The sequence below is a fragment of the Streptomyces sp. NPDC111507 genome (genome assembly GCF_055638955.1).
In genome coordinates this window covers 207,985-264,461 of sequence record NZ_JBVKBU010000001.1, presented here as the reverse complement: position 1 = coordinate 264,461, position 56,477 = coordinate 207,985, and the positions used below count along the sequence as shown (strand labels likewise).

52 protein-coding genes (1 of these 52 running past the window's edge) are annotated in these 56,477 nt (G+C 70.1%); 30 read left to right on the top strand and 22 right to left on the bottom strand.

The genetic code is table 11. The features are described 5' to 3' along the window. The 3 genes from ACZ7M2_RS01215 to ACZ7M2_RS01205 form a co-directional block, all read left to right on the top strand. On the top strand, positions 1-424 hold the 3' portion of the coding sequence (locus ACZ7M2_RS01215) for a cytochrome P450 family protein (protein ID WP_471593656.1). The gene continues 749 nt to the left of window position 1, outside the view; the window shows 424 of its 1,173 coding nt (coding positions 750-1,173); its start codon lies off the left edge, out of view; the stop codon is at positions 422-424. An 84-nt stretch (positions 425-508) separates the two neighbouring features. Next, positions 509-1,198 (top strand): DUF899 domain-containing protein, encoded by a 690-nt coding sequence (locus ACZ7M2_RS01210; protein ID WP_352046482.1) that lies wholly within the window; start codon positions 509-511, stop codon positions 1,196-1,198. A gap of 187 nt (positions 1,199-1,385) precedes the next feature. Continuing rightward, positions 1,386-1,559, top strand: coding sequence for a hypothetical protein (locus ACZ7M2_RS01205; RefSeq protein ID WP_095855250.1), 174 nt, complete (start codon positions 1,386-1,388; stop codon positions 1,557-1,559). 12 nt (positions 1,560-1,571) lie between these two features. Here the strand turns inward: ACZ7M2_RS01205 and ACZ7M2_RS01200 are convergent, their stop codons facing one another. The 3 genes from ACZ7M2_RS01200 to ACZ7M2_RS01190 form a co-directional block, all read right to left on the bottom strand. Next, positions 1,572-3,593 carry an ABC transporter ATP-binding protein gene (locus ACZ7M2_RS01200; RefSeq protein WP_471593655.1) on the bottom strand — a complete coding sequence of 674 codons (2,022 nt, stop codon included), beginning with the start codon at positions 3,591-3,593 and terminating at the stop codon, positions 1,572-1,574. A 176-nt stretch (positions 3,594-3,769) separates the two neighbouring features. After that, positions 3,770-4,216, bottom strand: a complete 447-nt coding sequence (locus tag ACZ7M2_RS01195; protein WP_352046481.1) for a hypothetical protein — start codon at positions 4,214-4,216, stop codon at positions 3,770-3,772. Further along, positions 4,213-4,902: an ATP-binding protein gene (locus tag ACZ7M2_RS01190; RefSeq protein ID WP_471593654.1), complete on the bottom strand. Its 690-nt coding sequence runs from the start codon at positions 4,900-4,902 to the stop codon at positions 4,213-4,215. Before ACZ7M2_RS01190 ends, ACZ7M2_RS01195 begins: the two co-directional genes overlap by 4 nt. A gap of 289 nt (positions 4,903-5,191) precedes the next feature. On the opposite strand from ACZ7M2_RS01190, the gene ACZ7M2_RS01185 reads away from it, so the two are divergent. Further along, positions 5,192-6,052 carry a helix-turn-helix domain-containing protein gene (locus ACZ7M2_RS01185; RefSeq protein ID WP_471593653.1) on the top strand — a complete coding sequence of 287 codons (861 nt, stop codon included), beginning with the start codon at positions 5,192-5,194 and terminating at the stop codon, positions 6,050-6,052. Continuing rightward, the gene (locus ACZ7M2_RS01180; RefSeq protein WP_190170257.1) at positions 6,053-6,331 is read left to right on the top strand and encodes a DUF397 domain-containing protein; all 279 of its coding nucleotides are present in this window, start codon (positions 6,053-6,055) and stop codon (positions 6,329-6,331) included. Between the two features lie 162 nt (positions 6,332-6,493). On the opposite strand, the gene pdxR is transcribed toward ACZ7M2_RS01180, so the two are convergent. Further along, positions 6,494-7,933 (bottom strand): MocR-like pyridoxine biosynthesis transcription factor PdxR, encoded by a 1,440-nt coding sequence (gene pdxR, locus ACZ7M2_RS01175; RefSeq protein ID WP_471593652.1) that lies wholly within the window; start codon positions 7,931-7,933, stop codon positions 6,494-6,496. A 47-nt stretch (positions 7,934-7,980) separates the two neighbouring features. On the opposite strand from pdxR, the gene ACZ7M2_RS01170 reads away from it, so the two are divergent. Continuing rightward, positions 7,981-8,508, top strand: coding sequence for a carboxymuconolactone decarboxylase family protein (locus ACZ7M2_RS01170; RefSeq protein WP_471593651.1), 528 nt, complete (start codon positions 7,981-7,983; stop codon positions 8,506-8,508). Positions 8,509-8,557: 49 nt separating this feature from the next. Here the strand turns inward: ACZ7M2_RS01170 and ACZ7M2_RS01165 are convergent, their stop codons facing one another. The 3 genes from ACZ7M2_RS01165 to ACZ7M2_RS01155 all read right to left on the bottom strand — a co-directional run bounded on the left by ACZ7M2_RS01165 (position 8,558) and on the right by ACZ7M2_RS01155 (position 11,609). Continuing rightward, positions 8,558-10,045, bottom strand: coding sequence for a glutamate synthase subunit beta (locus tag ACZ7M2_RS01165; protein ID WP_471593650.1), 1,488 nt, complete (start codon positions 10,043-10,045; stop codon positions 8,558-8,560). Positions 10,046-10,202: 157 nt separating this feature from the next. After that, positions 10,203-10,682, bottom strand: coding sequence for an anthrone oxygenase family protein (locus tag ACZ7M2_RS01160; RefSeq protein ID WP_352046476.1), 480 nt, complete (start codon positions 10,680-10,682; stop codon positions 10,203-10,205). Positions 10,683-10,913: 231 nt separating this feature from the next. Beyond that, complete coding sequence (locus tag ACZ7M2_RS01155; protein WP_471593649.1) at positions 10,914-11,609, bottom strand: DUF2293 domain-containing protein; 696 nt, start codon at positions 11,607-11,609, stop codon at positions 10,914-10,916. 398 nt (positions 11,610-12,007) lie between these two features. On the opposite strand from ACZ7M2_RS01155, the gene ACZ7M2_RS01150 reads away from it, so the two are divergent. Beyond that, positions 12,008-12,640: a nucleoside/nucleotide kinase family protein gene (locus tag ACZ7M2_RS01150; RefSeq protein ID WP_471593648.1), complete on the top strand. Its 633-nt coding sequence runs from the start codon at positions 12,008-12,010 to the stop codon at positions 12,638-12,640. 128 nt (positions 12,641-12,768) lie between these two features. After that, complete coding sequence (locus ACZ7M2_RS01145; protein ID WP_352046473.1) at positions 12,769-13,197, top strand: CBS domain-containing protein; 429 nt, start codon at positions 12,769-12,771, stop codon at positions 13,195-13,197. 85 nt (positions 13,198-13,282) lie between these two features. Here the strand turns inward: ACZ7M2_RS01145 and corA are convergent, their stop codons facing one another. Then, positions 13,283-14,410: a magnesium/cobalt transporter CorA gene (gene corA, locus ACZ7M2_RS01140; protein WP_352046472.1), complete on the bottom strand. Its 1,128-nt coding sequence runs from the start codon at positions 14,408-14,410 to the stop codon at positions 13,283-13,285. Between the two features lie 259 nt (positions 14,411-14,669). Between corA and ACZ7M2_RS01135 the strand changes: the two genes are divergently transcribed. Then, positions 14,670-15,461, top strand: coding sequence for a methyltransferase domain-containing protein (locus ACZ7M2_RS01135; RefSeq protein WP_471593647.1), 792 nt, complete (start codon positions 14,670-14,672; stop codon positions 15,459-15,461). 5 nt (positions 15,462-15,466) lie between these two features. Here ACZ7M2_RS01135 and ACZ7M2_RS01130 read toward each other — a convergent pair whose 3' ends face one another. Both ACZ7M2_RS01130 and ACZ7M2_RS01125 read right to left on the bottom strand, forming a co-directional pair. Beyond that, on the bottom strand, positions 15,467-16,384 hold the full coding sequence (locus ACZ7M2_RS01130) for a carbohydrate kinase family protein (RefSeq protein WP_471594494.1): 918 nt from the start codon (positions 16,382-16,384) through the stop codon (positions 15,467-15,469). A 71-nt stretch (positions 16,385-16,455) separates the two neighbouring features. Continuing rightward, positions 16,456-17,361: a pseudouridine-5'-phosphate glycosidase gene (locus ACZ7M2_RS01125; RefSeq protein WP_471593646.1), complete on the bottom strand. Its 906-nt coding sequence runs from the start codon at positions 17,359-17,361 to the stop codon at positions 16,456-16,458. 97 nt (positions 17,362-17,458) lie between these two features. Between ACZ7M2_RS01125 and ACZ7M2_RS01120 the strand changes: the two genes are divergently transcribed. Further along, on the top strand, positions 17,459-17,887 hold the full coding sequence (locus ACZ7M2_RS01120; protein ID WP_099923233.1) for a VOC family protein: 429 nt from the start codon (positions 17,459-17,461) through the stop codon (positions 17,885-17,887). Between the two features lie 63 nt (positions 17,888-17,950). After that, positions 17,951-18,313, top strand: a complete 363-nt coding sequence (locus ACZ7M2_RS01115) for a cupin domain-containing protein (RefSeq protein ID WP_471593645.1) — start codon at positions 17,951-17,953, stop codon at positions 18,311-18,313. A gap of 26 nt (positions 18,314-18,339) precedes the next feature. Here the strand turns inward: ACZ7M2_RS01115 and ACZ7M2_RS01110 are convergent, their stop codons facing one another. From ACZ7M2_RS01110 to ACZ7M2_RS01100, 3 genes are all read right to left on the bottom strand, one after another. After that, positions 18,340-19,614: an MFS transporter gene (locus ACZ7M2_RS01110; RefSeq protein WP_471593644.1), complete on the bottom strand. Its 1,275-nt coding sequence runs from the start codon at positions 19,612-19,614 to the stop codon at positions 18,340-18,342. Positions 19,615-19,824: 210 nt separating this feature from the next. After that, the gene (locus ACZ7M2_RS01105) at positions 19,825-20,379 is read right to left on the bottom strand and encodes a methylated-DNA--[protein]-cysteine S-methyltransferase (RefSeq protein ID WP_471593643.1); all 555 of its coding nucleotides are present in this window, start codon (positions 20,377-20,379) and stop codon (positions 19,825-19,827) included. A 93-nt stretch (positions 20,380-20,472) separates the two neighbouring features. After that, positions 20,473-21,348 carry a glycerophosphodiester phosphodiesterase gene (locus tag ACZ7M2_RS01100; protein ID WP_471593642.1) on the bottom strand — a complete coding sequence of 292 codons (876 nt, stop codon included), beginning with the start codon at positions 21,346-21,348 and terminating at the stop codon, positions 20,473-20,475. A gap of 279 nt (positions 21,349-21,627) precedes the next feature. Between ACZ7M2_RS01100 and ACZ7M2_RS01095 the strand changes: the two genes are divergently transcribed. From ACZ7M2_RS01095 to ACZ7M2_RS01070, 6 genes are all read left to right on the top strand, one after another. After that, positions 21,628-22,494, top strand: a complete 867-nt coding sequence (locus tag ACZ7M2_RS01095) for an MHYT domain-containing protein (RefSeq protein WP_471593641.1) — start codon at positions 21,628-21,630, stop codon at positions 22,492-22,494. Between the two features lie 40 nt (positions 22,495-22,534). Next, positions 22,535-24,664, top strand: coding sequence for an excinuclease ABC subunit UvrB (gene uvrB, locus ACZ7M2_RS01090; protein ID WP_352046464.1), 2,130 nt, complete (start codon positions 22,535-22,537; stop codon positions 24,662-24,664). A gap of 159 nt (positions 24,665-24,823) precedes the next feature. After that, positions 24,824-25,402, top strand: a complete 579-nt coding sequence (locus ACZ7M2_RS01085; RefSeq protein WP_067364093.1) for a TerD family protein — start codon at positions 24,824-24,826, stop codon at positions 25,400-25,402. 45 nt (positions 25,403-25,447) lie between these two features. Beyond that, positions 25,448-27,466 carry a TerD family protein gene (locus ACZ7M2_RS01080; protein ID WP_471593640.1) on the top strand — a complete coding sequence of 673 codons (2,019 nt, stop codon included), beginning with the start codon at positions 25,448-25,450 and terminating at the stop codon, positions 27,464-27,466. 284 nt (positions 27,467-27,750) lie between these two features. Continuing rightward, positions 27,751-28,767: a TerC family protein gene (locus ACZ7M2_RS01075; protein WP_471593639.1), complete on the top strand. Its 1,017-nt coding sequence runs from the start codon at positions 27,751-27,753 to the stop codon at positions 28,765-28,767. A gap of 126 nt (positions 28,768-28,893) precedes the next feature. Then, positions 28,894-29,994, top strand: coding sequence for a calcium:cation antiporter (locus tag ACZ7M2_RS01070; protein ID WP_471593638.1), 1,101 nt, complete (start codon positions 28,894-28,896; stop codon positions 29,992-29,994). 47 nt (positions 29,995-30,041) lie between these two features. On the opposite strand, the gene ACZ7M2_RS01065 is transcribed toward ACZ7M2_RS01070, so the two are convergent. Further along, positions 30,042-31,343 (bottom strand): MFS transporter, encoded by a 1,302-nt coding sequence (locus tag ACZ7M2_RS01065; protein ID WP_471593637.1) that lies wholly within the window; start codon positions 31,341-31,343, stop codon positions 30,042-30,044. A 263-nt stretch (positions 31,344-31,606) separates the two neighbouring features. Between ACZ7M2_RS01065 and aroQ the strand changes: the two genes are divergently transcribed. Continuing rightward, entirely contained in the window at positions 31,607-32,080 is a 474-nt protein-coding gene (gene aroQ / locus ACZ7M2_RS01060; RefSeq protein WP_471593636.1) for a type II 3-dehydroquinate dehydratase, read from the top strand. A gap of 1 nt (position 32,081) precedes the next feature. Here aroQ and ACZ7M2_RS01055 read toward each other — a convergent pair whose 3' ends face one another. From ACZ7M2_RS01055 to ACZ7M2_RS01035, 5 genes are all read right to left on the bottom strand, one after another. Beyond that, positions 32,082-32,834, bottom strand: coding sequence for an amino acid ABC transporter ATP-binding protein (locus ACZ7M2_RS01055; RefSeq protein WP_471593635.1), 753 nt, complete (start codon positions 32,832-32,834; stop codon positions 32,082-32,084). After that, positions 32,831-33,757, bottom strand: coding sequence for an amino acid ABC transporter permease (locus tag ACZ7M2_RS01050; RefSeq protein WP_471593634.1), 927 nt, complete (start codon positions 33,755-33,757; stop codon positions 32,831-32,833). Before ACZ7M2_RS01050 ends, ACZ7M2_RS01055 begins: the two co-directional genes overlap by 4 nt. Beyond that, a complete protein-coding gene (locus ACZ7M2_RS01045) occupies positions 33,754-34,638 on the bottom strand; it encodes an ABC transporter substrate-binding protein (RefSeq protein WP_471593633.1) in 885 nt (294 codons plus the stop codon). The genes ACZ7M2_RS01050 and ACZ7M2_RS01045 overlap by 4 nt, the downstream gene beginning before the upstream one ends. 372 nt (positions 34,639-35,010) lie before the next feature. Next, positions 35,011-35,667: an MBL fold metallo-hydrolase gene (locus tag ACZ7M2_RS01040; RefSeq protein ID WP_352048609.1), complete on the bottom strand. Its 657-nt coding sequence runs from the start codon at positions 35,665-35,667 to the stop codon at positions 35,011-35,013. A 9-nt stretch (positions 35,668-35,676) separates the two neighbouring features. Next, positions 35,677-36,366 (bottom strand): maleylpyruvate isomerase family mycothiol-dependent enzyme, encoded by a 690-nt coding sequence (locus tag ACZ7M2_RS01035; RefSeq protein ID WP_471593632.1) that lies wholly within the window; start codon positions 36,364-36,366, stop codon positions 35,677-35,679. Between the two features lie 223 nt (positions 36,367-36,589). Here ACZ7M2_RS01035 and uvrA point away from each other — a divergent pair, with 223 nt between their 5' ends. Then, positions 36,590-39,631, top strand: a complete 3,042-nt coding sequence (uvrA, locus tag ACZ7M2_RS01030) for an excinuclease ABC subunit UvrA (RefSeq protein ID WP_471593631.1) — start codon at positions 36,590-36,592, stop codon at positions 39,629-39,631. A 150-nt stretch (positions 39,632-39,781) separates the two neighbouring features. Here uvrA and ACZ7M2_RS01025 read toward each other — a convergent pair whose 3' ends face one another. Then, a complete protein-coding gene (locus tag ACZ7M2_RS01025) occupies positions 39,782-40,693 on the bottom strand; it encodes a carbohydrate kinase family protein (protein WP_471593630.1) in 912 nt (303 codons plus the stop codon). Beyond that, positions 40,690-41,775 (bottom strand): LacI family DNA-binding transcriptional regulator, encoded by a 1,086-nt coding sequence (locus ACZ7M2_RS01020; protein ID WP_471593629.1) that lies wholly within the window; start codon positions 41,773-41,775, stop codon positions 40,690-40,692. Before ACZ7M2_RS01020 ends, ACZ7M2_RS01025 begins: the two co-directional genes overlap by 4 nt. A gap of 212 nt (positions 41,776-41,987) precedes the next feature. Between ACZ7M2_RS01020 and ACZ7M2_RS01015 the strand changes: the two genes are divergently transcribed. After that, a complete protein-coding gene (locus tag ACZ7M2_RS01015) occupies positions 41,988-42,392 on the top strand; it encodes a Rieske (2Fe-2S) protein (protein WP_352048604.1) in 405 nt (134 codons plus the stop codon). 39 nt (positions 42,393-42,431) lie between these two features. Here the strand turns inward: ACZ7M2_RS01015 and ACZ7M2_RS01010 are convergent, their stop codons facing one another. Continuing rightward, positions 42,432-43,379, bottom strand: a complete 948-nt coding sequence (locus tag ACZ7M2_RS01010; RefSeq protein WP_471593628.1) for a hypothetical protein — start codon at positions 43,377-43,379, stop codon at positions 42,432-42,434. Between the two features lie 291 nt (positions 43,380-43,670). Here ACZ7M2_RS01010 and uvrC point away from each other — a divergent pair, with 291 nt between their 5' ends. The 10 genes from uvrC (at position 43,671) to ACZ7M2_RS00960 (ending at position 56,299) form a co-directional block, all read left to right on the top strand. Further along, positions 43,671-45,851 (top strand): excinuclease ABC subunit UvrC, encoded by a 2,181-nt coding sequence (uvrC, locus tag ACZ7M2_RS01005; RefSeq protein ID WP_471593627.1) that lies wholly within the window; start codon positions 43,671-43,673, stop codon positions 45,849-45,851. Positions 45,852-45,985: 134 nt separating this feature from the next. Next, on the top strand, positions 45,986-46,873 hold the full coding sequence (gene rapZ / locus ACZ7M2_RS01000) for an RNase adapter RapZ (protein WP_075026813.1): 888 nt from the start codon (positions 45,986-45,988) through the stop codon (positions 46,871-46,873). After that, a complete protein-coding gene (locus tag ACZ7M2_RS00995; protein WP_352048600.1) occupies positions 46,870-47,940 on the top strand; it encodes a gluconeogenesis factor YvcK family protein in 1,071 nt (356 codons plus the stop codon). Before rapZ ends, ACZ7M2_RS00995 begins: the two co-directional genes overlap by 4 nt. Next, complete coding sequence (whiA, locus tag ACZ7M2_RS00990) at positions 47,931-48,920, top strand: DNA-binding protein WhiA (protein WP_010987695.1); 990 nt, start codon at positions 47,931-47,933, stop codon at positions 48,918-48,920. Before ACZ7M2_RS00995 ends, whiA begins: the two co-directional genes overlap by 10 nt. Positions 48,921-49,083: 163 nt before the next feature. After that, positions 49,084-52,041, top strand: coding sequence for a M14 family metallopeptidase (locus ACZ7M2_RS00985; RefSeq protein ID WP_471593626.1), 2,958 nt, complete (start codon positions 49,084-49,086; stop codon positions 52,039-52,041). A gap of 190 nt (positions 52,042-52,231) precedes the next feature. Beyond that, a complete protein-coding gene (gene gap, locus ACZ7M2_RS00980) occupies positions 52,232-53,242 on the top strand; it encodes a type I glyceraldehyde-3-phosphate dehydrogenase (protein WP_471593625.1) in 1,011 nt (336 codons plus the stop codon). Positions 53,243-53,370: 128 nt separating this feature from the next. Beyond that, positions 53,371-54,582 (top strand): phosphoglycerate kinase, encoded by a 1,212-nt coding sequence (locus ACZ7M2_RS00975; RefSeq protein ID WP_054235923.1) that lies wholly within the window; start codon positions 53,371-53,373, stop codon positions 54,580-54,582. Between the two features lie 6 nt (positions 54,583-54,588). Continuing rightward, a complete protein-coding gene (gene tpiA / locus ACZ7M2_RS00970; RefSeq protein ID WP_352048598.1) occupies positions 54,589-55,365 on the top strand; it encodes a triose-phosphate isomerase in 777 nt (258 codons plus the stop codon). A 125-nt stretch (positions 55,366-55,490) separates the two neighbouring features. After that, positions 55,491-55,727 carry a preprotein translocase subunit SecG gene (gene secG / locus ACZ7M2_RS00965; protein ID WP_006373292.1) on the top strand — a complete coding sequence of 79 codons (237 nt, stop codon included), beginning with the start codon at positions 55,491-55,493 and terminating at the stop codon, positions 55,725-55,727. 236 nt (positions 55,728-55,963) lie between these two features. After that, positions 55,964-56,299, top strand: a complete 336-nt coding sequence (locus ACZ7M2_RS00960; RefSeq protein ID WP_075026247.1) for an RNA polymerase-binding protein RbpA — start codon at positions 55,964-55,966, stop codon at positions 56,297-56,299. Positions 56,300-56,477: the final 178 nt, after the last annotated feature.

Genomic DNA, 56,477 nt, shown 5'->3' with positions numbered 1-56,477 from the left:
GCTGGCCGCCCTGCGCGCGAACCCGGAACGATTCCCCGACGCCGTCGAGGAGTTCGCGCGCCACGAAGGGCCCGCGCTGCTCGCCATCCGGCGCTTCCCCGTAGAGGACGTGACGATCGGCGAGGTCACCGTGCCCGCGGGCGAGACCGTCCTGCTGTCCCTGGCCGCGGCCAACCGGGACCCGGCCCGCTTCCCGGACCCCGAGCGCCTCGACCTCGCCCGGGACGCCTCCGGCCATCTCGCCCTCGGCCGGGGCATCCACTACTGCGTGGGCGCGCCACTGGCCCGCCTGGAGACGGAGATCGCGGTGTCCGCGCTCCTGGAACGCCTTCCGGACCTCGCGCTCGCCGCGGACCCGGCCGAGGTGAGGTGGCGGCCCTCCTTGCGCGCCCGTGGCCTGCTCGCGCTCCCGGTGACGTACTGAATCCAGAAATTCTCCGCCGACGCCGATGAGTTCCGCTCCCGCGCCCGGTCACCACTGCGAAGGCACCGTTTCGTAGGAGGGCACATGACGCTTCCGCAGATCGTCTCGCGCGAGGAGTGGCGCGCCGCGCGAGAGGAACTACTGGTCAAGGAGAAGGCCGCGACCCGCGCACGGGACGCTCTCAACGCGGAGCGGCGCGGGCTGCCGATGGTCGAGATCGACAAGGAGTACGTGTTCGAGGGCGGTGACGGCAAGGCGGCCCTGCTCGACCTCTTCGAGGGGCGCCACCAACTCGTGGTCTACCACTTCATGTTCGCGCCGGAGTGGGACGAGGGCTGCCGCAGCTGCTCGGCCTTCCTCGACCAGATCGGCCACCTCGCCCATCTCCGCGCCCGGGGTACGGAGTTCGCCGCCGTGTCCCGGGCGCCGTACACGAAGATCCTGCCCTTCAAGGCCCGTATGGGCTGGACGGTGCCCTGGTACTCGTCCTACGACAGCGACTTCAACCACGACTTCAGGGTGTCCGTCGAGGTCGACGACGAGCCCTACGAGCGGCCGGGCGTGAGCTGCTTCCTGCGGGACCGTGATCGGGTCTTCCACACCTACTCGACGTACGAGCGCGGCCTCGACGGGCTCGGCTCGACGACGACCCTGCTGGATCTGACGGCACTCGGCAGGCAGGAGGAGTGGGAGGTGCCCCGGGGGCGCGCCTCGGCACTGGGGGCGCCGGCGGGCAGCGAGCGGATCCGCTACCACGACGAGTACGAGGAATGACGGGAAAGTACGGGAAAGGAAAACTCACGAAATGAAACGCGCACAGGCCGAGAGCTCCCTCACAGCAGAGCAGTGAACGAGTGTTGACTATGTCTCAGTACCGTCACTGACCGAGCCCTTCACCCCGCCTTTGGCGTTTAACTCTATGAGTACGCGTCATGAGTACGGCGCTACATGGAGGTGCAGGGTGAACGGGCGAATGGTGCTGGAGCGCTTTCCCGCCGGTGGGCCGCGCGGTTCGTGGCCCGCCGAGGAGTTCGCGCAGGCGTGCCGCCTTCAGGGGCAGGCCGCCGAGGTCGTCATGGACCTCGCCTCGGACGCGTTCCTGGTGATCGTGCGCGCCGGGGAACTTGTCGAGTGAGGCCGGCCGAGGTCAGCCCACTTTCGGAGCGGGCACTTTCGGAGCGGGCGCTTTCGTGGGCGCTTGCGCAGGAATCTTCGTCGCCACCTTCGTCGTGAACTGCTCGGCCTGCAAGGAGTACAGCTCGGAGTAGACACCGCCCTTCGCCAGCAGTTCGTCCGGACTGCCGGACTCCACCAGGCGGCCCTGTTCGAGGACATGCACCAGATCCGCGTGGCGGACCGAGGCCAGCCGGTGGGTGATGAGGACAACCGTCTGGCCACCGCCCGCCAGGGCCCTGATCTTGTCGAAGACCTCCAGCTCGGCCCGGGCGTCGAGCGCCGCGGTCGGCTCGTCCACGATCAGGATGCGACCACGGCGGTACGCGGCCCGTGCGATGCCCAGCCGCTGCCACTGCCCGCCCGACAGCTCGTGCCCACCGCTGAACCCGCGGGCGAGCAGCGTGTCCAGGCCGCGGGGCAGGTCCGTGACCACGTCCTCGGCCCCGGCCTCCGTCACCGCCGAGGCGACACGCTCGTCCGTCAGCGGCGCCGAGGCGCGGCCGACCGCCACGTTGACGCGGGCCGTGAACGGCCATCGTTTGAAGTCCTGCGCCACCATCGCGATACGTTCGGCGAGTTGCTGCCGGTCCGCGATCGCCGCGTCGACGCCGTCCCACAGGATCCGGCCCCGCTCGGGCGCGTACAGGCCCGCGAGCAGCTTCACCAGGGTCGTCTTGCCCGAGCCGTTCTCACCGACGAGCGCCACGATCTTGCCGAGCGGCAGACGCAGGGTGACGTCCGCGAGCGCCGGCCGGGTCGAGGCGCCCGGATAGGTGAACGTGACGTTCTCGAAGCGGATCTCGCTCGGATCGTCGGGGAGCGGCTCGCCGCCCACCGGGATCGCGCGCTCGGCCGCTTCCACGTACAGGCGCTGCAGATCGCCCACGAACAGGGCTTCCTCGTGGAGGGAGTTGACCTCCAGGACGAGCGTGTCGAGGCTCGCGGAGCCGGTTCGGATCGCGATCACGGCCGTACCGGCGACGGAGAGTGCCATCGCGCCGGCGAGCAGCAGTCCGCCGAGCGTCGCGTACGTCGCCACGGTGGCGATGCCCGTCCAGCCCGCCGCGACCAGGCCGGTGCGGGCGGAGAGACGGGCCAGGCGGGCCTGTTCCGCCTCGGCGGTCTCCGACATCGAGCGGAAGTGACGCAGCAGGAACGGGCCGACGCCGTGCACGCGGATCTCCGGGGCCGCGGCGGGCTCGGTGAGCAGACTGCTGATCAGATGCCCGGCACGGGCGTGCTGCACCCAGGTGTGGAAGGACTCGTAGCGGCGCCTGGCGATCGTCAGGGAACTCCAGGCACTCGGCAGGGTCATCGTCACGAGCAACGGCAGCAGGGCGGGATGCAGCACGGTCAGCACGCCCGCGGCCGCGATGAGCGAGATCATCGCGTTCACCACGCGGGTGGCGATCGCGATCATGCGGCGGGCCGAGGAGGCACCGTACTGCGCGGTGTCCAGCAGCTTGTGGAAGGCGTCGTCCTCGATCGCGGACAGTTCGACGGCCGCCGCCCGCTCCAGGTACAGCTCGGTGGCGACGCGTTCCACCTTGGGTTCCAGGCGCCCGGTGGCATACGTCGAGGCCGCCCGCAGCAGCGCGCCGAGCAACATGACGGCGGCGACCGTGATCAGCGCGGGGACCGCGCCGTGCAGCCGGTCCCCGACGGAGCCGCTCGTCATCAGCCGGCCCAGCACGATGTTGACGGCCAGCAGGCTCACCGCCTGCGCCGCGCCCCGGGCCAGTTCGGCGGACACCACGATCCGGGCGGCGCGGCGGTCCGCGGTCCAGGCGAGCCGGAAACTGGAGGCGAGCAGGGAAGGCAGCCGCGTCACCATCGCGCGGAAGTTCAACTCGAGGAACGCTTCGGAGTGCTGCGACCAGCCCATGTCGTAGCGCAGGGGACCGCCGAAGAGCAGATGTTCGGAGGCGGACGGCGCCGGTTCGTCGTCGTCGCGTTTCCTCTTGCGCGCTTTCCCTGTGGATTTCCCCACCATCGGCCTCCCCGGGAACGGATGAACGGTGCCCTCCCCAGGAACAGGGCCCTCCACTCGTGGTGATGGCGGAGTGCGGGGGGCGACCGGCGCACTTCGGACACACTTGCCGGCCCCCGAACCGGATGACGCGCCCGCTCGCCGACGGGAGGGTCACGCGCCGCTCGCCGAGCGGAGGATCACGCGCTGATCGGACGCGACCAGACGGGTGTCGTACCGGTGACGCGGCACAGGGCCAGATAGAGGGGGATCGGCGGGGTGTACGGAAGGGTGCCGGCCGGCTTGTGGATGAGGCCGGGGGCGTGCGGGGTGTCCGGTACGACCGCGCCGGCGGCGTAATGGGCGGGCGCGGGCCAGTCCAGGGCCACATCGGACTCGGAGGGCACGAGCCACCACCAGTGCGCCCCGTCGGCGTACACACAGCCCACCCGGGGCAGCCGGGTCATCAGCAGGGGCCCGAACCGGGCGGGCACCGCGACCGCGTCGCAGCCCAGCGGTACCGTCATGCCCTCCGGCACGGGGAGACGCCGCAGCGACCTGGACTCCGTCTGCTCGCGCTTCAGGCGGACCAGCGTGTCCAGGCTCAGGACCTGAGCACCGGGTCCTGTCGCCGACGTACTCCTCACAGCCTTCCCCGATCCCGGCTTCGTCCGATCGGGGGGATCCCCATGGTCCGCTTACCCCAGGAGGATTCCCTCCGCCAGGATGCCTCCGTCGCCGGGGATGCCTCCGCTCCCCAGGACCCTTCCGTCCCGGTGCCCCGGCCGTCGGCCGGTGGCTTCCGCGCGCCCCATCCGAGGTCGGAGCGGGCCGCCCCGGCACCCGTGGCGTCGGCCGTCGGGGAGCGGGGGAGATCCGCCCAGACCAGCAGCCCAGGCGCGGTGTCCTGGGCGCCCCAGGACCGGCACACGGCCGCGACGAGCAGCAGCCCCCTGCCGTGTTCCTCATCGGGACGCTGCGGGGAGGGGTGCGGCTCGTCAGGAGCGCATCCCTCGTCACGTACGGCTATCCGCACCAGGTCGTCCCCGTCGTGCAGTTCGCACAGCACACGCGCGCTCGCGCTGTGCACGATGGCGTTGGTGACCAGCTCGGAGACGACCAGGACCGCCGTGTCACAGGTGTCGTCGGACACGGCCCAGCCGGAGAGCCGGGCGCGCGTCAGATGCCGGGCCTGAGCCACGGAACCCGGGTGCGCGGCCAGCTCGAAGCGGAACCGGCGCGCGGCGGCGGCGCCGGGGCGCACCCCTGCGGCGGCACGCAGACCGGAGCGGTCCTCGGCGGCGTCTGTTCCTAAGGGCGCGGACGGAATCACGCTTGCCACTATCTCCCCGCCGTGAACACTTGGCAAGTGTCACTCTGAAAATTGCAGAGTGCCGTGTGACTCTGAGAAGGGCCGTGGCACACTGCTGGCAACAGCACGCCGAGCGGCGCCAGTTGGGATCGTCGAAGAAGTCGAGGAAGACGAGGCGGACCCCGAACGGCGCCGTCCGGTCTGTCAGGACGCAGTACCTGTTCAGAAGCGTTCAGAACGGCGTCGGACCGCTCACCACGGCATCCGACCGCCGCAGCGGCGTCTGTTCGGGACTCAGTGGAGGTGGGACGTGAGCGAACCGCGGTCCGCGCCGACGGTCGGCCAGGTCGTCCTCGGCCGGCGCCTACTGGACCTGCGAGAACGCGCGGGTCTCAAACGTGAGGAGGCGGCGCGCATCCTGCGTGTCGCACCCGCCACGGTCCGCCGGATGGAGATGGCCGAAGTCGCCCTCAAAATCCCGTACCTGCAGCTCCTGCTGAAGTCGTACGGGGTGTCGGACGAGGAGGCCGAGGCCTTCGTCCAACTGGCCGAGGAGGCCAACCGGCCCGGCTGGTGGCAGCGCTTCCACGACATCCTGCCGGGCTGGTTCTCGATGTACGTCAGCCTGGAGGGCGCGGCCACCCTCATCCGTTCGTACGAACCCCATTTCGTGCCCGGAATCCTGCAGACCGAGGAGTACGCCCGTGGGGTCCTGAAGTCGGGCGCCGTCGGCCAGACCAGACCCGAGGACATCGAGCGCCATGTGGCGCTACGCATGCAACGCCAGAATCTGCTCACTCGTGAAGGTGCACCCCGGATCTGGGCCGTGATGGACGAGACGGCCCTACGCCGGCCCGTCGGCGGTCCCGAGGTGATGCGCGCCCAGATCGACAAACTGATCGAGGCCACGAAGCTGCCCAACGTGACGCTCCAGGTCGTCCCGTTCTCCACGGGGCCGCACCCCGGCACGTACGGGCCCTTCGTGCTCTTTCGCTTTGCCATGCCGGAACTCCCGGACATGGTCTACAGCGAGTACCTGACCGGCGCCGTCTATCTGGACGAGCGTTCCGAGGTGGCGACCCACCTCGAGGTCATGGACCGCATGGCGGCTCAGGCCGCCACGGCACATCGCACGAAGGAGATCCTCCGGGATTTCCGCAAGGAGTCGTGAATGGACAACATCAAGCAGCGGATACGCAATGAGCGGATCCGCAATGAACGGATCTACAACGGGATGCCCGCCCGTGAACTGGGCAGCGAGGGCTGGCACAAGCCGTGGAGCGGCGGCAACGGCGGCAACTGCCTCGAGGCGATGAAGCTCGCGGACGGGCGTATCGCCGTCCGCCAGTCGGCGGACCCGGACGGGCCCGCGCTGATCTACACACCCGGCGAGATGACCGCGTTCATCCAAGGCGCCAAGGAGGGGGTGGCTGACTTCCTTCTTTCCTGAACTCTCTTGACATTGGTGCTGAATAAATTGGTGCTGAATTGATTACTTGCAGCGGTAGAAGACCGAGACCGAGACCGGCATCGAGACCGGCATCGAGACCGGCATCGAGACCGGCATCGAGACTGGGATCGAGACCGTAGGACCACGACAACAAACGTCGCTTTACCTGGCGGGGCGTCGGCCAAGAGGTGTCCGAGGACCCGGCGGCAGCGCCCCGCACAACGCCTCCAACGCCGCCCCGTACGCATGTTCCGAGGGCGTCGCGTAACCCACCACCAGCCCGTCCGGCGCGGACATCGTCGCCTCCGGATGCCGGAACTCGGCGAGTCCGTCGAGCGCGACACCCTGCCAGGTCGCGGCCTTGACGGCCGACCGCTCCGTCCCGGGCGGCAGCCGCAGCACCGCGTGCAGCCCGGCCGCGATCCCCGTCACCTCGATGTGCGGCGCTCGCTCCGCGAGAGCCGCGACGAGCCGGTCACGCCGCCCGCGGTACCGCTGCCGCATCCGGCGGACATGACGGTCGTACGACCCGGAGGCGAGGAAGTCCGCGAGCGTCAGCTGCTCCAGGACGCTTGCCCACGCCTCCCGTTCGCCCTTGACGGCGAGGACGGCGTCGACGTAACGGCGCGGAAGGACCATCCAGCCGAGCCGCAGCGCGGGCGACAGACTCTTGCTCACCGAGCCGATGAGGACGACCCGCTCGGGGTCCAGTCCCTGTACGGCGCCGACGGGCTTGCGGTCGTAGCGGAACTCGCCGTCGTAGTCGTCCTCCAGAATCACGCCGCCACGCGCGCGTGCCCAGTCGATGACGGCGGCCCGCCGCTCCGGGTGCAGCGGACCACCGGTCGGGAACTGGTGCGCCGGCGTGAGCAGCACCGCCCGCTCCCGGCCCAACTCGCCCACCTGGGCGCCGTCCTCGTCCAGCGGCAGCGGCACGGTCCGAACCGACGCGGCGGCCAGCAACTCGCGGTGGAAGCCGAGGCCGTACGACTCGACCGCCAGCGGCCCGCGCAACACGCCCGGGAAGAGCAGCCGCAGGGCGTGCGCGAAGCCCGAGCAGATCACGATCCGCCCCGGCTCGGTGCGCACGCCCCGCGCGCGGGCCAGGTACTCGGCGAGGGCCTCGCGCAGTTCCGAGCGGCCCGCGGGATCGCCGGGCCCGAAGGCCGCGTTGGGTGCCTGCTGGAGCGCCCTCCGGTACGAGGCGAGCCAGGCGGCACGCGGGAACGACGAGGCGTCAGGTGTCCCCTGCCGCAGATCGTGTAGGGGTCCACGCGCGCGTGGAGGTGCCTTCGGTACGCGCTCCGGGGCCCCCAGCGGTTCGGCGCGCTCGGCGACGCGGGTGCCCGACCCTTGCCGGGCGGTCAGCCAGCCCTCGGCGACGAGTTCGGCGTACGCGTCGGCGACCGTGTTGCGGGCCACGCCCAGGTCGGCGGCGAGCGAGCGGTACGGCGGCAGCCGGGTGCCCGGGGCGAGCCTGCCCTCGCGTACGGCCTCGCGCAGCGCCCGGATCAGCGCGGCCCGCCGTCCGCCCGGTCCGGACAGCTCCAGATGCAGGTCGGCGCCGATCCGCTGCGCAGAATTGACCCATGATTTCGCCATGAAAATGCACCCTACAGTCGGTCTTTCCAGTCCGTAGATTCATGGTCATGACGACGAACACGAACACGACGGACGCGACGAACACGACGAACACGAGGGGCATCATGAACACGACGGCCACCGTTCCCGCTCGCCTCGACTTCGCGAAGTCCGCCCCGAAGGTCTTCCGCTCCCTCGTCGGCTTCGACGCGGCGGCCCGCGACGGGCTCGACCCGGCCCTCGTCGAACTGATCCAGATCCGCGCCTCCCACCTCAACCACTGCGCGTACTGCCTCCACATGCACACCAACGACGCCCGCAAGGCCGGCGAGAGCGAGGACCGCCTGCACATGGTCCCGGTGTGGCGTGAGGCCCGGCACTTCTTCACCGAGAGGGAGTGCGCGGCCCTCGCCCTCACGGAGGCGATCACGCGCGTCGCCGACGCGGGCGTGCCCGACGACGTCTACGCGGAGGCCGCCGCCCACTTCGACGACCAGGAACTGGCCCATGTCCTGGCCCTCATCCTCACGATCAACACCTGGAACCGGGTCGCGCTGGCCACGGCGAAGGTGGCGGGCACGGACGAACGCCGCTGACCCGCACGGCAACGCAGGCCCGGTGTCTCGTGCACCGACCGGCGGAGCCCTACGCGGTCATGGGGCGGTCGTACGGTCCGATCGGCGCCGGCAGCTGCGATGTCCCGGCCAGCGCGCGGTCCACGGCGGCCGCCACCGCCCGCCCCTCGGCGATGGCCCACACGATGAGCGACTGCCCGCGGGCCGCGTCCCCGGCGACGTACACCTTGGGCACGTTGGTCGCGAAGTCGGTGTCGCGGGTGATCGTGCCGCGCGCGTCGAGGACCAGGCCGAGCTGGTCGATCAGCCCGTCGTGCCGGTCGGGCCCCGAGAAGCCGAGAGCGAGCAGCACGAGGTCGGCGGGGAGGGTCCGCCCGGAGCCGGGGACCGGGCGGCGCCGCTCGTCGACCTCGACCAGGTGCAGGGAGCGCACATGCCCGTCCGCGTCCCCGGTGAAGTGGAGCGTGGACGCCGCGAAGAGGCGCGCGTCCGCGTCCGCGGCGGGCGCGGTCTCCAGGTCGCGGGCTTCCTCGTGCGCGGCCGAGAGCCGGTAGATCTTCGGGTATGTCGGCCACGGCTCGACGTCCTCGTCGCGCTCGGCCTCCGGCTGCGCGTAGATGTCGAGCTGGGTCACGGACGCGGCGCCCTCCCGCACGGCGGTCCCCAGACAGTCGGCGCCCGTGTCACCGCCGCCGACGATGACGACATGCTTCCCGGCCGCGGACAAGGGGGAGACCTCCAGATCCCCCTCGCACACCCGGTCGGCCAACGGCAGGTACTCCATCGCCTGATGGATGCCGGCCAACTCCCGCCCCGGAACGTCCAGTTCGCGCCAGGCCGTGGCACCGACCGCGAGCACGACGGCGTCGTAGCGCGCCCGCAGCTCGGCCGCCCCGAGGTCCCGGCCGATCGTCGTGGACGTCCGGAACTTCGTGCCCTCCGCCCGCATCTGCTCCAGCCGCCGGTCCAGATGCCGCTTCTCCATCTTGAACGCGGGGATCCCGTACCGCAGCAGCCCACCGATCCGGTCCGCCCGCTCGTACACGGCGACGGTGTGCCCGGCCCGGGTCAGCTGCTGCGCCGCGGCGAGCCCGGCGGGCCCCGACCCGATCACCGCGACCGTACGGCCCGAGAGCCGGTCCGGTGGACGCGGCGGCGTGAAACCGTCCGCCCAGGCGCGGTCGGCGATGGCGACCTCGACGTTCTTGATGGTCACCGCGGGCTGGTTGATCGCGAGAACACAGCCCGCCTCGCAGGGCGCGGGACACAGCCGGCCGGTGAACTCGGGAAAGTTGTTCGTCGCGTGCAACCGGTCGCTCGCCGCCCGCCAGTCCTCGCGCGAGACCAGGTCGTTCCACTCGGGAATCAGATTGCCCAGCGGGCAGGCGTCGTGACAGAACGGGATACCGCAGTCCATACAACGGTCGGCCTGCCTGCTGATGATCGGCAGCAGCGCACCGGGGACGTACACCTCGTTCCAGTCCCGCACCCGTTCCTCGACGGGCCGACGGGGATTCTCCTCGCGCGGAGTGGTCATGAATCCCTTGGGATCGGCCATGGCCGTCTCCCTCACGTACGCGTACCGGTACGGGGCCGCGCGACCATCGAACGCCTTCGGCCCACGGCCCTGGGCGGCACTCCTTTCCCGCCACGATACGTCGCCCCCGAGTACCCTGCCGCTCAGCTGCGGGCCCCGGTCGTGGGGGCCGCCGGCCTCACGTGAGCGCCAGCGTGTACGAGACCGCCGCGGCGGCCGACGCGACCGCGCGGATGTGGTTCCACATCGTCCACTCGCGCACATACGAACGCCAGTACACGGCGGCCTCCGGCGTACCCGGGGCCAGCTTCAGCAGCGCGTCGTTGCGCGGGACGTTCGCGACGACCGTCACCCCGAACGTCCCGAACAGATACAACGCGCTGCCCAGCAACAGCTCCACCGTCCCCTCGTCGGGCAGCAGCACGAAGGTGACCACGGCGAGCACGGCACACAGCCCCGCCGACCCGACGAACACGAGCATGAACGGCGGGCGCACCGCGGCCACGTTGATCGCGTTCATCGCCGCCACGCCCTGCGCGGGCGGCAACTCGGCGAGCCCCCGCATCACGAACGTCGAGAACCCGCAGAACACCCCGGCCACCAGCCCGCAGCCGAGCACCCCCAGCACGGTCAGCACGAAATACGGTCCATCGATCATGACAACTCCCCCGTAGCTCCCCGAAGCCGAAGCCGAAGCCGAAGCCGAAGCCGAAGCCGAAGCCGAAGTCCAAGATCCTGAGATTCTGAGATCCTGCACGGCACCCACCGTCACCACAAGTGAAATCCCTTACTGTCACAGTGACCATGGCCGAGGGACGCGGCGGCATGCGCGAGCGTCCAGAACCGGATGGCACGTCTTCACGGGCACGCCGTCTCCAGGTGCACGCCGTCACGCGCGTGCCGCGAGCTCGTCCTGCCACCCCTCAAGCCGCGCCTCCACCGCGGCCGCGATCCGCCGGCGCGCCTCGTGCCGCGGCACGCCACTCATCAGCAACTGGTCGTACGGAGTGTCCGTGTGCCGTACGGCGGCACGGACCGCGGCCGTCACGGCGGCCTCGGACAGCGCACGGCCCGCGGCGCTGCGCCCCACCCGCCCGCTCCCGCGCACCGAGGCGTGCGCGGCGATCGCGTGCGCCCGGTCGACGGGACAGCCGGGAAAGAGCCCGCGTATCTCCCGCGCGAACGCCTCCGTGAACCGCAGATCCTCCGCCTCCCGCCGACGCGCGTCCCGAGCCCGCCGCCGCCGTCGCGCCTCCGCATCCGCCAGGCACCGCTCCTCGGCCCGGGCGAGCGCCGCCTCCTCGACGAGGACGCCCTGCCGCTCGTACCGGCTCTGCCGCCGGTTGAAGCGCACCACCACCGCCGACAGCGCGCTGCCCTCCCGTGACCGGCGCGTCAGCGCGGTGTCGCCCCGCGGCAGGAACACCAGGTGTCCCAGGTCCGCGCAGTCCAGACAGCGTGACTCCCCCTCTTCCAGCACCAGCAGCGCCAACGGCCCACTCCGGCACTCGACACAGCGGCGCTTCTTGAGCGGCTGGATGACGAGAAGTCCGCCATGGGGCGGGGGATTTGCGATCGGTGCCATAGGTCGTTCATTCCCCCGTCCGGGGCGGCTCCCTACGCGATGCCGCCCCCTTCTCGACGCCTCCTTCTCCTCGACCCGCCCCGTGTCCTCTTCGACCCGCCCCGCGTCCTCCTCGCCCCCCCCGCGTCCTCGTCGAGCCCCGCCTCGTTCTCGGCACCGCCTCTTGACCGACGCGGCCGCCCCCGGCCCACAGCCCCCCTCCTCGATGTCCCTCCCTCCTGGCCACGGCCCTCCTCTTCGGCGCGACCCCTCCCGGCCACATCCGCCCTCCTTGACGCCTCCCTCCCTGGTCGCGGCCCACGCCCGGAGTCGCGCGCGGCCTCCGTCCGCCGTCGCTGTCCGCACTCGCCCCTCGCCGCCCCCACGAGAGCGACGCGTGATCGCGGCATCATGGGCCTGTGCGACTCGAAGCGATCACCTGGGAACGGCTCGGCGACCTCCTCGCCGAGCGTCTGCTCGACCTGAAACCGGACGACGGCAGTCCGTGGCCGCGGATCGCCTTCGACGGAGCCCCCGCCGCTCACCCCGGTGACCTCGCCCACCGCGTCTGTGAGGCGCTGCGCATACGCGGCCGGTCCTCGCTCGTCGTCGGCACGGAGGGCTTCTTGCGCCCCGCGTCACTCCGGTTCGAATACGGTCACGAGGACGCCGAGGCGTACTACAACGGCTGGGTCGACACCGGCGCCCTGTGGCGCGAGGTCTTCGGCCCGCTCGACCCCGGCGGCGACGGCCGCGTCCTGCCCGACCTCTGGGACCCGGTCACCGACCGCGCCACCCGCAGCCCCTATGTCCAGCTCCCACCCGGCGGGGTGCTGTTGCTCCAAGGCCCCTTCCTGCTTCGGCACTGGTTCCCGTTCGACCTGAGCGTCCACGTCCTCCTCTCCCCGGGCGCCCTTCGCCGCCGCACTCCGGAACCTGAGCACTGGACCCTGCCCGCCTTCGAGCGCTACGAGACGGAGGTGGACCCGGGCGCCACGGCCGACGTCCTGGTCCGCGCCGACGATCCACGCCACCCCGCCTGGAACGGCTGAGCGGCGGCCACGAAAGCGCATCCCGGACTTCCGGGTGCGCGTGCCTGGGGACACGGCGAGAATGTAGGGCGCCGGGACTAGCGGTGTGTTCCGCGCCGCGCCGGCCGTCCGGCACCGGGAGGTACTTCATGACCACCGCCGGAGACATCATGCACCGTGGTGCCCAGTGGATCCCCGCTCACGAGACCCTGGACCGCGCAGCCCAGCTGATGCGTGAGCTCAACGTGGGCGCGCTGCCCATCAGCGACGAGAACGAACGGCTCTGCGGCATCCTCACCGACCGCGACATCGTCGTCGGTTGTGTCGCCATGGGCCACGACCCGGCCCAGGTCACCGCGGGTGAGATGGCCCAGGGCACCCCGCGCTGGATCGAGTCGGGCGCCGATGTCGGCGAGGTGCTCCAGGAGATGAAGGGGCACCAGATCCGCCGGCTTCCCGTGATCGAGAACAAACGCCTTGTCGGCATGATCAGCGAGGCCGACCTGGCCCAGCATCTGACGGACGAACAGCTTGCCGCGTGGGTCGAGAGCGTCTACTCGAGGAGCGCGGTGCGCTGACCGCGCGGACTCTCCCGACCGGGAGGGTCATGAGCGCGCACTCCCGCCCGGCCGGCCGTGCCGGGCGAGGGGCGGCTCACCGCTCTCACAGCCAGCCGTTGCGCCGGAACCCCCGGTACAGGACGAGGCAGGCGAGGGTGATCACGCCGATGACTATGGGGTAACCGAACCGCCAGTGCAGTTCCGGCATGTGGTCGAAGTTCATGCCGTAAAGCCCGCAGACCATCGTCGGTACAGCGATGACCGCCGCCCATGCCGTGATCTTCCGCATGTCCTCGTTCTGTGCCACCGTCACCTGCGCGAGGTGTGCCTGAAGGATCGAGTTGAGCAGTTCGTCGAAGGCGGCGACCTGCTCGGTGACCCGCAGCAGATGGTCGGACACGTCCCGGAAGTACGCCTGTATCTCCGGGGCGATCACCCGAATAGGCCGGGTGGCGAGCTCCTGGACGGGGCGGGTGAGTGGCACCACCGCCCGCTTCAGTTCCAGGAGTTCGCGCTTGAGCTGGTAGATGCGGCCCGCGTCCGCCCGCGCGCCGTTCTCGGCGAACACATCGGCCTCGACCTGGTCGATGTCCTCCTGGACCGAGTCCGTCACATGCACGTAGTCGTCGACCACATGGTCAGCGATCGCGTGCAGCACCGCGGCCGGGCCCTTGGCGAGTTGACGGGTGTCCGCCTCCAGCTCCTCGCGCAGCGGCCCCAGCGACCCGTGCCGTCCGTGCCGCACGGTGATGACGAAGTCGGACCCGACAAAGACCATGATCTCGCCGGTGTTCACCACCTCGCTGGTCGCCGTCAGCTCCTTGTGGTCGACGTAGCAGACCGTTTTGAACACCGCGAAGAGTGTGTCGCCGTACCGCTCGAGCTTCGGCCGCTGATGGGCCTCCACCGCGTCCTCTACTGCCAGCGGGTGCAGGTCGAAGAGGTCTGCTATGCCGGCGAACTCCAGGTCCGTGGGCTCGTGGAGTCCGAGCCAGACGAAACCCTCGTCGCTCTTGCGGATCCGCTGCACGGTCTCGACGAGATCACGTCCGCCCGGGACCCTGGCGCCGTCCTGATACGCCACGCAGTTCACCACCGCCGTGCCCAGCGGGGACCGGGCGTGGTGACTCAGGTCGACACGGGTACGCCGCCGGGCCAGCCGCGCCACCTTGCGGAGCCCACCGACCTTGCCGAGGCTCGTGACCTTCCGCAGATTCCCTGCCATGGACATCCGGAACTCCTTGCGTGGATCTCCTCGCGCCGCACTTTGCGCCCTGGCGTGCAAGTCTGCCAGTCCCTCTCGCTCGCCGGGAAAGCCTGTGGGAACGGAATGTTCCACTTCGTTTCGATGGTGCCGGGCGACATCGGACCAGACCGGCAGGGTTGTTGTCCGAGCGTCAGAGGCGTGCGGTGCCCGCGGTGACGCACGGGTGAGGAGAACGGGAGCGTCGGCGATTCCGGACAAGCCGGTCAACTGGGATGATCGCTGTATGACGCAAACCGACGGCTATCTCCTCGACAACCGGCAGACCGAGGCGGGGCAGCGCTTCGACGCCTTCGCCACTCTTTTCGACCCCACCACCTTCCGGCACTTCGAGCGCTTCGGCATCGGGTCCGGCTGGCGCTGCTGGGAGGTCGGCGCGGGTGGCACGTCCGTGGTGTCCTGGCTCGCCAAGAAGGTCGGCCCGACCGGGCGGGTCGTCGCGACCGACATCGACACGTCGTGGGCGGCCTCCGCGGCCCGCCAGCCGGTCGAGATCCGGGTGCACGACGTGGGCGCCGAGGAACCGCCGGGGGAGGGCTTCGACCTCGTGCACGCACGGCTCGTGCTGGTCCATGTGCCGGACCGGGAGCGGGCGTTGCGGTCGATGGTCAAGGCGCTTCGGCCCGGCGGGCGGCTTCTCGTCGAGGACGCCGACCCCGCGCTGCAACCGCTGCTCTGCCCCGATGAGCATGGTCCCGAGCAACAGCTCGCGAACCGGCTGAGGCACGGTTTCCGCAAGTTGCTCGCCGAGCGCGGCGCCGACCTTTCCTACGGCCGCAAACTCCCTCGCCTGCTGCGGGAAGCGGGACTGCGCGAGGTGGAGGCCGACGCGTACTTCCCCGTCACCTCGACCGCCTGCGCGGACCTCGAGTCCGCGACGGTCCGTCAGATCCGCGACCAGCTCGTCACCGCGGGAATCGCCACCAACGAGGACATCGACCGGCACCTGGCCAACGTGGCCTCCGGCTCGATGGACCTGGCGACCGCGCCGATGATCTCGGCCTGGGGACGCAAGTAGCGCCACTACCGGACCCGCGCCCCCTCGGGCCTGCCCCCGACCCGCTCCACCGCCATCGCCCCCGCCCTGCACCCCTCCACCGCCGCCGCCTCGGGCTCGGCGCCCGCGAGAAGGGCGGCGAGGAACGCTCCGGTGAAGGCGTCGCCGGCGCCCGTGGTGTCGCGAGGGTCCGCGGGCACCGCGGGGACGTGGGCCTGCACGGTGCCCGAGCGGGCCACCAAGGCCCCGTCAGGGCCCTGCTTCGCGACGACCAGGGGGACGTGGCGGCTCAACTTGGCCGCCGCGTCCGCCGGATCGGGCAGTCCCGTCAACAGGAACGCCTCGTCGCGACTGGGCAGCAGCAGGTCGACGCCCTCGGCGAGCGCGAGGAAACGATCCGCGCCCAGTTCCGTGAGGAACCCCGCCGACGCGGGGTCCAGGCTGACCGGTACCCCACGCGCGCGTGCCGACTCCATAGCCACCGACACCAGTGCCCGGCTCGGCTCGGAGAAGAACAGATAGCCCGACAGATGCAGCCGCGCGACACCGTCGAGCAGCGCGGGCGACCAGTCGTCGGGGTCGAGCCGCAGGGAGGCCCCGCTGTCGGTGAGGAACGTCCGCTCAGCCGAGGCACCCTGGTCCACCAGGCAGATCACCGTCCCCGTCGGCGCCTGCGGATCGACGACGAGGAGGGGGCGCACGCCACATGCCACCAGCTCACGCTCGTGCCAAGCGGCGGCATCCGCCCCCACCCGGCCCAGCAACCGCACCTCGGCGCGGCCCCAATGCGCCGCCCAGCACGCGACGTTGGCGCCGGCTCCACCCGGCAGGGTCCGGATCGCGGCGGCCGTGTCGGTGCCCGACGCGAGCGGCCCACGGTGCCGGGCGACGATGTCTGTGACCACGTCACCGACGACGAGCAGCGCTCCCGTCGCCGGGCCCACGTCCTGCCCGGCTCCGCCCCGGTCCCGCTGGTTCGCGCCCCGGCCCGGACCGCCGCCGCGATCCGTCCCGTTCACGCCCCGGCCCAGGCCGCCGCGATCCGTCCCGCGAGTCGTACGTTGCCGCGCACCGCCGCCAGATTGGCGCTCAGTGAAGCGCCGTCGGTGTGCCGCACCAGATGGTCGAGCAGGAACGGCGTCACGGCCTGCCCGCTCACGCCCTCCGCCTCGCACGCCCGCAACGCCTCGGCGAGCACGCGCGCGTGGAGCGCGGGATCGAGCTGCTCCTCCTCGGGGACCGGGTTCGCCACGATGAGCGCCGATTCCGGGCCGCCGAGCGCGTCCTGCGCGCGCATGACGTCCGCCACCTGTCCGGGGGAGTCCAGCGTCCAGTCCACGGGATGTCCCGAGTCGGACAGATAGAAGCCGGGGAAGCGGCCGGTGCCGTACCCGGCCACCGCGACGCCCAGTGTCTCCAGGCGCTGCAGCGTCGCCGGCACGTCCAGGATCGACTTGACGCCCGCGCACACCACCGTGATCCGGGTCCGCGCCAGCAGGCCCAGGTCCGCCGACTCGTCCTGCGTCACCGTCCATTCCCGGTGCACCCCGCCGAGGCCGCCCGTCGCGAACACGCGGACGCCCGCGAGAGAGGCCAGCAACGCCGTCGCGGACACGGTCGTCGCGCCGCTCGCGCCCGCCGCCACCGCGAGCGGCAGATCGCGGTGCCCCAGCTTGCGGATCCCGTCCTCGTTGGCGACCCGCTCCAGCTGCTCCTTGTCCAGTCCGACATGGGGCCGCCCGTCCAGCACGGCGATCGTCGCCGGTACGGCGCCCTCCTGCCGTACGACGTCCTCCAGCTCCAGCGCGACCTGCAGATTGCGCGGGCGAGGCAGCCCGTGCGCGATGATCGTCGACTCCAGGGCCACCACCGGCCGGCGCGCGTCGAGCGCCTCCCGCACCTCTTCGGACACCACGATCACGTGCCTGCCTCCTGTCTGTCGCCTTTCCTCATCTCTGGCGGACGGCGCGCCCGGTCAAACCCTTGCGGCCTGCGGCGTACGACACCAGCCTGGGGGCATGACGGACAACTCGGCACGACTTGACCATGTCGTTCTGTGGGTGCGCGATCCGGTCGCCTCGGCCGACTTCTACGAGAAGTCGGTCGGCCTGGAACCCGTGAGGGTCGCCGAATACGCGGAGGGGAAGGCACCGTTTCCCTCCGTGCGCCTCAATGGAGAGACCATTTTCGACCTCATGGCCCTCCCCATGGCCGCGTACATGAACATGATCCCGGGCGCCGCGGACAGCGCGGGGCACCCGGTCAACCACGTATGCCTGTCCCTCCAGGAAGCCGATTTCGACGCGCTGCACACACGCCTGGAGGAACGGTCCGTCCCCCTCTCGGGCTTCTCGTACGACTCCTTCGGCGCCCGTGGCATGGCCAAGCGCAGCTTCTACTTCCAGGACCCGGACGGAAATGTGTTCGAGGCGCGCCACTACGACTAGGTTCCGGGCTTTCCGACCACCCTCCGCGTGAGGCTTTCTCGCATGCCCTTAAGGTGACCGCTCATGACCACGAACACACGGGCCACCCCGTCCTTCGCCGTGCACATCCCCGACGCCGAGCTGGAACCGGAACCCCTGGACCCGGCTCAGATCGTCTCCGGTGATCCGGTGGTGAGCGGCAAGGTGCTGTGGGAGGCGGCCGACGGCAAGCAACTGCGCGGCATCTGGCAGATCACGCCCGGCGTGGTGACGGACATCGAGGCCAACGAACTCTTCGTCGTCGTCAGTGGCCGCGCCACGATCGAGGTCGAGGGCGGCGACGTGATCGAGGTGGGCCCGGGCGACGCGGCCGTGCTGCGCGAGGGCGACCGTACGACGTGGACCGTGCACGAGACACTCCGCAAGGCGTACCACATCAGCCTCTGAAGCAGCCTCTGAGGCCCCGTCGGCGCTCACCGGCGGCTTTGGCCTCGGCGCCGCGTGAACAGCGCCAGCCCGCCCAGCGGCACCAGCAGGCACGCGGCGAGGAGGTTCAGCCACCCGTAGCTCGCCTGTGCGACGACGAGACCGGCGGTCGCCCCACCGAGGCCGGCCGCCGTGTTCATGGTCAGGTCGGACACTCCCTGGGCGGCGGCCCGCGCGGCCTGGGGCACCGAGTCCGTCAGGAGCGCCGAGCCGGACACGAGCCCGGACGACCAGCCGAGGCCCAGGACGAAGAGCCCCGCGGCGATCTGTCCGTGGCTGCCGCCCGCCGTGCCCGCGAGGAGCGCCGCGCAGGCCAGCAGGCCCACGGCGAGTCCGATCCCCGAGAGCCGCCCGAGCCGGTCCGAGAGCCGCCCCATGAGGGGCGAGAACGCGTACATGCCCGCGATGTGGCCACTGATCACCAGCCCGATCAGATCGATGCTCGCCCCGTGGTGTCCGAGGTCGACGGGGGTCATCGACATGATCGAGACCATTGCGGTGTGCGAGACGGCCACGGTCACGAGCGCCAGCCTGGCCCGCGGTGAGGCGGCTACTGCGGCGAAGCCGGCGCGGATGGAACGCGCCTGAGCCGACTGCTCCTCGACGGGTGCCAGCGCCCGGGCGGTCAGCAGGGGATCGGGCCGCAGCAGCACGGCCATCAGCAGGGCGGAGAGGAGGAAGACCCCGGCCGCCCAGAGAAACGGCCCCGCCGCCTCGGGTATCCCGAGCTCGGAGACGCTGCGTCCGGCGGGCGCGGCGATGTTGGGCCCCAGCACCGCTCCGATCGTGGTCGCCCACACCACGTTCGAAATGGCCCGGGCACGCCGCTGCGGCTCCGCCAGATCGGCGGCCGCGAACCGCGCCTGGAGGTTCGCCGAGGAGGCCGCGCCGAAGCCCGCCATGCCGAGCAGCAGCAGCGGAAAGCTCCCCACACACGCGGCGACCACGACGACGCCCGCTCCCGACGCCCCGATGAGGTAGGCCAGCACCAGGCCCGGGCGGCGCCCCCGCGCGGTCATCAGCGCGGCCAGCGGCACGGAGAGTACCGCCGTCCCGGTGACCGTCGCGGTGGGCGCGAGCCCGGAGAGCGACTCGGTGCCACTGACCTGCTTGGCCAGCACGGTGGCCAGCGCGATGCCGGTGGCGACGCCGAGCCCGCCGAGGATCTGACCGGCGATGAGTACGGCGGTGATGCGGCGCCGCAACGCCGGTATCTCCTCGGCGTCCACGGGCACGGCGAGCTGCCGCTCGACGGCGGTCACGGCGCACACTCGGACGTGCTGGAATCGGCTCGGGTCACCGGCGCAGTTTCCAGCCCGCGCCCCCACATGAACAAGGGTTGTCGCGAGCTATGGGCGCTGTCGGCTCCGCAGGTACGGCAGGTACGGGCAGATAACGGCAGCCCGCACCGGGCACGGCAAGCACGGCAGGCACCGTAGACAGCCGCCAGCGCCGCCCATCAGCGCCGCCCGTCAGAACAACGGCTCCGGCAGCACCCCTTCCAGTGCCAGCAGCTTCCGCTTGGTCTCCAGGCCGCCCCCGAACCCCCCGATGCCGCCGTCGCTCTCCACCACCCGGTGGCACGGCACGACGACCGGCAGCGGGTTCGAGCCCATGGCCACGCCCACGGCCTGCGCCGCGCGCGGCTGGCCGACCCGCCGGGCCAGATCGCCATAGCCCACGACCCCGCCGTACGGAACTCCCGCGGCCAGCTCGCGCAGCACCTGACGGTTGAACCCGGAGATCAGTGACCAGTCCAGCGGCAGCTCGAAGTCCCGCCGCTCGCCCGCGAAGTAAGCCATGAACTGGCGTATCGACTCGGCCAGGAGCGGTGACCCGGGTGCCTCGACCGGCTGGGTGCCCAGACGCGCGGCCAGCCGCTCGAGCGCCTTGTCACGCACCGCGTCCGTGGCGTGGAACACCACGTTCACCAGGCCGTCCGGTGTCGCCGCCAGCAGCAGCGGACCGATGTCCGTGCCGACGACGGTCCACACCACCCGCTGTTCGTCCTGCCCATCGCTGTTCATGCGATCCACCGTACGATCCGCCACTGACAATGCCCGCGGCACGGACGCCGCCCGGCGTCCGCACCACGGGCGAAGAGACCCGCCGACAACCGATCAGGTCTGTTGCAGAGCGCTCCGGATCACGTCGGGCTTGTTCGTGATCACGCCGTCCACGCCGTAGCCCGCCAGGCGCCGTGCGGTGTTCGCGTCGTCGATGGTCCAGGCGAAGACCTCCATCGGCCGACTGTGCGGTCCGACGAGCGAGTGGACGGCGGAGACATAGCCGGCCGAGAGGGAGGCGTGGTCCGGGTTGATCAGATCGGCGAACCGCGCGTACTCGTGCAGGCGCGCGACCGACGGCTTGCCCAGGAAGGCCGTCGTGATCCCGGGGCGCAGTTCGTGGACCGTCCGCACGCTCTGCTCGCTGAAGCTCTGGACGACCAGCCGGTTCCTGAGATGGTCCGGATCCAGCCAGCCTTCGTTGCTCAGGACCTTGAGGGTCTGCCGCTCGATACCCGGATAGAGCTCGGGGTTCTTGATCTCCAGCACGAGCTTCTGGTGATTGTGCGAGACGCGGTTCATGTACTGCTTCAGCGTCGGCACACGGGTGCCCGCGTACCGGGGACCGAACCAGCTCCCCGCGTCCAGGTGCGCGATCTCCGCCGCGGTGAAGTCCTTGACCTTCCAGGGAGCCCGGTGCGGATAGACCTTCTTGACGTCGGTCGTACGCGCCAGGCTTGCGTCGTGAAGCACGACGAGCTCGCCGTCCTTGGTGCGCTGGACGTCGTTCTCGACCCAGCCGAAGCCCATCGCGGCCGCCTTGTCGATGGAGGCGAGGGTGTTCTCGGGCGCGTAGGCGGACGCTCCGCGGTGCGAGACGATCAACGGAGCTTTGCGCAGGGAGCCGGCCTGTGCGTGGGAGGTGGGCAGTATCAGGATGGTTCCCCCGACAAACGCGGCGGTCGTGGCGGCGGCAACGCGCGCGTGCATACGTACTCCTCGCGTCGAGCGATCACAGACAGATCAAGAGTGACAGCAGAGAGTCAACGACGGAGGGGTACCGGATGGACACGGATTGAATGGAGTTGACCAAGTCCGCACACTGACATCACACAGGTGCGGCGAGGTCGTGATTCTTTGCCGGAAAATCGTTCGACCATTCAGGTGAGGGTCATACTCTCTGCCTCGACCCTGGCCGTTGTTTCGGTCCCGAGGGTGGGGGCATTTCCGGGAATTTCTGGCGTAAAAGGGCGGAAAGGGCAGCCGCGCATGCAGGGCACGGTCGACGGCTTCAGTTACGGACTCGTCACACCGCTGGTGGCGTATCTCATGGCCTGCCTGGGCGGAGCGCTCGGCCTGCGCTGCACCACCAGATCGATGCTCGTCGCCCACTCCTGGCGGGCCGGCTGGCTCGCGCTCGGCTCGGTGGCGATCGCCTCGGGCATATGGACCATGCATTTCATAGCCATGATGGGGTTCGCCGTAAAGGAGACCCCGGTCCACTACGACAAGCCGACGACGTTCGCGAGCCTGGGCGTGGCCATCGTGATGGTCGGCATCGGGATCTTCATCGTGGGTTACCGGGGCGCCACCGGAACGGCGCTCTTCACCGGGGGCACCATCACCGGTCTCGGAGTCGCCTCGATGCACTACCTGGGCATGGCCGGCATGCGCCTCAACGGGAACCTCGAGTACAACACCCTCACCGTCTCCGCCTCGGTGGTCATAGCCGTCGTCGCCGCCACCGCCGCTCTGTGGGCGGCGGGGCAGGTCCGGGGATTCCTGTGGAGCGTGGGCGCCAGCCTCGTCATGGGCCTGGCCGTCACGGGTATGCACTACACGGGCATGGCCGCCCTCAGCGTCCACCTCCACGGCACGTCCAGCAGCCCCGGCGGCGACTCGGCCGCCGCACTGCTCGCCCCCATGATGATCGGCCCGCTGGTCTTCCTGTGTCTGGCGGGCGTCGTCGTGATGTTCGACCCGCTGATGGTCATGGGCAAGCCCGACTGGAGGCCCGCGGAGCACCGGCCCGGCGTCCCGGCCCACTCCACGGTCCAGTACGTCGGCCGCCGCCCCCTGCCGCGCGCCGGCCGGGAGCGCGGCCACCGCAGCTCGCGCACCCCCCAGAACTGGTGATCCGGGCCCGTTGTCAGTGCGGGGTCGTACGGTGGAACCCATGCGGCCCGTATCAAAGATCGAACGTTCGGTGGCGCCCTTCGAGGTCGTCAGCCCCTACCAGCCGAGCGGCGACCAGCCGGCGGCCATCGCCGACCTGGAAAAGCGCATCCGCGCGGGTGAGAAGGATGTCGTCCTGCTGGGCGCGACCGGCACCGGCAAGTCCGCCACCACCGCGTGGATGATCGAGAAGCTCCAGCGCCCCACGCTCGTCATGGCACCGAACAAGACGCTGGCCGCCCAGTTGGCCAACGAGTTCCGCGAGCTGCTGCCGAACAACGCGGTCGAGTACTTCGTCTCGTACTACGACTACTACCAGCCCGAGGCCTACGTCCCGCAGTCGGACACCTACATCGAGAAGGACTCCTCGATCAACGAGGAGGTCGAGCGCCTGCGCCACTCCGCGACCAACTCGCTGCTCACCCGCCGCGACGTCGTGGTGGTCGCCTCGGTCTCCTGTATCTACGGCCTCGGCACACCGCAGGAGTACGTCGACCGGATGGTCAGCCTCAAGGTCGGCGACGAGATCGACCGCGACGACCTGCTGCGCCGCTTCGTCGATATCCAGTACACGCGCAACGACGTGGCGTTCGCCCGCGGCACCTTCCGGGTCCGCGGCGACACCATCGAGATCTTCCCGGTCTACGAGGAGCTCGCCGTCCGCATCGAGATGTTCGGCGACGAGATCGAGGCGCTCTCCACGCTGCACCCGCTCACGGGTGAGGTCATCAGCGACGACAACCAGGTCTACGTCTTCCCGGCGTCCCACTACGTGGCCGGCCCCGAGCGCATGGAGCGCGCGGTCAACGACATCGAGAAGGAACTGGGTGAGCGCCTCGCCGAGTTGGAGAAGCAGGGCAAGCTCCTGGAGGCCCAGCGCCTGCGCATGCGTACGACGTACGACCTGGAGATGCTCCGCCAGATCGGCTCCTGCTCCGGCGTCGAGAACTACTCGATGCACTTCGACGGCCGCGAACCCGGCTCCCCGCCGAACACGCTGATCGACTACTTCCCGGACGACTTCCTGCTCGTCATCGACGAGTCGCACAACACCGTGCCGCAGATCGGCGCCATGTACGAGGGTGACGCCTCCCGCAAGCGCACCCTCGTCGACCACGGCTTCCGGCTGCCCTCTGCCCTGGACAACCGCCCTCTGAAGTGGGAGGAGTTCCAGGAGCGCATCGGCCAGACCGTCTACCTGTCGGCGACGCCCGGCAAGTACGAGCTCTCCCGCGGGGACGGCTTTGTCGAGCAGATCATCCGCCCCACCGGTCTGATCGACCCCGAGGTCGTCGTCAAGCCCACCGAGGGCCAGATCGACGACCTGGTGCACGAGATCCGGGCACGCACCGAGAAGGACGAGCGCGTCCTGGTGACCACGCTCACCAAGAAGATGGCCGAGGACCTCACCGACTACTTCCTGGAGCTCGGCATCCAGGTGCGCTATCTGCACAGCGACGTCGACACCCTGCGCCGTGTCGAGCTGCTGCGCGAGCTGCGCTCGGGCGAGTTCGACGTCCTGGTCGGCATCAACCTGCTGCGCGAGGGCCTCGACCTGCCCGAGGTCTCCCTGGTGTCGATCCTCGACGCCGACAAGGAGGGCTTCCTGCGTTCGGGCACCTCGCTGATCCAGACCATCGGCCGCGCGGCGCGCAACGTCTCCGGCCAGGTCCACATGTACGCCGACCGGATCACCCCGGCGATGGAGAAGGCCATCGAGGAGACCAACCGCCGCCGGGAGAAGCAGGTCGCCTACAACGAGGAGCGGGGCATCGACCCGCAGCCCCTTCGCAAGAAGATCAACGACATCGTGGCTCAGATCGCCCGCGAGGACATCGACACGGAGCAGTTGCTCGGCTCCGGATACCGCAAGGGCAAGGACGGCAAGGGAGCCAAGGCCCCCGTGCCCTCGCTCGGCGGCAAGGCGGCCAAGTCCGCCAAGGGCAAGGCCAAGGAGACGGTGCCGACCGACCGCCCCGCGGCCGAACTCACCGGGCAGATCGAGGAGATGACGGAGCGGATGCGGGCCGCCGCGGCCGACCTCCAGTTCGAGATCGCGGCACGGCTGCGCGACGAGGTGTCCGAGATGAAGAAGGAGCTGCGCCAGATGAAGGAGGCGGGCCTGGCCTGAGGCCCCGCCTACCGTGCCGGACCTCGGTGGATGCGCGCTGTGTTGCAACACCGACACAAAGCGCGCCCCAGGGTTCGGCACGGTCGCCGGCGCTGCGTAGGGTGCTGGACATCCGCGGACTCCGCGGCAACAGGGGACAGCTCGAGAGGGGAACAGCGCGTGACGGTCAACATGACCAAGGGTCAGGCCATCAGTCTGCAGAAGAACGACGGGGGCACCCTGACCGCGGTGCGCATGGGGCTCGGCTGGCAGGCGGCTCCCCGGCGCGGCCTGTTCGGCTCGCGCACCCGGGAGATCGACCTCGACGCGTCCGCCGTGCTGTTCGCGGACAAGCAGCCCGTCGACGTGGTGTTCTTCCGTCACCTCGTCAGCGACGACGGATCCGTGCGGCACACCGGTGACAACCTGGTCGGCGGCGTGGGCCAGGGCGGCGACGACGAGGCGATCCTCGTCGACCTCCAGCGCATCCCGGTCCACATCGACCAGATCATCTTCACCGTGAACTCCTTCACGGGCCAGACGTTCCAGGAAGTGCAGAACGCGTTCTGCCGTCTGGTCGACGAGACCAACGGCCAGGAGCTCGCCCGCTACACGCTCGCGGGCGGCGGCCAGTACACGGCGCAGATCATGGCGAAGGTGCACCGCGCGGGCCCCGGCTGGCAGATGACGGCCCTGGGCACACCGGCCAACGGCCGTACCTTCCAGGACCTGATGCCCGCGATCCTGCCGCACCTGTAGGCAGCGCGGCGCCCGGCACACGAAGCGACACGGGGGGACAAGGCGATGACGGCCGAGCTGGTCCGGGGGCAGAACCACCCGCTCTCCCAGGCCCGTCTTGAGGTCCGCGTATCGGCCGGCCGGCCGATCGTGGCCGGGGCCACGCTGAGCGACGAGCAGGGCAGGGTCCGGGGCATCGAATGGGTGGCTCACCCGGGCGCGCCGACCCTGCCCGGACTCGAGGTCTCCAAGCAGGCGGCGGCCGACCACCGTCTCGCGTTCGACCTGGACGCCCTGCCGGGGACCGTGCACCGCGTCAGCGTGCTGCTCGCACTGCCGACCGGTGTCGGTGGCCCTGTCCGGTTCGGGGCCGTCGCCGCCCCCTTCGTCGCCGTCACCGGCCTCGACGGCTCCGAGGTCGCGAGCTACACCATCACCGGCCTGGACGCGGAGTCGGCCGTCGTCGCCCTGGAGCTCTACCGCAGACAGGGCGTCTGGAAGGTACGCGCGGTCGGCCAGGGGTACGCGGGCGGCCTCGCCGAACTCCTCACCGACCAGGGCCTGTCCGAGGCCCGGCAGCTCGCGGGCAGCATCAACGAAGCGGTGGCCCAGGGGCTGGCCCGCTCGGTGTCGGCACCCCCGCCGCGTACGGCGGACACGGATCGCTCACGACAGGCGGCCGCCTCGGCGCCGGGACCGGACCAGCCGTACCCCGGACCGCAGGGCGCCTCCGGGACCGTACCGCCGCAGTCCCCGTACGACGCGCCGGGTCCGCAAGGAGCCACGGTGCCGCAGTCGGGCTACCCGGGAGGCCCCGCGCAGCCCGACCCCTCCGCCGTCACCCAGCCGTCCGCCCCGACGGGCGGCCCGGTCAACTACAGCCACCCCGGCAGACAGGCCGCCGCGCCGCCCCCGCCTGCGCCGACCGCACCACCGGCCGCGCCGGGGCAGCCCGCCCAGCCCGTCGCCGGTGACGCGACCGGCTGGTCCATGGAGGAGCGGCTCTACAACCAGGTGTGGGGCATGTTCGAGGACCTGGCGCGCACCACGGCCGCGTATCGCAGCGCCGTCGACTTCGCCGACTCGCGCCTGGAGCAGGAGCTCGACCAGGTCCTGTCCGACCCGCGCAGCCGGATCGGCGGGCAGGGCGACGCCGCGCGTGAGGCCGCCCAGGCCAAGCGGGCGGGCCTGGTCGACCAGGCCCGCGCCGCGCTCGACCGGGACCTCGCCCAGCTCGCGGCCGAGGCCGATGTGGTCGAGCCCGCGCTGCCCGCGGCGTACGCGTCCTGGGACAACCCGGTCTGGCACGGCTACCGGGTGCCCATGGAGATCCCCATGGCCCTGCGCCTCGGCGGCCTCCGGCTGCCCGAGAGCGAGAACCTGAGCATCCCGATGCTGGTCCGGCTTCCGCTCGAACGTGGCCTGTGGATCGACAGCGGACGCGCCGGCTTCGACGACCCGCTCGCCGACTCCGACGAACTGCGCCGACTCGCCATGGACACGGCAGTGGCACATGCCGCCCGGCTGCTCGCCGTCTATCCCGCGGGTGAGTTCACGGTGCATGTGATCGACCCGGCCGGTTCGGGAGCCTCGTGTCTCGCGCCGCTGGTGCGTTCCGGAGTGCTCGACGCTCCGCCCGCCGCCGGGGCCGCCGGGGTGGGCGAGGTGCTGGCCCGGCTCACCCAGCGTGTCGACCTGATGCAGATGGCGGTGCGTGGCGGCGTGGCCGACTCGCTGCCGCCGGACCTCGACACCGCCGAACAACTGTTGATCGTCAACGACTTCCCGCACGGCTTCGACGACCGCGCCGTGACGCAGTTGCGCTATCTCGCGGACGAGGGACCGGCCGTCGGCGTCCATCTGATGATGGTCGCGGACCGGGAGGACGCCGCCGCGTACGGGCCGTTGCTCGATCCTCTCTGGCGTTCGCTGTTGCGACTCACCCCGGTGCCCGACGACCATCTCGCCGACCCGTGGGTGGGACACGCCTGGACGTACGAACCCGCGCTCGTCCCGCCGGGCAGTCAGGTGCTCCAGCAGGTGCTTTCCCAGGTGGCGGCGGCCCGCCGCGCATGGAATCGCTGACCCCACAGAGGACTTTGCCAAGCATCAGTAAAACCATCTGACCAGGTAGTTTGGTCTTTCTTTTACCAATCGCTTTACCTTTCCTTGGTGTTTCAGGTACTGTTTTCCGTACGGAGGGGAGTACTCCCTACCAGTAGCGGCGTTCCCGTCAATACGGATCCGACCAGATCCCGGGGCGTCGGCCCGTGGACCGCGGACGCATCACGCGTCCCCTCGGTCGCGGGTGGAAGAGACCTCCGGCAGCGACGACGCTGGTATTTGCCGTTACGACTGCCGGAGGCGCAGTGGATGTTTCCGTGACCCTTTGGGTCCTCACGATCGTGGGCCTCGCCGCCCTCATCGCGGTCGACTTCTTCATCGGTCGCAAGCCGCACGACGTATCGATCAAGGAAGCCGGAATCTGGACGATCGTCTGGATCGCTCTGGCCGGACTGTTCGGCCTGGGACTGCTCCTGTTCTCCGGCGGCCAGCCCGCCGGCGAGTTCTTCGCCGGCTTCATCACCGAGAAGTCGCTGAGCGTCGACAACCTCTTCGTCTTCGTCCTGATCATGGCGAAGTTCGCCGTGCCGACGCAGTACCAGCAGCGGGTACTTCTCGTCGGCGTCCTCATAGCGCTCGTCCTGCGCACGATCTTCATCGCCGCGGGCGCCGCGATCATCTCCAACTTCGCCTGGGTCTTCTACATATTCGGCGCGTTCCTCATCTACACGGCCTGGAAGCTGATCCAGGAGGCGCGGGCCGACGAGCCGGAGGAGGAGTTCGAGGAGAACAAGCTGCTCAAGGCCGCCGAGAAGCGCTTCGGTGTGGCTGACCGGTATCACGGCACGAAGCTGTGGATCCAGCAGAACGGCAAGCGCGTCATGACGCCGATGCTGGTCGTGATGCTCGCGATCGGCACCACGGACGTACTCTTCGCGCTCGACTCGATCCCCGCGATCTTCGGCCTGACCCAGGACCCGTACATCGTCTTCACGGCCAACGCGTTCGCGCTGATGGGTCTGCGCCAGCTGTACTTCCTCATCGGTGGCCTGCTCAGGAAGCTGGTCCACCTCAGCTACGGCCTGTCCGTCATCCTCGGCTTCATCGGCGTCAAGCTGGTGCTGCACGCACTGCACGAGTCCGGCGTCCACGTTCCCGAGATCTCCATCCCGGTCTCGCTCGGGGTGATCTGTGTGGTCCTGGTCGTCACGACGATCACCAGTCTGATCGCCTCCAAGAAGCAGGCGGCGCTGCAAGCGTCCGAAGGCGCCTCGGAGACCCCGACGTCCGAGAAGTCCCCGACGAACAGCATCGACGTCTGATCACGTCGGAGGCGGCGACAGCCGCCTCATGGCGGGGTGCGCGGCGTAGGGCCGCGCACCCCGCCAGGTGTTCGCTCGGGCGGCCATCGGAATGCGGGGCCCGTCCGCGCCTGCGACGATCGCTGCATGATCGTTCGGCTCCGGTCACTCCTGACGCAGTGGACGGCCGTCGTGCCCGTGGTCGCGGTGGTCCTGCTGGCCTTCACCTGGGGGCGCGACCTGCCCGCCGCGATCGTCGCACTGGTGACCCTGGTCCTGGCCGGGGCGGTGCTGGCCGCGGTCCACCACGCCGAGGTGATCGCGCACCGGGTCGGTGAACCCTTCGGGTCTCTCGTCCTGGCCGTCGCCGTCACGATCATCGAAGTGGCGCTCATCGTCACCCTGATGGTGGACGGCGGCCCGAAGAGCTCGACGCTCGCCCGTGACACGGTGTTCGCGGCCGTGATGATCACGTGCAACGGCATCGTGGGACTGTGCCTGCTCGTCGCCTCCCTGCGTCACGGGCTCGCCGTCTTCAACGCGGAGGGCACCGGCGCCGCCCTGGCGACCGTCGCGACGCTGGCCACGCTCAGCCTGGTCTTCCCGACCTTCACCACCAGCAAGCCGGGCCCGGAGTTCTCCACGGTCCAGCTCACCTTCGCCGCGCTCGCCTCACTCGTCCTGTACGGCCTGTTCGTGACGACCCAGACCGTGCGGCACCGCGACTACTTCCTCCCGATCACCCGTCTGGGCGAGGTGATCGACGTGGACGAACACGCGGACGCCCCGTCCGCCCGTGCCGCTCGGATCAGCCTGGGCCTGCTCGCTCTGGCCCTCGTCGGAGTGGTCGGCCTCGCCAAGGGCGTGTCGCCCACCATCGAGTCCGGCGTCGAGGCGGCCGGTATGCCGCAGTCCGTGGTCGGTGTGATCATCGCGCTGCTCGTGCTGCTTCCGGAGACCATCGCCGCGGTCCGGTCGGCACGCCGCGACCGGGTGCAGACCAGTCTGAACCTCGCCCTCGGCTCCGCGATGGCCAGCATCGGTCTGACGATTCCCGCGGTCGCGCTGGCGTCCGTCTGGCTCTCCGGACCGCTCGTACTCGGCCTCAGTTCCACCCATATGGTGCTGCTCGCGCTCACGGTGGTCGTGAGTTCCCTGACGGTCGTCCCGGGACGCGCGACCCCCCTCCAGGGAGGTGTCCATCTGGTGGTGTTCGCGGCGTACTTGGAGCTGGCGGTCACTCCCTAACCGACGCTCAGCCGGTGGAGCCACCGCTCAGCCGGTGGAGCCGCCACTCATTCCGTGGCCGGGGCGACGGTCATCCGGGGCACCGGCCGGGTCTCCGGCAGCAGTGCGAAGCACCCGAGGCTGAACAGGGCGATCCCCGTCAGATACGCCGCCACACCCCAGGGCACCCGCTCTCCCTCGGCGACCGCCGTCGCCACGATGGGCGTGAGCGCGCCGCCCAGCACCCCGCCCAGGTTGTAACCCACCGCCGCCCCCGTGCAGCGCACCCGAGGCTCGTACAGCTCCGGCAGATACGCGGCGATCACGGCGAACATCATGATGAACGCGAGCAGCGCCACCAGGAAGCCCAGGAACATCAACAGGGGTTCGCCGGTCGACAGCAGCGCGATCATCGGGAACATCCACAGTGCCGAGGCCGTACACCCCGCCAGACACAGCGGCCGCCGTCCGTAGCGGTCGCCGAGAAGGGCCATCACGGGGGTGAGGGAGCCCTTCACCACCACGGCCGCCATGATGCAGGACAGCATGACGGTACGGCTCACCCCGAGCCGCTCGACGCCGTACGCGAGCGCCCAGGTCGTCACCGCGTAGAACACGGCGTAGCCCACCGCGAGTCCACCGGCCGTCAGCAGGACGAGCCGCCAGTGGTCGCGCAGCACCTCGGCGAGCGGCACACGCGCGTGGTCCTCCATTTCGAGGAAGCTGGGGCTCTCCGCGAGCGAACTGCGCAGCCACAGCCCCGCGGCGGCGAGCAGGCCCGCCGCCCAGAACGGCACGCGCCACCCCCATGCCGCGAACTGTGCGTCGGACAGCGTTGTCGACAGCACCAGCATCACGCCGTTGGCCAGCACGAACCCCAGGGAAGGGCCGATCTGCGGAAAGCTCGACCACAGTGCGCGCCGCTCGGCGGGCGCGTGCTCCGCGGTCAGCAGCACCGCCCCGCCCCACTCCCCGCCGAGCCCGAGCCCCTGAAGGAAACGCAGTACAAGAAGGAGCACGGGAGCGGCCGTACCGATCGAGTCGAACGTCGGCACGCACCCGACCGCGACGGTCGCGGCGCCGGTCAACAACAGCGAGGCGACGAGCACCGGACGCCGTCCGCGCCGGTCCCCGATGTGCCCGAACAGCATCGAGCCGAGCGGGCGGGCGACGAACCCGACGCCGAACGTCGCGAAGGCCGCCAGCGTTCCCGCCAGCGGTGAGAAGGTCGGGAAGAACAACGGTCCCAGGACCAGGGCGGCCGCGGTCCCGTAGACGAAGAAGTCGTAGAACTCGATGGCCGTTCCGGCGAGCGAGGCGGCCGCGAGCCGGAGCATGGAGGGCGCCCTTACGGTGTGTACGTCGTGCATGCCGCGTCAACTACCCACGGTGACGGACGGTTACGGGGGCGCGCGGGAGCATGGTGCGCGTCGGCGGCTGATCGCGATGCGCCGGAGCGGCCTGACCTCGTACTGCACCGAGCGGGTCTCGTCACGGAACGGCGGGTGTCATCAGGGAAAGGCGGGTCTCATCACGGATTGGACGGCCCGTCACCGCCGCGCCGTAGCGTGATAGACCGGGTCCGAGCAGCGGTCCGCAACGGGCCGGCAGATCTGGAAGGACCGGAGGAACCGTGCCCCGCACCCTCGCCAACGCCCCGATCATGATCCTCAACGGGCCCAATCTGAACCTCCTCGGGCAGCGTCAGCCGGAGATCTACGGCTCGGACACGCTCGCGGACGTGGAGGCCCTGTGTGCCAAGGCAGCCGCCGCGCACGGCGGCACGGTGGACTTCCGCCAGTCCAACCACGAGGGCGAGCTGGTGGACTGGATCCACGAGGCGCGCCTGCACCATGCCGGGATCGTGATCAACCCGGCCGCGTACTCGCACACCTCCGTCGCGATCCTGGACGCGCTCAACGTCTGTGACGGCCTTCCGGTGGTGGAGGTCCACATCTCCAACATCCACCAGCGCGAGGCGTTCCGGCACCACTCGTACGTCTCGCAGCGGGCCGACGGGGTCATCGCGGGGTGCGGGGTCCAGGGGTACGCGTTCGCGGTGGAGCGGGTGGCGGCGCTGGCGGGGACGGGACAGGCGCAAGCCTGACTCAGAGCCGCCCCGTCTCCACGATCCGGCGCAGGAACCGCTGGGTGCGCTCCTGCCGCGGGCTCCCGAAGAGCTCCTCGGCCGTGCCGCGTTCGAGGACCACACCGCCGTCCAGGAAGCACACCTGGTCGGCGACCTCGCGGGCGAAGCCCATCTCGTGCGTGGCCAGCACCATGGTCATCCCCTCGTCCTTCAGGTCCCGGACGACGGACAGGACCTCACCCACGAGTTCCGGGTCGAGGGCGGCGGTGATCTCGTCGAGGAGCAGCAGCCGGGGACGTACGGCCAACGCGCGGACGATCGCGGCCCGTTGCTGCTGGCCGCCGCTCAGCCGGTCGGGATACTCGCCCGCCTTCGCACCGAGGCCGAGCCGGTCGAGCAGCTCACGCGCGTGTGCCTCGGCCTCCGCGCGGCTCACACCGTGCACGCGGCGCGGGGCGAGCGTGATGTTCTCCAGTACGGTCATGTGCGGGAAGAGGTTGTACGCCTGGAAGACCACGCCGATCCGACGGCGTACGGCGTCGTGGTCGGCCCGCGGGTCGGTGATCTCCTCGTCGTCCAGCCAGATCGCGCCGTCGTCGATCTCCTCGAGGAGGTTCGCACAGCGCAGCAGGGTCGACTTGCCGGAGCCGGAGGCGCCGATCAGCGCGGTCACCGTGTGCGGGGCGACCTCCAGGTCGACGTCCCGCAGGACGACGGAGTCGCCGAAGGTCTTGCGGACGGATTCCATCCGCAGCACCGGTGTGCCGGTCATATGGTCCCTCCCTGGGCCCGCTGACGGTCCATCCGGGCCGTGATCCAGTCCGTGAAGCGGGTCATCGGAATGGTCAGCGCGACGAAGACCAGTCCCGCGACGATGTACGGCGTGTAGTTGAGGCTGCGGCCCACGATGATGTCGGCGGCCCGCACCGCGTCGACCGCACCGCCGATCGACACGAGCCCGGTGTCCTTCTGGAGGGACACCAGGTCGTTGAGGAGCGGCGGCACCTGGCGGCGTACCGCCTGGGGGAGGACGACGTAGCGCAGGGCCTGCCGGTTGGTGAGCCCGAGCGAGCGGGCCGCGGCGCGCTGCGAGGGGTGGACGGACTCGATGCCGGCGCGGAACACCTCGGCGACGTACGCCGAGTACGTCAGCGTCAGCGCCGTACCGCCCAGGAGGACCGGGTCCACGGTCACGCCCTGCAGCCGCAGCGCGGGGACGCCCAGGACCACGATCATCAGGTTGATGATGAGCGGGAGGCCGCGGAAGAAGTCCGTGTACGCGGCGGCCAGCGCCCGTACGGGGAAGAACACCGGGCCGCGCAGGGTGCGGGCGATGGCGATCAGCATGCCCAGGACGAGGACCGCGGCGCCGCATATCAGGAGCAGCCGTACGTTCATCCACAGCCCTTCCAGGACCTTGGGGAACGCCTCGCGCGCGTACTGCCCGTTGAAGAACGTCTCCTTGGTGCGCGACCAGCCGGGCGCGTTGACGACGACGAGGTACAGCACGACGCCGGTGACCAGGGTGGAGAGCGCGGCGATCGCCGTCGCGCGGCGGGCGCGGGCGCGCTTGTGACGCTCCCGTTCGATCCGCCGCCGCGAGGGGACGTACGCCTCGGGCATGTCGCCCTCACCGGAGCCCGCGCCCGGCTCCTTTCCCGGCTCCCCTTCCGACTCCTCCTTGGTGACGGTCACTTGAGCACCGGAGCGTCGACGGCCTCGGACAGCCACTGCTTCTCGATCGAGGCGAGCGTGCCGTCCTGGCGCAGAGCGTCCACGGCCTTCGTCACACACGGGGTCAGGGCGCTGCCCTTGTCGAGGACGAGTCCGAACTGCTCCGGCGTGCCGCCGGTGTTCTCGAACTGTCCGACGATCTTGGCGGCGGTCACCTCGGCCGCCGTGATGTAGAACGCGGTCGGCAGGTCGACCACGATGGCGTCGACCTGGCCGTTCTTCAGAGCGGACTTGGCCTGGTCGTTCTTCGCGTACGCGGCCGGCTGCCGGGTCGGCTTCACCACGTCGTCGATGTAGTTCAGGCTGGTGGTGCCGACCTGGGCGCCCAGCTTGACGCCCTTGAGGTCCGCGATGCTCTTCGCCTGCGCGGCCTTGGAGCCCTTGAGCGCGATGACGGCCTGGCGGACGTCGTAGTAGCCGGACGAGAAGTCCACCGCCTCCTTGCGCTCGGCGCTGATCGACACCTGGTTGATGTCGAAGTCGAAGGTCTTCACGCCGGGCGCGAAGGCCTTGTTGAAGGGGACGGTCTGCCAGACGACGTCGCTCTTGTCGTAGCCGAGCTGCTTGGCCACGGCGTACGTGACCGCGGACTCGAAGCCCTTGCCGTTCGCGGGCTTGTCGTCCTTGAACCACGGCTCGTACGCGGGCTCGTCGGTGGCGATGGTCAGCTTGCCGGACGTCCGGGTGCCCAACGCGCCCTTCGCGCAGGCTTCCCCGGTTGTCCCGGAGGCCTTGGCGGAGGCTTTGTCCTCCGGCTGCGGGGCACAGCCCACGGCGACGGCAAGCAGGGCGACGGTGGCGGCGGACGCGGCGCGGCGCAGGGTGCGTTGGGCGAGATGCATGGCGGGAGAGTGACAGCGAGGCATGCCGTTTGTCGAGGTCACAACGGCAAAAGTCCGCATAGTGGGAACGTGTGTTGCGGTCGCGTGAACGCTCGATGAGAAGAGCCGCTGAGCGGCCTGCCGACGGCTTTGCCGGGGCCGCCGGCCGAGGGCGGGGATCAATGGGCCGGCGGCCCGTTTCGCGTCAGGAGCCGTCGACCTGAGCGGGGCTGCTTCCAGTGGACTGCACCACCGCACGCGCCGGGAGCGCGCGCAGGGCACCGGCGCGTGCGCTCCATTCACACGGGGCGCGTGTTCGCGGACTTCACGCCCCCGGCCGGGGTTCGTCGTACGACCCGGACCGGTCGGGTTCGTTCGTCGTGCGGTCCGGAGTCACCAGCCGCGCGCGTGCCACTCCGGAAGGTGCGGGCGCTCGGCGCCCAGCGTCGTGTCGTTGCCGTGCCCCGGGTAGACCCAGGTCTCGTCCGGCAGTGCGTCGAAGATCTTCGTCTCGACGTCGTGGATGAGGCTGGCGAACGCCTTCGGGTCCTTGCGGGTGTTGCCCACGCCGCCGGGGAAGAGACAGTCCCCCGTGAACACGTGCGGGTGCCCGTGCGGGTCGTCGTAGACGAGGGCGATCGAGCCCGGTGTGTGTCCCACGAGGTGGCGCGCGGTGAGCTCCACGCGCCCCACCCGGATCGTGTCGCCGTCGCTCACGAGGACGTCGGTCGGCACGGGGATGCCCTCGGCGTCGTCCCGGCCCGCGTAGGTGCGGGCGCCGGTGGCCACCACGACCTCCGCGAGCGCCTGCCAGTGGTCGCCGTGCTGATGTGTGGTGACGACGGACGCGATACCGTCGTCACCGATCAGCGTGAGCAGGGTGCCGGCGTCGTTGGCCGCGTCGATCAGCAGCTGCTCGTCGGTGGCCCGGCAGCGCAGCAGATAGGCGTTGTTGTCCATCGGGCCGACCGCGACCTTGGAGATCATCAGGTTCTGCAGCTCGTGCACATCGGCAGGTCCGCCGACCTTCACCGCTCCGCTGTAGGTCATGACGGCAGCCTATAGCGGGGGGAGCGTGGGGAGTGGCCCGCCATCGACGCTCAGCCCCGAGCCGTCGCGCCGTCCGCAGAGCCAGCCGAGCAGCGCCGGTGCGGAACCGGTCACGGTGACCTCGGGTCCGCCCTCGGCATCGCGTCCCGTGCTCCACGCGCGCGTGGTGTCGGTGACCCGTGTGGAGGGCACCTCGGGGTGCCCCCTGAACCGATCGGCGAGGAACGCGATCTCCCGTTCCACGAACTCCTCCGGGAGATCCTCGAGCTCGTACCCGATCCCCAGGTCCACGTGATGCAGCTCGACCTCGCCCCAGCGCCGGAACGGCACCCGGGCCGCGGAGTCCGTGACCCCGTTGCGCAGCTCCACCGTGCGCGACCAGTCCGCGGGCGCCGCCCCCGCGTCCTGGAACCGGGCCGCGCTCTTCCGCAGGTCCGCGAGCTGTCCGTCCAGGGGGCGCGGCGCGTCCCGCTCGATGTCGGCGTCCCGGGCTTCCCCGGAGACGTACATCGGGCGTCCGTCGAGGACGTTCACGAGCGCGTCCGCGTTACGGGAGAGGTGGGCCAGCACATGGCCGCGGCTCCAGCCGGGCAGCCGTGACGGCTCGGCCGCGGAAGCGTTGTCCAGTTCGGCGGCTGCGTTGAGCAGCCGTTCGGTCGCGTCATGTACAGACGCCAGGTCGCGCGCATGATCCATCATGCGGCCGACCCTAGCCCCGCCACACGTTCGGGTGAAGGTGGTCGGCCATGCCCGCAAATCGAATGCACGTGCTATACCCTCGACTGTGGCGTCGGGCATGCTGGATGGCCCGGGATTGTTGTGAACCAGGGAAAGCAACCGGCGCTGTCAGTGGCTCCCCCTAGTCTGGGAAAGACGGGGGCCTCGGCCCCTGTCACTTCTCTCAAGAAAGGTGCGGACCGGCGTGGCCGACCGTCTCATCGTCCGTGGAGCGCGCGAGCACAATCTGAAGAATGTCTCGCTCGACCTCCCGCGCGACTCGCTCATCGTCTTCACGGGCCTGTCGGGGTCGGGCAAGTCCTCGCTGGCCTTCGACACGATCTTCGCCGAGGGACAGCGGCGTTACGTGGAGTCACTGTCCTCGTACGCCCGGCAGTTCCTCGGTCAGATGGACAAGCCGGACGTCGACTTCATCGAAGGCCTCTCCCCGGCGGTCTCCATCGACCAGAAGTCGACCTCGCGCAACCCGCGCTCGACGGTCGGCACCATCACCGAGGTCTACGACTACCTGCGTCTGCTCTTCGCGCGCATCGGCAAGCCGCACTGCCCCCAGTGCCGCCGCCCCATCACGCGCCAGTCGCCGCAGGCCATCGTCGACAGGGTTCTGGAACTGCCCGAGGGAAGCCGCTTCCAGGTGCTTTCGCCGCTGGTGCGCGAGCGCAAGGGCGAGTTCGTCGACCTCTTCGCCGATCTCCAGACCAAGGGGTACAGCCGGGCCAGGGTCGACGGTCAGACGATCCAGCTCACCGAGCCGCCCACGCTGAAGAAGCAGGAGAAGCACACCATCGAGGTGGTCGTCGACCGCCTCACGGTGAAGGACTCCGCCAAGCGCCGCCTCACCGACTCCGTGGAGACCGCCCTCGGGCTCTCCGGCGGCATGGTCGTGCTCGACTTCGTCGACCTCCCCGAGGACGACCCCGAGCGTGAGCGCATGTACTCGGAGCACCTGTACTGCCCGTACGACGACCTGTCGTTCGAGGAGCTGGAGCCCCGCTCCTTCTCCTTCAACTCGCCCTTCGGCGCCTGCCCCGAGTGCACCGGTATCGGTACGCGCATGGAGGTCGACCCCGAGCTGATCGTCCCGGACGAGGACAAGTCCCTCGACGAGGGCGCCATCCACCCCTGGTCGCACGGGCACACCAAGGACTACTTCGGGCGGCTCGTCGGAGCCCTCGCCGACGCGTTGGGATTCCGGACCGACATCCCCTTCGCCGGTCTCCCGCAGCGCGCCAAGAAGGCCCTGCTCTACGGCCACAAGACGCAGATCGAGGTGCGCTACCGCAACAGGTACGGGCGCGAGCGTGTCTACACCACCCCCTTCGAAGGGGCCGTCCCCTTCATCAAGCGGCGGCACAGCGAGTCCGAGAGCGACGCCAGCCGCGAGCGCTTCGAGGGCTATATGCGGGAGGTGCCCTGCCCCACCTGTGAGGGCACCCGCCTCAAGCCGCTCATCCTCGCCGTCACCGTCATGGAGCAGTCGATCGCGGAGGTCTCCGCGATGTCGATCAGCGACTGCGCGGACTTCCTGGGCAAGCTGAAGCTCGACGCGCGCGACAAGAAGATCGCCGAGCGCGTCCTGAAGGAGGTCAACGAACGGCTGCGCTTCCTGGTCGACGTCGGCCTCGACTACCTGTCGCTCAACCGCGCGGCCGGCACGCTCTCCGGCGGCGAGGCCCAGCGCATCCGCCTGGCCACCCAGATCGGCTCCGGCCTCGTCGGCGTCCTGTACGTCCTCGACGAGCCGTCCATCGGCCTGCACCAGCGCGACAACCACCGGCTGATCGAGACCCTGGTCCGGCTGCGAGACATGGGCAACACGCTCATCGTCGTCGAGCACGACGAGGACACCATCAAGGTCGCCGACTGGGTCGTCGACATCGGCCCCGGCGCGGGTGAGCACGGCGGCAAGGTCGTGCACAGCGGCCCCTTGAAGGAGCTGCTCGCCAACCCCGAGTCGATGACCGGCCAGTACCTGTCGGGCAAGAGGGAGATCCCGCTCCCGGACATCCGCCGTCCCGCCGACCCGGGCCGCAGCCTCACCGTGCACGGCGCCCGTGAGAACAACCTCCAGGACATCGACGTGTCCTTCCCGCTGGGCGTGCTCACGGCGGTCACGGGTGTCTCCGGTTCCGGCAAGTCGACGCTGGTCAACGACATCCTGTACACGCACCTGGCGCGCGAGCTCAACGGCGCCCGGAGCGTTCCCGGGCGGCACACGCGCGTGGACGGCGACGACCTCGTCGACAAGGTCGTGCACGTCGATCAGTCGCCCATCGGCCGCACCCCGCGGTCGAACCCGGCGACGTACACCGGAGTCTTCGACCACGTCCGCAAGCTGTTCGCCGAGACGACCGAGGCGAAGGTGCGGGGCTACATGCCCGGCCGCTTCTCCTTCAACGTCAAGGGCGGCCGCTGCGAGAACTGCTCGGGCGACGGCACCATCAAGATCGAGATGAACTTCCTGCCGGACGTGTACGTCCCCTGCGAGGTCTGCCACGGGGCGCGCTACAACCGGGAGACCCTGGAGGTCCACTACAAGGGCAAGTCCATCTCCGAGGTCCTCGACATGCCGATCGAGGAGGCTCTCGGCTTCTTCGAGGCCGTCCCCGCGATCGCCCGCCACCTGCGCACGCTCAACGACGTCGGTCTCGGTTACGTCCGGCTCGGACAGTCCGCGCCGACGCTGTCCGGTGGCGAGGCCCAGCGTGTCAAGCTCGCCAGCGAGCTGCAGAAGCGTTCCACGGGCCGCACGGTGTACGTGCTGGACGAGCCGACCACCGGTCTGCACTTCGAGGACATCAGCAAGCTGATCACGGTGCTCTCCGGTCTGGTCGACAAGGGCAACACGGTCATCGTCATCGAGCACAACCTCGACGTCATCAAGACCGCCGACTGGGTCGTCGACATGGGCCCGGAGGGCGGCAACGGCGGTGGTCTCGTGGTCGCCGAGGGCACGCCCGAGCAGGTCGCCGGGGTTCCGGCCAGCCACACCGGCAAGTTCCTGCGCGAGGTCCTGGGCGCGGACCGGATCAGCGACGCCGCCTCCGTACCGGCTCCCCGCAAGGCGGTGGCCAAGAAGGCGGTCGCGGCGAAGTCGACGGCCAGGAAGACGACCACGAAGGCCGTGAACAACACGGCCACGAAGAAGGCCGCCGCGGCCGCCGGCACGACGGCCACGAAGAAGGCGACCCCCGCGAAGAAGACCACGCGGGCACGCAAGGCCTGATCCGGCCGGGCGGGACGGGCCCGACACATCGCGAAGACCACGGTGCCCCATGGGAACTCTCCATGGGGCACCGCCCGTTGCACGGTCAGCCGCCCCTGGACCACATCGGTCTCAGAGGTCCAGCTGTCGGTTTCAGAGGGTCCAGCCGCTTCAAGGGGCGTCGAGCTCCGCGGCGAACGGCGGCTCCGCGCCCGCTCGGGAGCAGGTGATCGCCGCCGCGCGTGCCGCGAACCGCAGCAGCTCGCTCCAGCCGTCGGGGCCCAGCTCGGCCAGCGCCGCCGGGGACAGCGCGTCCCGCGCGGCCAGGCCGTGCAGCAGGGCCGCGTTCACCGTGTCTCCGGCGCCGATGGTGTCCACGACCTCGACCGGCTCACCGGGCACGGAGTGGACGGAGCCGTCCTGGGTGAACACCGTCAGACCGTCGCCGCCCTGGGTGATCACGACGGCCGCGGGGCCGGACGCCAGCCACTCGCGCGGGGTGCCGCCCAGCCACAGCGCGTCCTCCTCGGAGAGCTTGAGGAGCGACACCGACGGCAGCCAGCTCTTGAAGCGGGCCCGATAGGCGTCCGCGTCGGGGATGAGTACGGCCCGGATGTTCGGGTCGAGCGTGGTGAACACCCCGCGCGCGGCGGCGGCCCGCATCAGCTCCTCGTAGGCGCTGGCGCCGGGCTCAAGGACCAGCGAGCAGGTCCCGAAGGACACCGCCCGGGTGGCGTCCGGGAGGCGCTCCGGCGCGGTGAACAGACGGTCGGCCGTGCCCTCGACGTAGAAGGAGTACGACGCCGAGCCGTCCGTGTCGATGGAGGCGAGCGCGAGGGTCGTCGGCTCCGTCCCGCGCTGCACCGAGGACACGTCGACGCCCGCCTCGCGCAGCCCGCCGAGGAGCGCCTCGCCGTAGGCGTCGTACGAGACCCGGGAGCAGAAGGCGGTGGGGGAGCCGAGGCGGCCCAGCGCCACCGCCGTGTTGTAGGGGCCGCCGCCGCGTGCGGGCCGCAGGCCGACGAGCGCGCCCGCGCCCTGCGGTACCAGGTCGATCAGGGCCTCACCGGCGACGACGATCACGACAGGGTTCCTTTCGCGGGACTCTTCTGACTCAGGTCGGTGCGGGAGGTCCCCGACGTCCTGGGGGGCTCGGCGCAGCCGCACGAGGTGCGGTGGACGAAGGCGCAGGGGAGCCGCACGGTACGGGCCGGGTGGTCCGGCGCGGCGAGCCGTTCCAGGAGCAGCCGGACGGCCTGCGCGCCGATCTCCTTGCTCGGCTGGGAGATCGCGGTCAGCCGGGGCGCGAACAGATCCGCCCAGGCGAAGTCGTCGAAGCAGCACAGCGCCAGGTCGTCTGGCACGGACAGACCGCGTTCGCGCAGGGTGCGCAGGGCCCCGATGGTCATCGCGTTGTTTCCGGTGACCATCGCGGTCGGGGGCGCCGCCAGGGACAGCAGCGCGTCGGTGGCGCGTTCGGCGGCCGTCGCTTCGGAGTCGCCGTGCGCCACGAGCCGTTCGTCATAGGGGAGCCCGGCGCCCGCGAGGCCGTGGCGGTAGCCGGAGATCCGCTCGTTCGTGGTGCTGAGCCCGGGCAGGCCCGCGACGAGCCCGATGCGCCGGTGACCCCGTTCGGCGAGATGCCCGACCAGCCGTGCCATCGGCTCGGCGTTCTCGGCGCAGACCTGGTCGAAGCGGAACGGGTGGTCGGCCGGGGCCTCGACCAGGCGGTCCAGGAAGACGGTCGGCACGTGGTGCTGCCCGAGATAGCGCAGGAGCGCGTCCGGATCGGCGGAGGGCGCGACGATCAGACCGTCGACGCGTCGCTCGTGCAGCAACTGGACGACCTTCCGCTCGTGCTGGGGATCGTCGTGCGGATCGGCGAGAAGCAGCCCGTACCCGTGTTCCAGGGCGCCCGCCTCGACGCCCTGGAGGATCTCCGTGAAGTACGGGTTGCTGATCGCCGACACCGCGAGGCCGATGGACCGGGTGCGCGCGGTGACCAGCGAACGGGCCAGGGTGTTGGGCGTGTAGCCGAGCGCGTCGATGGCGTCCAGGACGGCCTGGCGGGTGTGGGGCAGCACGGGGCGCGTGTCGTTGAGCACATGGGAGACGGTCGCCACGGACACTCCCGCGTGCGCCGCCACGTCGACCATCGTTGCCATCGCCCTGCCTCGCCTCTCCCGGGGTGACCCACTGGGGCCCTCCCCGAACTCTCGGCCTGCTCCGGCGGGAACGTATCGCATTCGACGGTGCACGTAAACGCTTGCGCAAACGTTTACGTCCTGTCGCCCGCACATATTGAGGACACCCTCGGGGCGGAATCATCCCTACCGGTATCGTCGACACACACCCGGCACCGACCTGTGGAGACGCCATGCCTGCCCGCCGTACCGTCCTGCGAGGAGCGGCGCTCGCCCCGGTCGCCGGGATCGCCGTCAGCGCCTGCTCCGGTGGCAGCGGGGGCGGGACACCGGCGGCGCCGACCGCACCGGTCGAACTGGGCGCGGAGAGTGAGATCGCCAAGGGCGGCGCCAAGCTGTACCGGGAGGAGAACGTCGTGGTCAGCCGTGCCGAGAACGGCTCCCTGAAGGCGTTCAGCACGATCTGCACGCACGCCGGGTGCGCCATCAACAAGCTTCAGGGCACGACGCTGATCTGCCCGTGCCACGGCAGTGAATTCGACGCGGCGACGGGCAAGGTGCTGCAGGCCCCTGCCACCGAGCCGCTGAAGGAGCTGTCCGTGCAGGCCAAGGGCGGCAGGATCGTCGCGGGTCCCTGACCGGGAGCGCGGTGACGCCGCGTCCCCGGCCGGACGGGATCACTCCCAGTCCCAGCCGATGCCCACGATGCCCGACCGCACCCGCGGCTCGACGAGATGCACCGAGCGATGGCGCCCGCTGAGGGGGAGCTCCTGGCGGCCGCTGCGTGGCGCCGCCGCCGAGTGCTGGGTGAACCGGTGGCAGCGCACGGGCAGCGCATCCTCGGCGAACCGCACCTGGAGGGCGTACTGCCCGCCCGCGAAGCCGAACCCGCGTACGTACTCGCTGGACGCGCCGGCCGTGCCGTCCTCGAAGCCGTAGCGGAAGAGGAACGTATCTCCCGCGCGCAGCCGCGTGTCGAAGAGCAGCTCGGCGACCAGCACTCCGGTGTCGCGGTGCCAGCGCACCCGTCCCGTGCGGCAGTTCTCCAGGGCTCGGACCGCCGTGCGCTCCGGGGCGCAGCCAGGGTCACCGTGGTGGACGGCCACATAGCGGTCCACACCGTCCTTGTAGGCCCGCACGATGTGGTGGGACTCACGCGCGAGCAGCTCGCGGTGCGTGCCTATCCGGACGAGTTCGTGGTGGCCGAGGGTGTGCAGCCCGCCGTCGAGCGGTGACTCCAGCTCGGCCAGGAGCTGCTCCAGGACGCCGGAGGCCTCCACCAGGGAGCGGTACGAGCGGCCGGTGGGGCGCTGGGGGTCGCAGCGCTGGTCGGCCTTGGCCAGGAGCCGGATCAGTGACTCGTCCGGGAGCTGGAGGATCTCCTCCAGGGCGCGTACGGCGCGCAGCGACTCGGGGCGCTGTGGGCGCCGGGCGCCCTGCTGCCAGTAACTCAGGCTCGTGACCCCGACTTTGACCCCGTACCGGGACAGGTGGTGCTGTACGCGCTGCAGGGGCAGGCCGCGTGCGGCGATCGCGGCGCGCAGCGCGACATGGAAGGGGCCTCCCGCCAGGGCCGTCTCCAGTTCCGCAATGGCGACGTCCGCGTGCTGTGTGCCGTACCGCATGCAGGGCCTTTCTGTGAATGTTCACAACGGCTGGTCAGACCGTTGGATGCAGGTCGTCGGGGGCGCCCGGCCGGCGCGCGGGGCTTGTTCACACGCGCCTGTCGCCGTCCCCGCCCCCGAGTTCCCACGCATTGAAGCGTGTTGACCAAGCCCCGACAACACCTGATACGCAACCTACTCAACCTGCCGTACCGCCCTCTGGCCGATCTGCGATCGCGGTCCCGGCGGCTGAGTCCACCGGCGGGCCGGGAGGTCGTCGCGGTGTCAGCCCCCGCCAGTAGGGTGTGTGACATGGCCGACCCCTCCAGCTACCGCCCCAAGCCGGGACAGATCCCGGACTCTCCCGGGGTGTACAAATTCCGCGACGAGCACCGCCGGGTGATCTACGTCGGAAAGGCGAAAAGCCTGCGCCAGCGCCTGGCCAGCTACTTCCAGGACCTGGCGGGCCTGCACCCCCGCACCCGCACCATGGTCACCACGGCCGCGTCCGTGGAGTGGACGGTGGTGTCCACGGAGGTCGAGGCGCTACAGCTGGAGTACTCCTGGATCAAGGAGTTCGACCCCCGGTTCAACGTCAAGTACCGCGACGACAAGAGCTACCCCTACCTCGCGGTGACGATGAACGAGGAGTTCCCGCGTGTGCAGGTGATGCGCGGCCACAAGCGCAAGGGCGTGCGCTATTTCGGTCCGTACGGACATGCGTGGGCGATCCGCGACACCGTCGACCTGCTGCTGCGCGTCTTCCCGGTCCGCACCTGTTCGGCTGGCGTCTTCAAGAACGCCGCCCGCACCGGCCGCCCCTGCCTCCTCGGCTACATCGGCAAGTGCTCCGCCCCCTGTGTCGGGCGGGTCTCCGACGAGGAACACCGTGACCTGGCCGAGGAGTTCTGCGACTTCATGGCCGGCCGTACGGGGACGTACATCCGCCGCCTCGAGAAGCAGATGACGGACGCGGCCGAGGAGATGGAGTACGAGCGGGCGGCCCGTCTGCGCGACGACATCGAGGCCCTGAAGAAGGCCATGGAGAAGAGCGCGGTCGTGCTCGCCGACGCGACCGACGCCGACCTGATGGCCGTCGCCGAGGACGAGCTGGAAGCCGCCGTGCAGATCTTCCACGTGCGCGGCGGCCGGGTGCGCGGGCAGCGCGGCTGGGTCACCGACAAGGTGGAGGCCGTCACCACCGGTGACCTGGTCGAACACGCGCTGCAGCAGCTCTACGGGGAGGAGACGGGCGACTCCGTCCCCAAGGAGGTGCTCGTCCCGGCACTGCCCGACCCCGTGGAACCCGTCCAGGAGTGGCTGACCGAGCGCCGCGGGTCGAACGTCTCCCTCCGCATCCCGCAGCGCGGCGACAAGAAGGCGCTCATGGAGACCGTGCAGCGCAACGCGCTCCAGGCTCTCGGCCTGCACAAGACCAAGCGCGCCTCCGACCTGACCACCCGCTCGCGCGCCCTGGAGGAGATCGCCGGAGCCCTCGACCTGGACAGTGCCCCGCTCCGGATCGAGTGCTACGACATCTCGCACCTCCAGGGGGACGACGTGGTCGCCTCCATGGTCGTCTTCGAGGATGGGCTGCAGCGCAAGAGCGAGTACCGGCGCTTCCAGATCAAGGGCTTCGAAGGCCAGGACGACGTCCGCTCCATGCACGAGGTGATCACCCGCCGCTTCAGGCGCTATCTCGCCGAGAAGGAGCGGACGGGCGAGTGGACGGACGGCGAGAACGTCTCGAGCGACGGGACCTCCGCCGACGGGACCTCCCGCGACGGGACCTCCGCCGACGGGACCTCCACCGAAAGCGCTCCCCTGGGGAACACCGCTCTGGAAGGTGACACCACGGGGAACGCCTTCGCGGGGAACGCCTTCACCGAGGAGGACGGCCGCCCCAAGCGCTTCGCCTACCCTCCGCAGCTCGTCGTCGTCGACGGTGGCCAGCCGCAGGTCGCGGCAGCCCAGAGGGCCCTCGACGAACTGGGCATCGACGACATCGCCGTCTGCGGCCTCGCCAAGCGCCTGGAGGAGGTCTGGCTGCCGCACGAGGACGACCCGGTGGTCCTGCCCCGCACCAGCGAGGGCCTGTACCTGCTCCAGCGGGTCCGTGACGAGGCCCACCGCTTCGCCATCACCTACCAGCGCACCAAGCGGGCCAAGCGTTTCAAGGCGAGCCCACTGGACGAGGTGCCGGGCCTGGGTGAGACCCGCAAGCAGGCGCTGATCAAGCACTTCGGCTCGGTGAAAAAGCTGCGATCCGCGACCATCGACCAGATCTGCGAGGTCCCCGGCATAGGCCGCAAGACGGCCGAGGCGGTCGCCGTGGCCCTCGCCCAGGCGGCTCCGGCCGCACCCGCCGTGAACACGGCGACTGGAGAGATCATGGAAGACGAGGAAGTCGGGGCGTCCGGTACGACCGCGGGCTCCCCGGAGGAGCCCGTGTCCGCGGGCGCCTCACACGAGCGACGGGGGCAGGAGACATGAGCGACAACGAACGACAAGAGATCCCAGCACCGGCCGAACAACCGGCCGAACAACCGGCTGATCAGACGGCCGGACCGCAGACCGGGCAGACGGCCGCACCACAGGCCGCCGACGAGACCCAGGGGGGTACGACGATGGAGACGCCCGCGGTGCCCGAAGCCGCCATCCCCGAGCTGGTGATCATCTCCGGGATGTCCGGGGCGGGCCGTTCGACGGCCGCCAAGTGTCTGGAGGACCTCGGCTGGTTCGTCGTCGACAACCTGCCGCCCGCGCTGATCCCCACCATGGTGGAGCTCGGCGCCCGCTCCCAGGGCAACGTGGCGAGGATCGCGGTCGTCGTCGACGTACGAGGCCGCCGCTTCTTCGACAACCTCCGCGAGTCCCTCGCCGACCTGGAGGCGAAGAACGTCACCCGGCGGATCGTCTTCCTGGAGTCCTCCGACGAGGCCCTGGTGCGCCGCTTCGAGTCCGTGCGCCGTCCGCACCCCCTCCAGGGCGACGGCCGCATCGTCGACGGCATCGACGCCGAGCGCGAGCTGCTGCGCGAGCTGCGCGGCGACGCCGACCTGGTCATCGACACCTCCAGCCTGAACGTGCACGAGCTGCGCGCCAAGATGGACGCCCAGTTCGCCGGCGAGGAGGAGCCCGAGCTGCGGGCCACCGTCATGTCCTTCGGCTTCAAGTACGGCCTTCCGGTCGACGCCGACCTGGTCGTGGACATGCGCTTCCTGCCCAACCCGCACTGGGTCCCGGAGCTGCGCCCCTTCACCGGCCTGAACGAGGAGGTGTCGGCGTACGTCTTCAACCAGCCCGGCGCCAAGGAGTTCCTCGACCGCTACACCGAGCTGCTCCAGCTCATCGCCGCCGGCTACCGCCGCGAGGGCAAGCGCTATGTGACCATCGCGGTCGGCTGCACCGGCGGCAAGCACCGCTCGGTCGCCACCTCCGAGAAGCTCGCCGCCCGCCTCGCCTCGCAGGGCGTGGAGACCGTGGTCGTCCACCGGGACATGGGGCGCGAGTGACCGGACGTGCCGCACTGCGGCTGAGCAGGCTGCGCCGGGTCGCCTCCGAGGGACGCGGCGACAGGCCCGCCGAGGCGCGCGGCGGGAAGCCGCGCCGCCGGGGTGCCCAGCCCAAGGTCGTCGCCCTCGGCGGCGGTATGGGGCTGTCCGCCTCGCTCGCCGCGCTGCGCCGGATCACCGGCGATCTCACCGCCGTCGTCACCGTGGCCGACGACGGCGGATCCAGCGGGCGCCTGCGCGACGAGCTGGGCGTGCTGCCGCCCGGCGACCTGCGCAAGGCCCTGGCCGCGCTGTGCGGCGACGACGACTGGGGCCAGACCTGGGCCCGCGTCATCCAGCACCGTTTCCAGTCCCAGGGCGATCTGCACGAGCACGCGGTCGGCAATCTGCTGATCGTCGCCCTGTGGGAACAGCTCGGCGACCATGTCCAGGCCCTGGACCTGGTCGGCAGGCTCCTCGGCGCGCACGGCCGGGTGCTGCCCATGTCCGCCGTACCCCTGGAGCTCCAGGCCCTGGTCAAGGGGCACGACCCGGAGCGGCCCGAGGACGTGGACACGGTACGGGGACAGGCGACCGTGGCCCTCACCCCCGGCGAGGTGCAGTCCGTGCACGTCGTCCCCGCCGACCCGCCCGCCGTCCCCGAGGCGGTGGCGGCGGTCCTCGACGCCGACTGGGTGGTCCTTGGCCCCGGCTCCTGGTTCTCCTCGGTGATTCCGCACCTTCTCGTGCCCGAGCTCCTCGATGCGCTCACCGAGACGAAGGCGCGCCGGGTACTCTCCCTGAACCTCGCCCCGCAGCCCGGAGAAACCGAGGGCTTCTCCCCGCAGCGTCATTTGGAGGTTTTGGGACGACACGCCCCTAAACTCGCCCTGGACGTGGTGCTGGCCGACGAGGCCGCCGTGCCCGATCGCGACTCACTCACCGACGCCGCCCAGCGGTTCGGCGCCGCGGTCGAGCTGGCGCCGGTGGCCCGGACCGACGGATCTCCGCGGCACGACCCGGAGCTGTTGGCTGCCGCGTACGACCGTATTTTTCGGATGCATGGAAGGATCGGCCCATGGCGATGACGGCAGCGGTGAAGGATGAAATTTCCCGGCTCCCCGTCACCCGGACCTGCTGCAGAAAGGCGGAGGTTTCCGCCATTCTGCGGTTCGCCGGCGGCCTCCACCTGGTGAGCGGCCGGATTGTGATCGAGGCGGAGCTGGACACCGCGATGGCGGCGCGCCGGCTGAAGCGGGACATTCTGGAGATCTTCGGCCACAGCTCCGAACTGATCGTGATGGCGCCCGGCGGTCTGCGCCGCGGCTCCCGGTACGTCGTACGCGTCGTCGCGGGCGGCGACCAGCTGGCCCGCCAGACGGGGCTCGTCGACGGCCGTGGGCGCCCGATCCGGGGCCTCCCGCCGCAGGTGGTCTCGGGGGCCACCTGCGACGCCGAGGCGGCCTGGCGCGGGGCGTTCCTGGCGCACGGCTCGCTCACCGAGCCGGGGCGCTCCTCCTCCCTGGAGGTGACCTGCCCGGGTCCGGAGGCCGCGCTCGCGCTCGTCGGCGCCGCCCGCCGGCTCTCGATCGCCGCGAAGGCCCGCGAGGTGCGCGGCGTGGACCGCGTGGTCGTCCGTGACGGAGACGCGATCGGCGCGCTGCTCACCCGGCTCGGAGCGCACGAGTCGGTGCTGGCCTGGGAGGAGCGGCGGATGCGCCGCGAGGTCCGCGCCACGGCCAACCGGCTCGCCAACTTCGACGACGCCAACCTGCGCCGCTCGGCCCGTGCCGCCGTCGCCGCCGGAGCCCGCGTGCAGCGCGCCCTGGAGATCCTCGCGGACGAGGTGCCGGAGCATCTCGCGGCCGCCGGACGGCTGCGCATGGAGCACAAGCAGGCCTCCCTGGAGGAGCTGGGCGCGCTCGCCGACCCGCCGCTGACCAAGGACGCCGTAGCCGGCCGTATCCGGCGGCTGCTCGCGATGGCCGACAAGCGGGCCCAGGATCTCGGCATCCCCGGGACGGAGTCGAACCTCACCGAGGAGATGGCGGACAACCTCGCGGGCTGACCCGTCCGACCGATCGCCGGAAGCCCAACACGCCGGTGCCGATGTCCACTTGGGACGTCGGCACCGGCGTTTGCGTTCCTGTGAGGCACCCTTGACTTGACCATGAAGTGTCATGAGCCTGGCATCTGTTCGCTGCTGTGGCGGACTCACGCAAGGGGGGCTCATGAGACGAAGAGCGAGAGCGATCCTCGCTACCGGCGCGCTCCTGCTGGGCGGTGCGGGCATGGCGCCCATCGCCCAGGCGCAGAACGGCGGTTCACCCAAGCCCGACGCGAACGCCGTGAAGGTGTTCCACGCGGAGATCACGAAGCAGCAGGTACCCCTGCTGCTCGCGGCCGGGCAGGACGGCCACGAACTCGGCGACACGACGTGGAAGAACGGCAAGAGCGCGGTCGAGGTCTACGTCACCGACCAGCAGGCCAAGAAGCTGGAGAAGCAGGGCGTCGACCTCACCGAGCACACCCTGACGGCCAAGGCCGAGGCGCGGGTGGAGAACGCGGCCCAGGGCGTGTTCCGCCCGTACAGCGGCAAGGGCAATCTCCAGGAGGAGGTCGTCAAGACCGGCGCGGCCCACCCCGACCTCACCAAGGTCGTCTCCATCGGCAAGACGGTCAACGGCCAGGACATCCTCGCGCTCAAACTGACCAAGGGCGCGAAGAAGTCCAAGGACGGCTCCAAGCCGTCCGTGCTGTACATGTCCAACCAGCACGCGCGCGAGTGGATCACACCCGAGATGACACGGCGTCTGATGCACTACTACTTGGACAACTACTCCACGGACAAACGCATCAAGAAGATCGTCGACTCCACCGAACTGTGGTTCGTCCTGTCGGCCAACCCCGACGGCTACGACTACACGTTCAAGGACGCCGACGCGCGCCAGTGGCGCAAGAACCTGCGGGACGTCAACGGCGACGGGGTCATCTCCACCGGTGACGGCGTCGACCTCAACCGCAACTTCGCCTACAAGTGGGGTTACGACGACGAGGGTTCGTCACCCAACCCCACCAATGAGACCTACCGCGGTGCGAGCCCCGGCTCCGAGCCCGAGACCAGGGCGCTCGACGCCTTCGAGCGGCGGATCGGCTTCACGTACGGCATCAACTACCACTCCGCCGCCGAACTTCTCCTCTACGGAGTGGGCTGGCAGGTGGCGACGCCCACCCCGGACGACGTGCTCTACAAGGCGCTCGCCGGAACCCCCGAGCACTCCGCGATCCCGGGCTACCACCCCCAGGTCTCCTCGGAGCTCTACACGACCAACGGCGAGGCGGACGGCCACGCGGGCAACGTCAACGGCATGGCGATGTTCACCCCCGAGATGTCGACCTGTGAGACCGCCTCGGACATCGACCCGAACGACGCCTGGAACGCGGCCGACTGCGCCTCGGTCTTCACCTTCCCGGACGACGAAAAGCTGATCGAGCAGGAGTTCGAGAAGAACGTCCCGTTCGCGCTCTCCGTCGCCGAGACCGCGGCCCACCCCGACCAGCCGTCGTCCTCGGTGGGCCTCGACGCGGCCGACTTCACCCCGGCCCCCTTCACGACGTCGTACTCCCGCGGGGCCGACCAGGAGGTCTCCGTCGTCGTCCGCAAGTCCGTACGCGACAAGGAGCTCAAGTACCGCGTCAACGGCGGCCGTACGCTGGACATGGCCCTCAAGGCCTGGAAGGGCGGCGAGACCTACGGCGGCAAGGACAACCTCTACTTCGACGAGTACCGCGCCAAGGTGAAGGACGGCGACCCCGGCGACAAGGTCGAGGTGTGGTTCACCGGTAGAACCAAGAATGGCAAGAAGACCTCCAGTACGCACTTCACGTACACCGTGGCCCAGCGGCCCAGTGCCGACACGCTGGTCGTCGCCGAGGAGGGCGCGACCGCCACGCAGTCCCAGGCCTACGTCGACGCCCTGAAGGCCAACGGCAAGAAGCCCCTCGTCTGGGACGTGGCAACCCTGGGCGCACCCGACGCGCTCGGCGTGCTCGATCACTTCAAGACGGTCGTCCACTACACCGGCGCCGCACGGCCGGGCAACGCCACCCAGCTCCAGCTGCGCGCCTTCCTCAACGAGGGCGGCAAGCTGATCGAGGCGGGCGAGCAGGCCGGCGGCAACGTCGATCTCGGCGGAGGCACCCTTTCGAACGACTTCAGCCAGTACTACCTGGGTGCCTACTCCCGTACGTCCACTCCGGGGGCCAACGGATTCACCGGCGCCGGGAAGCTCACCGGCTTCACGGGGGCGCTCGGCGACGCGCCCGGCAATCCGCTGAACACGGCGGGCACCTACGGCGTCACCTCGGACTCGCTGGCGCCCGCGCAGTACCCGCAGTTCGCCTCGAGCGCGGGAGCGGGCCAGTTCGCCGGGACCGTCAACCCGTACGGGCCCTACGCGGGTTCGTACATGGCCGCCGCCGTGCACACCGACGACGCCTACAAGCGCCTCACCCGGACCATCGACCTCACCGGTGTCAGCGCCGCCGACAAGCCGACGCTGCGCACCCAGCTCCTGTGGGACACCGAGCCCGGCTACGACCACTCGGTGCTCGAGGCTCACACCACCGGGGCCGACGACTGGACGACGCTGCCGGAGGCGGGCGGCGCCACCAGCACCACGGTCCCGGCGGAGTGCGAGGCCGGATTCCTGGTCAGGGAGCACCCCTTCCTCAAGCGGTACCTGACCGTGAGTTCCACCGGCTGCGCCAACACCGGTACCAGCGGGGCGTGGAACAGCTTCACCGGTGCCTCCAGCGGCTGGCAGCAGGTCAACTTCGACCTCAGCGCGTACGCCGGCAAGTCGGTCGAGGTGTCGCTGAGCTACATCACCGACCCGAACACCGGCGGTCACGGCGTCCTCGCGGACAACGCCTCCCTCGTCGTCGGCGGGGCGGCCACCGAGACGGAGGGCTTCGAGACCTCCCTCGGGCCCTGGAGCCCTTCCGGGCCGCCCCCGGGCAGCCCCTCCGTGCTCAAGGACTGGGCGCGCTACGGAGAACTGTTCAAGACGTACGGCGGAGTCACCACGGACGACACGGTGCTGCTGGGCTTCGGCCTTGAGCACGTCACCGCGGCGGCCGACCGCGCGGCCCTCGTCAAGAAGGCGCTCGGGGCGCTGAACAGCTAACCCAGTGTGACTATCTCGTCAACACCGAGGGTGTTCCGTACCCCTACTGGTGGGTACGGAACGCCCTGCCGTGTATGGGGTATCTCGATGTCACCGCAGCCGCCTCGGGGAGGTAGGGTCGTAGGCGGTCGGGGACATCCCATACAACTCGCCGGCACTGAGTCGGCGTACCTAACGAGGAGATCGGTTCGTGACGATCCGCGTAGGCATCAACGGCTTTGGCCGCATCGGTCGTAACTACTTCCGCGCGCTGCTGGAGCAGGGTGCTGACATCGAGATCGTGGCTGTCAACGACCTGGGTGACACCGCGACCACCGCTCACCTGCTGAAGTACGACACCATCCTGGGCCGCCTCAAGGCCGAGGTGTCGCACACCGCCGACACGATCACCGTCGACGGCCACACCATCAAGGTGCTCTCCGAGCGCAACCCCGCCGACATCCCGTGGGGCGAGCTGGGCGTCGACATCGTCATCGAGTCGACCGGCATCTTCACCAAGAAGGCCGACGCCGAGAAGCACATCGCAGGCGGCGCCAAGAAGGTCCTGATCTCGGCTCCGGCCAAGGACGAGGACATCACCATCGTGATGGGCGTCAACCAGGACCAGTACGACCCGGCGCAGCACAACATCATCTCCAACGCCTCCTGCACCACCAACTGTGTGGCGCCGATGGCCAAGGTGCTCGACGAGAACTTCGGCATCGTCAAGGGCCTGATGACGACGGTCCACGCGTACACGAACGACCAGCGCATCCTGGACTTCCCGCACTCGGACCTGCGTCGCGCCCGCGCCGCCGCCGAGAACATCATCCCGACCACGACCGGTGCCGCCAAGGCCACCGCCCTGGTCCTCCCGCAGCTCAAGGGCAAGCTCGACGGCATCGCGATGCGCGTCCCGGTCCCGACCGGCTCGGCCACCGACCTGGTCGTGACGCTGCAGCGCGAGGTCACCAAGGACGAGGTCAACGCCGCGTTCAGGAAGGCCTCCGACGACGGCGACCTCAAGGGCTACCTGGCCTACACCGAGGACCCGATCGTCTCCTCGGACATCGTCGGCGACCCGGCCTCCTGCACCTTCGACTCCTCCCTGACGATGGTCCAGGAGGGCAACTCGGTGAAGATCCTCGGCTGGTACGACAACGAGTGGGGCTACTCCAACCGCCTCGTCGACCTCACGGTCTTCGTCGGCGGTCAGCTCTAAGTCCCGGAGCAGGCACCTCTGATGTGAGAGCAGGGCTCGGGCAGCGCACCGCCGCGTTGTCCGAGCCCTGCTCTGTGCACGGATCGATCAGCCCTCCCGGACAACAGAGCCCTCCTAGGAGTCCCTTTATGAAGACGATCGACGAACTTCTCGCCGAAGGCGTGGACGGCAAGCGGGTCTTCGTCCGCGCCGACCTCAACGTGCCGCTGGCCGACGGCCTCATCACCGACGACGGCCGTATCCGCGCCGTCCTGCCCACCATCAAGGCCCTCGCCGAAGCGGGCGCCAAGGTGGTCGTCGCCTCGCACCTGGGCCGCCCCAAGGGCGCCCCGGACCCGGCGTTCTCCCTGCTGCAGCCCGCCGAGCGTCTCGGTGAACTGCTCGGTGCCCCCGTGGCGTTCGCCCAGGACACCGTCGGCCCCGCCGCCCACGACGCCGTGAACGGCCTCCAGCCCGGCCAGGTCGCCGTCATCGAGAACCTGCGCTTCAACCCGGGCGAGACGTCCAAGGACGACACCGAGCGCGGCGAGTTCGCCGACCAGCTCGCCGCACTGGCCGATGTCTACGTAGGCGACGGTTTCGGTGCCGTGCACCGCAAGCACGCCTCCGTGTACGACCTCCCGGCGCGCCTTCCGCACTACGCGGGCTACCTCATCGCCACCGAGGTCAACGTCCTGAAGAAGCTCACCGAGGACGTCAAGCGCCCCTACGTCGTCGCGCTCGGCGGCGCCAAGGTCTCCGACAAGCTCGCCGTCATCGACCAGCTGCTCGGCAAGGCCGACCGTCTGCTCATCGGCGGTGGTATGGCGTACACCTTCCTCAAGGCCAAGGGGTACGAGGTCGGCATCTCCCTCCTTCAGGAGGACCAGGTTCCGGCCGTCAAGGAGTACATGGACCGCGCGGAGAAGAACGGCGTCGAGCTGGTCCTCCCCGTCGACGTCCTGGTCGCTCCGGAGTTCCCGGACCTGAAGACCAAGGCCCCCGCCAACCCCACCACCGTCGCCGCGGACGCCATCCCGGCCGACCAGGAGGGTCTGGACATCGGTCCGGAGACCCGCAAGCTGTACGCCTCGAAGCTCGCCGACGCGGCCACCGTCTTCTGGAACGGTCCGATGGGCGTCTTCGAGCACCCCGACTACGCCGAGGGCACCAAGGCGGTCGCCCAGGCCCTCGTCGAATCCCCGGCCTTCACGGTCGTCGGCGGTGGCGACTCCGCCGCGGCCGTCCGCATCCTGGGCTTCGACGAGAAGGCATTCGGTCACATCTCGACCGGTGGCGGCGCCTCCCTCGAATACCTCGAGGGCAAGACGCTCCCCGGCCTCGCCGCACTGGAGGACTGACCCCGCATGACGACCCGTATGCCGCTGATGGCGGGCAACTGGAAGATGAACCTCAACCACCTCGAGGCCATCGCGCACGTCCAGAAGCTCGCCTTCGCCCTGGCCGACAAGGACTACGAGGCCTGTGAGGTCGCCGTCCTGCCGCCCTTCACCGACCTGCGCTCCGTGCAGACCCTGGTCGACGGCGACAAGCTCAAGATCAAGTACGGCGCGCAGGACCTGTCGGCGCAGGACTCCGGTGCCTACACCGGCGAGATCTCGGGCCCGATGCTGTCGAAGCTGAAGTGCACGTACGTGGCGATCGGCCACTCCGAGCGCCGGCAGTACCACAACGAGACCGACGAGATCGTCAACGCCAAGATCAAGGCCGCCTTCAAGCACGGCCTGACCCCGATCCTGTGCGTCGGCGAGGAGCTGGACATCCGTGAGGCGGGCAACCACGTCTCGCACACGCTCTCCCAGGTCGACGGCGGTCTCAAGGACGTCCCGGCGGAGCAGGCCGAGTCGATCGTGATCGCTTACGAGCCGGTCTGGGCCATCGGCACCGGCAAGGTCTGCGGCTCCGACGACGCCCAGGAGGTCTGCGCGGCGATCCGCGCCCGGCTGGCCGAGCTGTACTCCCAGGAAGTGGCCGACCAGGTCCGCATCCAGTACGGCGGCTCCGTGAAGTCCGGCAATGTCGCGGAGATCATGGCCAAGCCCGACATCGACGGCGCCCTGGTCGGCGGTGCCTCTCTGGACGCCGACGAGTTCGTCAAGATCGTCCGCTTCCGCGACCAGTAAGTATGCGCTAGCGGCGATTCGTCGTACCCTTGCGGGGGTCGCGGCCTTCGGAGTGGGCTTGAGGTGCTCACCCAGTAGGCTTCGGCCCCCGTCGTCCATTCAGTTCCGAGGAAGTTGGTCCAGCCGTGGTTTTGGGGTTCTCGATCGCCCTGATCGTCTTCAGCCTGCTGCTGATGCTGCTGGTGCTGATGCACAAGGGGAAGGGCGGCGGTCTCTCCGACATGTTCGGTGGCGGCATGCAGTCGTCCGTCGGTGGCTCCTCGGTCGCCGAGCGCAACCTCGACCGCATCACCGTGGTGATCGGTCTGCTCTGGTTCGCGTCCATTGTCGTGCTCGGCATCCTGATGAAGGTCAACAACTGATCACCGACCGGCATCGGTACAGCAGCACAACTGCACATTACGCAAGCACAATCCGCACGTAAGGCCCCATGTCCGGTGCGCGCCCCCAGGCGCGGCCTATCATGGGGCTTGCGTCTAGGGGCCGGGGTGTAACTCCAATCACTGGACGCGCGTTGGGCCTTACGTAGACTGAGGCGCTCGCAGCGAAGCGTCACGCCGACTCGCTTCGCGGCACCATCACGCAGGGAGTTACGACCGTGGCAAGTGGCAACGCGATCCGAGGAAGCCGGGTCGGGGCGGGGCCGATGGGCGAGGCCGAGCGCGGCGAGTCTGCGCCGCGGCTGCGCATCTCCTTCTGGTGCTCCAACGGGCACGAGACGGTGCCCAGCTTCGCCAGCGACGCGCAGGTTCCCGAGACCTGGGACTGCCCGCGCTGCGGCTTTCCCGCCGGACAGGACCAGGACAACCCGCCGGACCCGCCGCGCACCGAGCCGTACAAGACGCACCTCGCGTACGTACGGGAGCGGCGCAGCGATGCGGACGGCGAGGCCATCCTCGCCGAGGCGCTCGCCAAACTGCGGGGCGAAATCTAGGAGTTGAGAACCGGCCGGGCACCGAGGTGCCTGGCCGGACGTGTTTCGTACGCCGGGTCGCGGGGGGGGGGGGCGCACGGGGGGGGTCTTATTCGAGACAGGCGCCGAGGGGACCCGGAGCCGTTACGAACCGACGTTCCTTGGTGTCTCCTCCCCCCTTTTTACCTGTGGACAAACA

Excerpts from the sequence above, each read along its gene's own strand:
- ACZ7M2_RS01210 (WP_352046482.1), top strand. The coding sequence starts at position 509 with ATGACGCTTCCGCAGATCGTCTCGCGCGAGGAGTGGCGCGCCGCGCGA.
- ACZ7M2_RS01200 (WP_471593655.1), bottom strand. The coding sequence starts at position 3,593 with ATGGTGGGGAAATCCACAGGGAAAGCGCGCAAGAGGAAACGCGACGAC.
- ACZ7M2_RS01180 (WP_190170257.1), top strand. The coding sequence starts at position 6,053 with ATGGACAACATCAAGCAGCGGATACGCAATGAGCGGATCCGCAATGAA.
- pdxR (WP_471593652.1), bottom strand. The coding sequence starts at position 7,933 with ATGGCGAAATCATGGGTCAATTCTGCGCAGCGGATCGGCGCCGACCTG.
- ACZ7M2_RS01170 (WP_471593651.1), top strand. The coding sequence starts at position 7,981 with ATGACGACGAACACGAACACGACGGACGCGACGAACACGACGAACACG.
- ACZ7M2_RS01165 (WP_471593650.1), bottom strand. The coding sequence starts at position 10,045 with ATGGCCGATCCCAAGGGATTCATGACCACTCCGCGCGAGGAGAATCCC.
- ACZ7M2_RS01160 (WP_352046476.1), bottom strand. The coding sequence starts at position 10,682 with ATGATCGATGGACCGTATTTCGTGCTGACCGTGCTGGGGGTGCTCGGC.
- ACZ7M2_RS01155 (WP_471593649.1), bottom strand. The coding sequence starts at position 11,609 with ATGGCACCGATCGCAAATCCCCCGCCCCATGGCGGACTTCTCGTCATC.
- ACZ7M2_RS01145 (WP_352046473.1), top strand. The coding sequence starts at position 12,769 with ATGACCACCGCCGGAGACATCATGCACCGTGGTGCCCAGTGGATCCCC.
- corA (WP_352046472.1), bottom strand. The coding sequence starts at position 14,410 with ATGTCCATGGCAGGGAATCTGCGGAAGGTCACGAGCCTCGGCAAGGTC.
- ACZ7M2_RS01135 (WP_471593647.1), top strand. The coding sequence starts at position 14,670 with ATGACGCAAACCGACGGCTATCTCCTCGACAACCGGCAGACCGAGGCG.
- ACZ7M2_RS01120 (WP_099923233.1), top strand. The coding sequence starts at position 17,459 with ATGACGGACAACTCGGCACGACTTGACCATGTCGTTCTGTGGGTGCGC.
- ACZ7M2_RS01115 (WP_471593645.1), top strand. The coding sequence starts at position 17,951 with ATGACCACGAACACACGGGCCACCCCGTCCTTCGCCGTGCACATCCCC.
- ACZ7M2_RS01105 (WP_471593643.1), bottom strand. The coding sequence starts at position 20,379 with ATGAACAGCGATGGGCAGGACGAACAGCGGGTGGTGTGGACCGTCGTC.
- ACZ7M2_RS01100 (WP_471593642.1), bottom strand. The coding sequence starts at position 21,348 with ATGCACGCGCGCGTTGCCGCCGCCACGACCGCCGCGTTTGTCGGGGGA.
- ACZ7M2_RS01095 (WP_471593641.1), top strand. The coding sequence starts at position 21,628 with ATGCAGGGCACGGTCGACGGCTTCAGTTACGGACTCGTCACACCGCTG.
- uvrB (WP_352046464.1), top strand. The coding sequence starts at position 22,535 with ATGCGGCCCGTATCAAAGATCGAACGTTCGGTGGCGCCCTTCGAGGTC.
- ACZ7M2_RS01080 (WP_471593640.1), top strand. The coding sequence starts at position 25,448 with ATGACGGCCGAGCTGGTCCGGGGGCAGAACCACCCGCTCTCCCAGGCC.
- ACZ7M2_RS01070 (WP_471593638.1), top strand. The coding sequence starts at position 28,894 with ATGATCGTTCGGCTCCGGTCACTCCTGACGCAGTGGACGGCCGTCGTG.
- ACZ7M2_RS01065 (WP_471593637.1), bottom strand. The coding sequence starts at position 31,343 with ATGCACGACGTACACACCGTAAGGGCGCCCTCCATGCTCCGGCTCGCG.
- ACZ7M2_RS01055 (WP_471593635.1), bottom strand. The coding sequence starts at position 32,834 with ATGACCGGCACACCGGTGCTGCGGATGGAATCCGTCCGCAAGACCTTC.
- ACZ7M2_RS01045 (WP_471593633.1), bottom strand. The coding sequence starts at position 34,638 with ATGCATCTCGCCCAACGCACCCTGCGCCGCGCCGCGTCCGCCGCCACC.
- ACZ7M2_RS01040 (WP_352048609.1), bottom strand. The coding sequence starts at position 35,667 with ATGACCTACAGCGGAGCGGTGAAGGTCGGCGGACCTGCCGATGTGCAC.
- ACZ7M2_RS01035 (WP_471593632.1), bottom strand. The coding sequence starts at position 36,366 with ATGATGGATCATGCGCGCGACCTGGCGTCTGTACATGACGCGACCGAA.
- ACZ7M2_RS01020 (WP_471593629.1), bottom strand. The coding sequence starts at position 41,775 with ATGGCAACGATGGTCGACGTGGCGGCGCACGCGGGAGTGTCCGTGGCG.
- ACZ7M2_RS01015 (WP_352048604.1), top strand. The coding sequence starts at position 41,988 with ATGCCTGCCCGCCGTACCGTCCTGCGAGGAGCGGCGCTCGCCCCGGTC.
- ACZ7M2_RS01010 (WP_471593628.1), bottom strand. The coding sequence starts at position 43,379 with ATGCGGTACGGCACACAGCACGCGGACGTCGCCATTGCGGAACTGGAG.
- uvrC (WP_471593627.1), top strand. The coding sequence starts at position 43,671 with ATGGCCGACCCCTCCAGCTACCGCCCCAAGCCGGGACAGATCCCGGAC.
- rapZ (WP_075026813.1), top strand. The coding sequence starts at position 45,986 with ATGGAGACGCCCGCGGTGCCCGAAGCCGCCATCCCCGAGCTGGTGATC.
- whiA (WP_010987695.1), top strand. The coding sequence starts at position 47,931 with ATGGCGATGACGGCAGCGGTGAAGGATGAAATTTCCCGGCTCCCCGTC.
- ACZ7M2_RS00985 (WP_471593626.1), top strand. The coding sequence starts at position 49,084 with ATGAGACGAAGAGCGAGAGCGATCCTCGCTACCGGCGCGCTCCTGCTG.
- ACZ7M2_RS00975 (WP_054235923.1), top strand. The coding sequence starts at position 53,371 with ATGAAGACGATCGACGAACTTCTCGCCGAAGGCGTGGACGGCAAGCGG.
- tpiA (WP_352048598.1), top strand. The coding sequence starts at position 54,589 with ATGACGACCCGTATGCCGCTGATGGCGGGCAACTGGAAGATGAACCTC.